General features: G+C 60.9%; 59 protein-coding genes and 1 tRNA gene (1 of these 60 only partly in view). 20 read left to right on the top strand and 40 right to left on the bottom strand.

Annotated features, from left to right (window positions below; all coding sequences use genetic code 11):
• The 19 genes from NA8A_RS19920 to NA8A_RS19835 form a co-directional block, all read right to left on the bottom strand.
• Positions 1–503: the 5' portion of a baseplate multidomain protein megatron gene (locus tag NA8A_RS19920; protein WP_009452190.1), read on the bottom strand. The gene continues 3,496 nt to the left of window position 1, outside the view; only the first 503 of its 3,999 coding nucleotides appear in the window; its start codon is at positions 501–503; its stop codon lies beyond the left edge, outside the window.
• An 87-nt stretch (positions 504–590) separates the two neighbouring features.
• The gene (locus tag NA8A_RS19915; protein ID WP_009452189.1) at positions 591–1,052 is read right to left on the bottom strand and encodes an NlpC/P60 family protein; all 462 of its coding nucleotides are present in this window, start codon (positions 1,050–1,052) and stop codon (positions 591–593) included.
• Entirely contained in the window at positions 1,049–1,942 is an 894-nt protein-coding gene (locus NA8A_RS19910; RefSeq protein ID WP_009452188.1) for a DUF2163 domain-containing protein, read from the bottom strand. The genes NA8A_RS19915 and NA8A_RS19910 overlap by 4 nt, the downstream gene beginning before the upstream one ends.
• The gene (locus NA8A_RS19905; RefSeq protein WP_009452187.1) at positions 1,939–2,580 is read right to left on the bottom strand and encodes a DUF2460 domain-containing protein; all 642 of its coding nucleotides are present in this window, start codon (positions 2,578–2,580) and stop codon (positions 1,939–1,941) included. Before NA8A_RS19905 ends, NA8A_RS19910 begins: the two co-directional genes overlap by 4 nt.
• A gap of 14 nt (positions 2,581–2,594) precedes the next feature.
• Positions 2,595–3,161 (bottom strand): phage tail tape measure protein, encoded by a 567-nt coding sequence (locus NA8A_RS19900; protein ID WP_009452186.1) that lies wholly within the window; start codon positions 3,159–3,161, stop codon positions 2,595–2,597.
• Positions 3,154–3,399, bottom strand: a complete 246-nt coding sequence (locus tag NA8A_RS19895; protein WP_009452185.1) for a rcc01693 family protein — start codon at positions 3,397–3,399, stop codon at positions 3,154–3,156. The genes NA8A_RS19900 and NA8A_RS19895 overlap by 8 nt, the downstream gene beginning before the upstream one ends.
• Positions 3,396–3,764 carry a gene transfer agent family protein gene (locus NA8A_RS19890; RefSeq protein WP_009452184.1) on the bottom strand — a complete coding sequence of 123 codons (369 nt, stop codon included), beginning with the start codon at positions 3,762–3,764 and terminating at the stop codon, positions 3,396–3,398. The genes NA8A_RS19895 and NA8A_RS19890 overlap by 4 nt, the downstream gene beginning before the upstream one ends.
• Positions 3,761–4,177, bottom strand: coding sequence for a phage major tail protein, TP901-1 family (locus NA8A_RS19885; protein WP_009452183.1), 417 nt, complete (start codon positions 4,175–4,177; stop codon positions 3,761–3,763). Before NA8A_RS19885 ends, NA8A_RS19890 begins: the two co-directional genes overlap by 4 nt.
• A 28-nt stretch (positions 4,178–4,205) precedes the next feature.
• Positions 4,206–4,610 (bottom strand): DUF3168 domain-containing protein, encoded by a 405-nt coding sequence (locus NA8A_RS19880; RefSeq protein WP_009452182.1) that lies wholly within the window; start codon positions 4,608–4,610, stop codon positions 4,206–4,208.
• The gene (locus NA8A_RS25175) at positions 4,594–4,737 is read right to left on the bottom strand and encodes a hypothetical protein (protein ID WP_157174154.1); all 144 of its coding nucleotides are present in this window, start codon (positions 4,735–4,737) and stop codon (positions 4,594–4,596) included. Before NA8A_RS25175 ends, NA8A_RS19880 begins: the two co-directional genes overlap by 17 nt.
• Before the next feature lie 8 nt (positions 4,738–4,745).
• The gene (locus tag NA8A_RS19875) at positions 4,746–5,081 is read right to left on the bottom strand and encodes a phage head closure protein (RefSeq protein ID WP_009452181.1); all 336 of its coding nucleotides are present in this window, start codon (positions 5,079–5,081) and stop codon (positions 4,746–4,748) included.
• Entirely contained in the window at positions 5,081–5,653 is a 573-nt protein-coding gene (locus NA8A_RS19870; protein ID WP_009452180.1) for a head-tail connector protein, read from the bottom strand. Before NA8A_RS19870 ends, NA8A_RS19875 begins: the two co-directional genes overlap by 1 nt.
• 122 nt (positions 5,654–5,775) lie before the next feature.
• A complete protein-coding gene (locus NA8A_RS19865; protein WP_040673207.1) occupies positions 5,776–7,032 on the bottom strand; it encodes a phage major capsid protein in 1,257 nt (418 codons plus the stop codon).
• A 93-nt stretch (positions 7,033–7,125) separates the two neighbouring features.
• Positions 7,126–7,794 (bottom strand): HK97 family phage prohead protease, encoded by a 669-nt coding sequence (locus NA8A_RS19860; RefSeq protein ID WP_143087969.1) that lies wholly within the window; start codon positions 7,792–7,794, stop codon positions 7,126–7,128.
• Between the two features lie 23 nt (positions 7,795–7,817).
• Complete coding sequence (locus NA8A_RS19855; protein WP_009452177.1) at positions 7,818–8,180, bottom strand: DUF6107 family protein; 363 nt, start codon at positions 8,178–8,180, stop codon at positions 7,818–7,820.
• 231 nt (positions 8,181–8,411) lie between these two features.
• Entirely contained in the window at positions 8,412–8,606 is a 195-nt protein-coding gene (locus tag NA8A_RS25300) for a hypothetical protein (RefSeq protein ID WP_009452176.1), read from the bottom strand.
• A gap of 5 nt (positions 8,607–8,611) precedes the next feature.
• Positions 8,612–9,790 carry a phage portal protein gene (locus tag NA8A_RS19845; RefSeq protein WP_009452175.1) on the bottom strand — a complete coding sequence of 393 codons (1,179 nt, stop codon included), beginning with the start codon at positions 9,788–9,790 and terminating at the stop codon, positions 8,612–8,614.
• A gap of 170 nt (positions 9,791–9,960) precedes the next feature.
• A complete protein-coding gene (locus tag NA8A_RS19840; RefSeq protein ID WP_081581977.1) occupies positions 9,961–11,277 on the bottom strand; it encodes a DNA-packaging protein in 1,317 nt (438 codons plus the stop codon).
• Complete coding sequence (locus tag NA8A_RS19835) at positions 11,189–11,695, bottom strand: hypothetical protein (RefSeq protein ID WP_009452173.1); 507 nt, start codon at positions 11,693–11,695, stop codon at positions 11,189–11,191. The genes NA8A_RS19840 and NA8A_RS19835 overlap by 89 nt, the downstream gene beginning before the upstream one ends.
• A gap of 316 nt (positions 11,696–12,011) precedes the next feature.
• Here NA8A_RS19835 and NA8A_RS19830 point away from each other — a divergent pair, with 316 nt between their 5' ends.
• From NA8A_RS19830 to NA8A_RS24460, 4 genes are all read left to right on the top strand, one after another.
• Positions 12,012–14,159 (top strand): transglycosylase domain-containing protein, encoded by a 2,148-nt coding sequence (locus tag NA8A_RS19830; RefSeq protein ID WP_040673205.1) that lies wholly within the window; start codon positions 12,012–12,014, stop codon positions 14,157–14,159.
• Positions 14,160–14,241: 82 nt separating this feature from the next.
• On the top strand, positions 14,242–14,826 hold the full coding sequence (locus NA8A_RS19825; RefSeq protein ID WP_009452171.1) for a DUF1214 domain-containing protein: 585 nt from the start codon (positions 14,242–14,244) through the stop codon (positions 14,824–14,826).
• Positions 14,819–15,361, top strand: coding sequence for a DUF1254 domain-containing protein (locus tag NA8A_RS19820; RefSeq protein WP_009452170.1), 543 nt, complete (start codon positions 14,819–14,821; stop codon positions 15,359–15,361). Before NA8A_RS19825 ends, NA8A_RS19820 begins: the two co-directional genes overlap by 8 nt.
• A 533-nt stretch (positions 15,362–15,894) precedes the next feature.
• Complete coding sequence (locus NA8A_RS24460) at positions 15,895–16,812, top strand: hypothetical protein (RefSeq protein WP_143087970.1); 918 nt, start codon at positions 15,895–15,897, stop codon at positions 16,810–16,812.
• Here the strand turns inward: NA8A_RS24460 and NA8A_RS19810 are convergent.
• The 3 genes from NA8A_RS19810 to NA8A_RS19800 form a co-directional block, all read right to left on the bottom strand.
• Entirely contained in the window at positions 16,788–17,135 is a 348-nt protein-coding gene (locus NA8A_RS19810; RefSeq protein ID WP_009452168.1) for a DUF1491 family protein, read from the bottom strand. The genes NA8A_RS24460 and NA8A_RS19810 overlap by 25 nt on opposite strands.
• A gap of 118 nt (positions 17,136–17,253) precedes the next feature.
• Positions 17,254–18,186 (bottom strand): peptidoglycan-binding domain-containing protein, encoded by a 933-nt coding sequence (locus tag NA8A_RS19805; protein ID WP_009452167.1) that lies wholly within the window; start codon positions 18,184–18,186, stop codon positions 17,254–17,256.
• Positions 18,161–19,939 carry a sensor histidine kinase gene (locus NA8A_RS19800; protein WP_240532827.1) on the bottom strand — a complete coding sequence of 593 codons (1,779 nt, stop codon included), beginning with the start codon at positions 19,937–19,939 and terminating at the stop codon, positions 18,161–18,163. The genes NA8A_RS19805 and NA8A_RS19800 overlap by 26 nt, the downstream gene beginning before the upstream one ends.
• A 446-nt stretch (positions 19,940–20,385) precedes the next feature.
• Here NA8A_RS19800 and NA8A_RS19795 point away from each other — a divergent pair, with 446 nt between their 5' ends.
• Together NA8A_RS19795 and NA8A_RS19790 are read left to right on the top strand one after the other, a co-directional pair.
• Entirely contained in the window at positions 20,386–20,727 is a 342-nt protein-coding gene (locus NA8A_RS19795; RefSeq protein WP_009452164.1) for a DUF5330 domain-containing protein, read from the top strand.
• A 172-nt stretch (positions 20,728–20,899) separates the two neighbouring features.
• Complete coding sequence (locus NA8A_RS19790) at positions 20,900–21,322, top strand: SufE family protein (RefSeq protein WP_040673199.1); 423 nt, start codon at positions 20,900–20,902, stop codon at positions 21,320–21,322.
• Positions 21,323–21,349: 27 nt separating this feature from the next.
• On the opposite strand, the gene NA8A_RS19785 is transcribed toward NA8A_RS19790, so the two are convergent.
• Both NA8A_RS19785 and NA8A_RS19780 read right to left on the bottom strand, forming a co-directional pair.
• Complete coding sequence (locus NA8A_RS19785) at positions 21,350–22,183, bottom strand: DUF6456 domain-containing protein (RefSeq protein ID WP_009452162.1); 834 nt, start codon at positions 22,181–22,183, stop codon at positions 21,350–21,352.
• Between the two features lies 1 nt (position 22,184).
• Positions 22,185–22,610, bottom strand: a complete 426-nt coding sequence (locus tag NA8A_RS19780) for a helix-turn-helix domain-containing protein (RefSeq protein ID WP_240532826.1) — start codon at positions 22,608–22,610, stop codon at positions 22,185–22,187.
• A 204-nt stretch (positions 22,611–22,814) separates the two neighbouring features.
• Between NA8A_RS19780 and NA8A_RS19775 the strand changes: the two genes are divergently transcribed.
• Entirely contained in the window at positions 22,815–23,123 is a 309-nt protein-coding gene (locus tag NA8A_RS19775; protein ID WP_051018039.1) for a hypothetical protein, read from the top strand.
• Between the two features lie 84 nt (positions 23,124–23,207).
• On the opposite strand, the gene NA8A_RS19770 is transcribed toward NA8A_RS19775, so the two are convergent.
• From NA8A_RS19770 to NA8A_RS19735, 8 genes are all read right to left on the bottom strand, one after another.
• On the bottom strand, positions 23,208–23,627 hold the full coding sequence (locus NA8A_RS19770; RefSeq protein ID WP_009452159.1) for a Ros/MucR family transcriptional regulator: 420 nt from the start codon (positions 23,625–23,627) through the stop codon (positions 23,208–23,210).
• Between the two features lie 624 nt (positions 23,628–24,251).
• Positions 24,252–24,629: a monovalent cation/H(+) antiporter subunit G gene (gene mnhG, locus NA8A_RS19765; protein ID WP_009452158.1), complete on the bottom strand. Its 378-nt coding sequence runs from the start codon at positions 24,627–24,629 to the stop codon at positions 24,252–24,254.
• A complete protein-coding gene (locus NA8A_RS19760; protein WP_009452157.1) occupies positions 24,626–24,961 on the bottom strand; it encodes a cation:proton antiporter in 336 nt (111 codons plus the stop codon). Before NA8A_RS19760 ends, mnhG begins: the two co-directional genes overlap by 4 nt.
• Positions 24,958–25,431: a Na+/H+ antiporter subunit E gene (locus NA8A_RS19755; RefSeq protein WP_009452156.1), complete on the bottom strand. Its 474-nt coding sequence runs from the start codon at positions 25,429–25,431 to the stop codon at positions 24,958–24,960. Before NA8A_RS19755 ends, NA8A_RS19760 begins: the two co-directional genes overlap by 4 nt.
• On the bottom strand, positions 25,428–26,990 hold the full coding sequence (locus NA8A_RS19750; RefSeq protein WP_009452155.1) for a Na+/H+ antiporter subunit D: 1,563 nt from the start codon (positions 26,988–26,990) through the stop codon (positions 25,428–25,430). Before NA8A_RS19750 ends, NA8A_RS19755 begins: the two co-directional genes overlap by 4 nt.
• 7 nt (positions 26,991–26,997) lie before the next feature.
• The gene (locus NA8A_RS19745; RefSeq protein ID WP_009452154.1) at positions 26,998–27,375 is read right to left on the bottom strand and encodes a Na+/H+ antiporter subunit C; all 378 of its coding nucleotides are present in this window, start codon (positions 27,373–27,375) and stop codon (positions 26,998–27,000) included.
• A complete protein-coding gene (locus NA8A_RS19740) occupies positions 27,375–27,794 on the bottom strand; it encodes a Na+/H+ antiporter subunit B (RefSeq protein WP_009452153.1) in 420 nt (139 codons plus the stop codon). The genes NA8A_RS19745 and NA8A_RS19740 overlap by 1 nt, the downstream gene beginning before the upstream one ends.
• Before the next feature lies 1 nt (position 27,795).
• Positions 27,796–30,141, bottom strand: coding sequence for a putative monovalent cation/H+ antiporter subunit A (locus NA8A_RS19735; RefSeq protein WP_009452152.1), 2,346 nt, complete (start codon positions 30,139–30,141; stop codon positions 27,796–27,798).
• A gap of 228 nt (positions 30,142–30,369) precedes the next feature.
• On the opposite strand from NA8A_RS19735, the gene msrB reads away from it, so the two are divergent.
• Positions 30,370–30,777, top strand: a complete 408-nt coding sequence (gene msrB / locus NA8A_RS19730) for a peptide-methionine (R)-S-oxide reductase MsrB (RefSeq protein WP_009452151.1) — start codon at positions 30,370–30,372, stop codon at positions 30,775–30,777.
• Positions 30,778–30,926: 149 nt separating this feature from the next.
• Positions 30,927–33,035, top strand: coding sequence for a S9 family peptidase (locus NA8A_RS19725; RefSeq protein ID WP_009452149.1), 2,109 nt, complete (start codon positions 30,927–30,929; stop codon positions 33,033–33,035).
• Positions 33,036–33,190: 155 nt separating this feature from the next.
• On the opposite strand, the gene NA8A_RS19720 is transcribed toward NA8A_RS19725, so the two are convergent.
• From NA8A_RS19720 to NA8A_RS19705, 4 genes are all read right to left on the bottom strand, one after another.
• Complete coding sequence (locus NA8A_RS19720) at positions 33,191–34,114, bottom strand: cytochrome c (RefSeq protein ID WP_009452148.1); 924 nt, start codon at positions 34,112–34,114, stop codon at positions 33,191–33,193.
• Between the two features lie 6 nt (positions 34,115–34,120).
• On the bottom strand, positions 34,121–34,567 hold the full coding sequence (locus NA8A_RS19715) for a c-type cytochrome (RefSeq protein ID WP_009452147.1): 447 nt from the start codon (positions 34,565–34,567) through the stop codon (positions 34,121–34,123).
• A gap of 183 nt (positions 34,568–34,750) precedes the next feature.
• Positions 34,751–35,350 (bottom strand): superoxide dismutase, encoded by a 600-nt coding sequence (locus NA8A_RS19710; RefSeq protein ID WP_009452146.1) that lies wholly within the window; start codon positions 35,348–35,350, stop codon positions 34,751–34,753.
• Positions 35,351–35,455: 105 nt separating this feature from the next.
• Positions 35,456–36,334, bottom strand: coding sequence for a branched-chain amino acid aminotransferase (locus tag NA8A_RS19705; RefSeq protein WP_009452145.1), 879 nt, complete (start codon positions 36,332–36,334; stop codon positions 35,456–35,458).
• 232 nt (positions 36,335–36,566) lie between these two features.
• Here NA8A_RS19705 and NA8A_RS19700 point away from each other — a divergent pair, with 232 nt between their 5' ends.
• Complete coding sequence (locus NA8A_RS19700; protein WP_009452144.1) at positions 36,567–37,223, top strand: haloacid dehalogenase type II; 657 nt, start codon at positions 36,567–36,569, stop codon at positions 37,221–37,223.
• Positions 37,224–37,652: 429 nt separating this feature from the next.
• Positions 37,653–38,399 carry a L,D-transpeptidase family protein gene (locus NA8A_RS19695; protein ID WP_040673189.1) on the top strand — a complete coding sequence of 249 codons (747 nt, stop codon included), beginning with the start codon at positions 37,653–37,655 and terminating at the stop codon, positions 38,397–38,399.
• Positions 38,400–38,456: 57 nt separating this feature from the next.
• Here the strand turns inward: NA8A_RS19695 and NA8A_RS19690 are convergent, their stop codons facing one another.
• A complete protein-coding gene (locus NA8A_RS19690; RefSeq protein ID WP_009452142.1) occupies positions 38,457–40,034 on the bottom strand; it encodes a helicase HerA-like C-terminal domain-containing protein in 1,578 nt (525 codons plus the stop codon).
• Positions 40,035–40,275: 241 nt separating this feature from the next.
• Between NA8A_RS19690 and NA8A_RS19685 the strand changes: the two genes are divergently transcribed.
• The 5 genes from NA8A_RS19685 to NA8A_RS19665 all read left to right on the top strand — a co-directional run bounded on the left by NA8A_RS19685 (position 40,276) and on the right by NA8A_RS19665 (position 46,375).
• The gene (locus tag NA8A_RS19685; protein ID WP_009452141.1) at positions 40,276–41,718 is read left to right on the top strand and encodes a methylmalonyl-CoA mutase subunit beta; all 1,443 of its coding nucleotides are present in this window, start codon (positions 40,276–40,278) and stop codon (positions 41,716–41,718) included.
• On the top strand, positions 41,715–43,841 hold the full coding sequence (scpA, locus tag NA8A_RS19680; RefSeq protein ID WP_009452140.1) for a methylmalonyl-CoA mutase: 2,127 nt from the start codon (positions 41,715–41,717) through the stop codon (positions 43,839–43,841). Before NA8A_RS19685 ends, scpA begins: the two co-directional genes overlap by 4 nt.
• A 157-nt stretch (positions 43,842–43,998) precedes the next feature.
• Positions 43,999–45,354, top strand: a complete 1,356-nt coding sequence (locus NA8A_RS19675; protein WP_009452139.1) for a TIGR03808 family TAT-translocated repetitive protein — start codon at positions 43,999–44,001, stop codon at positions 45,352–45,354.
• Positions 45,355–45,465: 111 nt separating this feature from the next.
• Positions 45,466–45,542, top strand: a tRNA-Pro gene (locus NA8A_RS19670).
• Positions 45,543–45,679: 137 nt separating this feature from the next.
• Complete coding sequence (locus tag NA8A_RS19665; RefSeq protein ID WP_040673178.1) at positions 45,680–46,375, top strand: DUF1003 domain-containing protein; 696 nt, start codon at positions 45,680–45,682, stop codon at positions 46,373–46,375.
• A 46-nt stretch (positions 46,376–46,421) separates the two neighbouring features.
• Here NA8A_RS19665 and NA8A_RS19660 read toward each other — a convergent pair whose 3' ends face one another.
• Positions 46,422–47,015, bottom strand: a complete 594-nt coding sequence (locus tag NA8A_RS19660) for a LysE family translocator (protein ID WP_009452137.1) — start codon at positions 47,013–47,015, stop codon at positions 46,422–46,424.
• A gap of 699 nt (positions 47,016–47,714) precedes the next feature.
• On the opposite strand from NA8A_RS19660, the gene NA8A_RS19655 reads away from it, so the two are divergent.
• From NA8A_RS19655 to NA8A_RS19640, 4 genes are all read left to right on the top strand, one after another.
• Positions 47,715–48,491, top strand: coding sequence for an ImuA family protein (locus tag NA8A_RS19655; RefSeq protein WP_040673175.1), 777 nt, complete (start codon positions 47,715–47,717; stop codon positions 48,489–48,491).
• Positions 48,394–49,968, top strand: coding sequence for a Y-family DNA polymerase (locus NA8A_RS19650; protein WP_040673173.1), 1,575 nt, complete (start codon positions 48,394–48,396; stop codon positions 49,966–49,968). Before NA8A_RS19655 ends, NA8A_RS19650 begins: the two co-directional genes overlap by 98 nt.
• Complete coding sequence (locus NA8A_RS19645) at positions 49,965–53,213, top strand: error-prone DNA polymerase (RefSeq protein ID WP_009452133.1); 3,249 nt, start codon at positions 49,965–49,967, stop codon at positions 53,211–53,213. Before NA8A_RS19650 ends, NA8A_RS19645 begins: the two co-directional genes overlap by 4 nt.
• A 135-nt stretch (positions 53,214–53,348) precedes the next feature.
• Complete coding sequence (locus NA8A_RS19640; protein ID WP_009452132.1) at positions 53,349–54,272, top strand: carbohydrate kinase family protein; 924 nt, start codon at positions 53,349–53,351, stop codon at positions 54,270–54,272.
• Positions 54,273–54,312: 40 nt separating this feature from the next.
• Here NA8A_RS19640 and cysQ read toward each other — a convergent pair whose 3' ends face one another.
• Entirely contained in the window at positions 54,313–55,119 is an 807-nt protein-coding gene (cysQ, locus tag NA8A_RS19635; protein WP_009452131.1) for a 3'(2'),5'-bisphosphate nucleotidase CysQ, read from the bottom strand.
• 114 nt (positions 55,120–55,233) lie between these two features.
• Positions 55,234–55,506, bottom strand: a 273-nt coding sequence (locus tag NA8A_RS19630) for an adenylyl-sulfate kinase (protein ID WP_009452130.1), incomplete at its 5' end; no start/stop codon positions are given.

The raw sequence follows: 55,506 nt of genomic DNA, 5'->3' as shown, positions 1-55,506 counted from the left end.
TAGGCGGGCGTGTTGCCCACGCCTTGCTTCGCCTCGATCAGTGGATCAGTAAGCTGCTCTTCGCTCCCGTTATGGACACGGATTTCCACCTTGGTGCGGTCGATCTCACGCCCGTCCGCCCATATCCGCCGAACGCCGGCGATCTCGCCTTCGCACAGTGCAAATGCGGCATTGGCGAAATAGCTGTAGGTCGTGTATTTCGGCCCCCCTTTCAGTCCCTGCCGCTCCGTCCTGCTCGTTTCCTCGAAACGCGTCGCCCAGATCAGCGTTCCGCCCGTGCGCACGGTCCCATAAAGGCGGGGGAGAGGTGCGCCATCCTCGGCCGAAAACGGCCGGGCGGCGGCTAGGCGCGGCCCCTCGTAATGCTGGGAACCGCTCAACAGCGCACGGTCGATCATATAACCGGCCATCGCACCGGCGGCGGTCCCCAGCGTTGCGCCCACGGGACCAAGGAAGCCGCCGAACAACGCACCGGCGGCGACCTGCAATACAATTGTCGCCATGATTGCACTCCGCAACAGCGCCCTTGCTTCGGCGAAGTGCCGAGCAGGAGCGCTCCAAAACTATGAATTCAGAGACCTTTTGCGCTTTCAGGCAGCAGGCAATGGCGGAAAGGCGAAGACACCCGCGATGCGTCGCCTCCATTGCGGGACGAGCGCCGAAACGGTGACTTCCATTCCCTGATAGGCATGAACGAAAGCACATCCAGCAGTCATGATGCCCACATGCTTTGCTGGAAGATGCGGCCGCCAGCGCAACAGGATGAGATGTCCCTGCGCCAGCCCTGCGATATCCACCTCTCGGCAATGCCGGCGTGCGGCCTGAAGCAGGCGATCCTCGCCTGTCGTCTCCGTCCAGTCCGCGCTATAAGGACCCGGATCCTCCGGTTCTGCGCCATACAGGTCGCGCCATACCCCGCGCATCAATCCAAGGCAGTCGCACCCCACGCCCTTGCGGCTCGCCTGATGGCGGTAGGGCGTTCCGACCCACTCCAGCGCCTCGGATACGACCCTTTGCGCCAAGGCCCATTCGGTATCCGCAATGTCATTCATGGCACCAGCACCCCACCGTCGAAATGCCCGCCTTCATTGACATAGCCATAGGCCGCATCGTCGCCCGGCAAATGCGGAAAGCCGCGAAAATTCACGCCATTGGAGAATTTTTCTCGACAGCTGGAAAAGCTCTTGTCGCAGCCCGCAACGATGCGGAAAGTGTCCCCGACCCGAACCGGTAGCGTTCCTTCTCTCCAGAGCGAGAGCCGCGCCGTGCCTCCGCTTTGGGCAAGATGTCCCGTCACCCTTTCGCTTCTGCCGCTCGCATCCCCAGAACTCCAGGTCAGTAAGCCGTTCGCGAACCAGCCGTCGGCAAAATCTCCAAGCCCTTCGACGCTCACAAGATCGCCCTCATCCTGTCCTGTCAGCGTTCCCATCCCGACATAGGCGGCCCCTTCCAGAACCATTCCGCACCGGCTGTCGCCAAGTTCCGCGTCGCAATGGCGGCGCACCGTCTTTCCGTTGGGCTGATCGAGGGCCTGCGTCAGGCTTTCCAGTTCGGCGACGAAACTGCCGTCGCGGCGCGTCACCTTGCCGATCACGGCCACCCTCAGGCAGCTAAACTGCGCTGGGTCGTTCCAGTTGACGAGAAAGGTCTCGATCCGCGCTGCGTCATAAAGACCCGAGCCGATATCCTCCTCGCGGATATCGGCGGCCGAAAGCGCACCCTCGACGTCGACGGTATCGACCGACAGCCCGAACGTGCTCTTCGCCTCGCTCGCCGAAAAGCCCGTGCTGGGCTCGAACCGTGTGGCGTCGCAGACGATAACGCGGTCATGATCGGTAAAGCCCATCACCTTGCCGTCCGCACGTGTCAGCCGCCAGCACTGGCAGAGGGTAGTCACCTCGCCCGCGAGATGCGCGGCAAAGCCGTCGCTGATGTCCGTCATAGGAGAATCTCCACAAGTGGAATTGCCGGTATCTGTCCGGCCTTGAACGCTGCAAGGCTCACCGACAGGCGTTCCGTATCAAACCGCACCGGCACATCGAATTCGAAGCCGGCGGTAATCGATGCCCCCGCTGGCGGAGCGGCCCCAGGCGGAAACGCGATTTCCCCCGTCTCCCCATCGAGCGTGAACCCCGCCCCTTCTGCGATCTCCACCCCATCCACACCCACCCGGACCGACCCCGCCACCGGTTTCGCGATCTGCCTAAACATCGGGTCCGGTTCCTCGCCATACCGCTTCATCAACGCGAAACGGACCGTCTCCCCGTCTCCCGTCGCGACCGGCTGGTCGAGAATGGAAGGCATCGCCGACGGCTTGCAGGACTTCATGTCGAAGGGATCGCGGAAACGGAACCCGTGCAACGAACCCCGCCGTGCCTCGAAGAAGGTCAAGACCTCATACAGATCATCGAGGGAGCGCAGCCCCGTTCCCGCGTCATAATAGCGGCGCGCATCGGCCTGGCGTGCGTTGCGCTTCTCGCGGCCCGACACCAGTTGCACGATCTCGTTGCGCCGCTCAGGCCCGCCCGTCGCGCCGAAGGATACCGCGACAGGAAAACGCACGTCGTGAAAGCTCTCCATGACCAGTCAGCCCTTCACATGCGCCGCGCGCCACGCGTCACCGCGCGGGCGAGCATGCCGGTGATCTGCGCCTCGGACTTGCGGAAGGAAGCTGCGTCCGGCGTCGACACATTGAACACCACGGTCGCGGCGGGGGCCCCGCCATTCATGGCAACCCCCAGCCGCCCGTCCGCGCCGCGTTGCAATGGCAGGATCGCCTCCGCACCCGCCTCTCCCATCAGGCCCATATTGCCGCCCATCGGAAAATAGGTTGGAGCCGAAACGACGCCTCCATTGGCAAACGGCATCACCGAGCCCGGCACACCGCCCTTGGCAAAGGGCAGCGCCCCGCCGAAGAGTCCCGAAAAGAGTGACGACCCCAAAGCGCTCAACGGTTGCAAGGCCTGCGACAGCGCCATACCGGCCAGATTGAGGCCGATATTGCGCAACACGTCCTCGAACGATTTGCCGCTCACCACCGCGCTCTTCAGCGCACCGGTCATCTGCCGGCCAAAGTCATCGGCCAGCCCCTTCAGGTCGTTCAGGGCCGTCTCGAAGGGCTTCGTGTCGGCTCTGATTTCGAATGTCACATCCTCAGCCACGCTCTTCTCCTTCTTTTGCCTGTTCCTGCGGCGGGTCGGGGAAATGCCGCATCATCTCGTCGAGCTCTCTGCGACCGGGCGCTGTCCCTCCCCCTTCCCGGGCAGCGCCCAGCAGAACCGCAAGTTCGCGTGGCGTCAGTGCCCAGAAGGCGGCCGGTGGAAGCCGCAGCAGGCCAAGGCCGAATGCCATCACCTCCCGCCAGGGGAACGGACGGCGCTCGCCTGCTGCGGCATTCAAGGGTTTGGCGTGGAAGGCTCCCGCGCCGCGTCCCTATTCTCTTCTCCGAAAGTCGCGGCAAGAAGGGCGGCAACGATCTGTGCGTAACCGGCAGCCCCACCATCGCAGCGCATCAGGCCAAGCTCCTCATCGCTTACGCCATGCCCGCCGCCCCGCAATCCCGCCGCGATGATCCTCATCATGTCGCGCGCCGAAAGCCGGCCCACCGAAAACCGCTCGACGAGCTGAGCGAGATCGTCCGCCGCAAAGGCGTCCTCCAGTTCGGCCAGAGCGCCAAGCGTCAGGCACAGCCTGTATTCCATTCCGTCAAGCCTGGCCGACACCTCGCCGCGTCGACGGTTCACCCCATTCACCGTTCCACTCATGCCGCACCCGTGAAGCTGATTGCGCCGGCCGATTCCAGCGCCATTTCGAAGGTGACTTCGCCGTCATGGCTGCCGCCATATTCGAGCGCGGTAATCTGGAAGGGGCCCTCCACCGTGCCGAAGCCGGGCAAGACCACCTGCCAGAAAACGATGTCGCCGGCGAAGAACCGGGCGCGGATCGCCGCGTCCGACGCGCTGTCCTTGAAGATGCCCGAACCGCTCAGGCCGGCGCGTTGCACGCCGCTTCCCGCCAGAAGTTCGCGCCAGCGACCGGCCGAATCCGCGTCCGTCACATCTACCGTTTCACTGTTGAAAGCGAGGCGCTTGGCGCGCAGTCCCGCCACTGTCGTGAAATCCCCCGCCCCGCTCATGTCGAGCTTGAGCAGAAGGTCCTTACCCTTCTTCGCCACCATCGAAATTCTCCAGTTTTCTGAACTGTCGTCATGCGGGTTCGATCACGGCACGAAAACGCATGAGCCCGTGATGCGCGCCGAGATCGTCGTCGAAGCGAATTTCCGCGCTTTCCTGGCGAAGGTTCACCAGATTGAACCCATTCATCGCAGGCTCCATCTCCACCAACGCCTTGCGCACCGCTTCGATCAGCACCAGCGCCTCTGCCTTGCCCTTGGCGCCAGACCAGATATTGAGCGTGAAGAAATGTTCGCTGCCCTGTTCGGTATCCGTGCTCCAGTCATGGATGCTCGACGGACCGAAGGTCACATAGGGATAGGCGGTACGCATGGGCGTCAGATCGTGAAACTTCGCTCCTCCAAGCGCTTGAACGAGCGGCGCGTGGTCGGAAAGTGCTGAAAGAATGGCTTTTTGCAGTTCAAGTGCTGCCTGCATCACCCTTCTCCACATTCGTGCGCAAACGCCTCGCGCGCTCCTTCTGTTTCTCAATCGCCGCCTGCTCGACCGTCCGGTGCGCAAGCCGACGCAGGGTGCGCACCATGTCGTCAAGGGTGGTTTTCATGGATATCTTCACCGTCCTTCCTCCCTTACCCGGCAAACCAGATACCGGCCCGTCTCGTCTGGATCGTAGGCATTCAGGATCGCGAAGTTCCTGCCGGAGCGGGCAAGCTGCATGCCGCTGCGCACATCGTTGCGAAAACGCATCGTGATGCGGTGCGTCACGGTCTCATGGTCCTGTCCGGCTCCGAAAAATGCACCGGGGCTCACCGGTTCGATCATGGCGAGCAGGCTTGCGACCTCACGCCAGCTTTCGGTGAATCCGCCGGCGCCATCCGATACCGCAAGCGGTTCCTCGAGCCGCATTTCCGTTCGAAATGCGCCCGGATCGATGAACTGGATGCGCATCAGAGCCTCGGCATGCGGAAAGCGTCGATGAGCCGCTGAAAGCCCTGCGGCAGCGAAACCGGCTGGTCTGCGACGCCATATTGGGCGCGAAACTCGTACCAATGTCCCGTGAGCATCAGAATTGCCCGGCGCAGAAGGTCCGGCACATCGGTGCCCGCTTCGCCATATCCGGCCGAAAAATCGATCTCGATGCCATTCAGTGCCTGCCCCGGCTCCAACGGTCTGCGCGAAAAGTGCAGTCTTGCCGGCAACGAGACAGAATCGAGCAAATAGGTGGCCGGATCGATCACGGATCCCGCGCCATCGGCATCGAACAGCGTCACGGCGAGAACCGCCTTTACGGGCGTGCGCCGCAGAAAAACCGTATCCTGCGGCGGCCAATCATCGAGCACCAGTCGCCAGGCCTGGTCGATCAGGGCCTGCCCCGTTGCCCTCTCCACCTCCTGGCGGGCGGCGCGGATCAGCCCTTCGATCAGTCCGTCCTCCTGCGTGTGATCGATCCTCAGATGCGCTTTCACCTCGGAAAGCGTCACCGGCTCGACCGCTGGATCGAGCATTCGGAAAAGCGTCATAAAGCAACCCCTTGGCGGAAAATGAAACGGCCCCGGAAATCCGGGGCCGTGATTAAGCTCGCAATGCCGCTATCGGCGTCGGGCAATGCCGCTATCGGCATCGGGCAGTGCCGCTATCGGCGTCAGGCGGTGCCGAATTTGAGAAGCTTCGCCGCCTCGAAATCCTGGATGCCGCCGCCCACGCGCTTGGTCGTGTAGAACAGCACATAGGGCTTCGCCGAATAGGGGTCGCGCAGGACCCGAACGCCCATGCGATCCACGATCAGGTAGAAGCGGCGGAAATCGCCGAAGGCGATGGGCGTCGTGTCCGCACCGATGTCGGGCATGTCCTCCGCCTCCACAAGCGGGAACCCCATCAGCATGGCGCGGCTGCCGGGGCTTGCCGGCGGCTGCCACATATAATTGCCGTCGGCATCCTTCAGCTTGCGCAGCGTCGCCTGTGTCTTGCGGTTCATGACCCAGCTCGCATTCTGACGGTAGCCGGCCTTCAGCGCATAGACGAGATCAACCAGCACGTCGGAAGAATCCGTTGCAGGGAGTTCTCCGCTTACTCCCGTCAGAGTGTAGCCGACCTTCCCCCAGCTCCAGCCCGTATCGTCCACCTGGGTGTAATTGAGAAAGCCCTTCGGCTTGTTCACGCCATTGCCGTTGACGAAGGCAGCGCCTTCCTGTTCGGCGAAGGCTGTCTCCACCTCGCTGGCGATCCACTGGTCCAGATCGATGACGCTGTCATCCAGAAGAGCCGCGGTCGCCGCAGGCATGGCATAAAGTTCCGCCGTCGGAAATTGCAGTTCATCGAGCGTGCTTGCAGCCGTTTCCGGCCGTGCCGCCGTTTCGGCCACCCAGCCCACGGAAGGACCGCTGACCGCGAAGGGCTTTTTAAGAACCGCACTGGAGACCTGCCGCACCGAAGCAATGGAGCGGATCGGCGACAGATCCGCAAGCCGGGCACCAATCGCCGCTTCCGTTTCGTCGGGCACAAGATAGCCGCCATCCGGGCCTGAGCCGTAGGACAAGGATTTTTCCTCCAGCGCCCGTAGGCTGCGCTCGTCGCCGGAGCGCATATAGGCATCGAAGGCCTGTTTGCGTTCCAGGTCCGCAAAGCTCGTACCGCCTTCGCGCCCAAGCGTCGGACGCACCTTCTTCAACGCCAGCCCGTCGATTGCCTGCTTCTGCGTGTCGAGGGCGCGCGAGATGCGCTCCACCTTCTCAACCGTCACCGGATCGGCGCCACGCCTCTCCAATTGGCTGAGCTTTTCATCATTGGCCTCCTTGAAAGCCTCGAACGAGGTCATGAACTCCTCGAATGCCGCCGTCAGATCGCCTTGGTCCGGTGCCGCCTTCACCTCCGGCGCGTGCATTTCATTGTGTGCCGTCATTGGCTTCAATCCCTTGAGCATTTTGTTTCCGCGCAACTGCTGAAAACATGAAGATGGAGCACCATTTGCGCATCCGATCGGACGCATGGTGCTCTAATCGCTGAACATGCAGGCTGCCCGGCGGATCAAAGCCGCCAGCTGCCCGTTTGCGTTTTCACCCGGCGCGGCATCCCGCTCGCGCGACAAAGCTGCAAAGCCCTTGGCGATCACCACCCGGGCCTCGCGTCGCGTCAGCCCCGCATCCCGCGTCAGCCAACGCTCGAATTCGCGCGCCGTGGGCAGCGGCACGCCGTTTCGAACAGTCTTCACCGTGTCCACACGCGCCTCCGGCAACATGGGAAAGGTGACGACCGAAATCTCCCACAAATCGGCCTCCAGGATGCGCCGCACCCCGGTTTTGGCCTCTGTTCGCGCCCTTACGGTGCGAAAGCCTATGGAAAGCCCGTCGAGAGCGTGGTCGCGCATCAGCTCCCGCACCTCGCGTGCCTTGGCGACACCAAGCGCCAACCGGCCGCGCACGAAGAGACCACGCGCATCCTCCCGCACCTCCTCCCAGACGCCGATAGGCTCGGCCGGGTCGTGCTGGAACAGCATGCGGATGCCCCCGGCACCGCGCCGCTCGATGGAACGGGCAAATGCGCCCCGCTCCACCGCATCACGCCCCAGGTCCACCCGACCGAAAAGGCTCGCATAGCCGGAAAAAGTGCCGTCGGTTTCCACCGCCTCGATGTCGAGCCCGGCAAATTTGCGCTCTTCGGGCATCACCGCCTCGCATGCTTGCATCGCTAAATGCCTTTCTGTTGGTGAGGTTCGCGGATCTGCGCGCGGCCAGCGCCGCGTTCGGCTGCGCGCGTGTGGAAATAGCGCAGCAAGAGACCGATGGCGCTCCAGGCGCACAGGCTCGCCGCCGCCGCCCCCATCAGCATGATCTCGGCGGGTCCGAGCTTTGCCGTCAGGCCCAGCTGTTCGGAGAGCTTCAGTCCGGTCGCACCGCCGAAAATCATCCCGCAAACGACACCGACCGCGAAACGAATGGCGGCATCGCGCCGGTGCTTAGGCAGGATATAGGCGAGCGAGATAGCGGAGCCGGCCACAGCGCCAGCCCCCTTGGCGAGCCATATCCAGCCCGCCTGGGTCAGATCGGTCATTGGAGAATCCTCGTATGTGGAATTTTGCCTTAGGGCATTTTGCAGTCAGACGGGATCATCTGACGTCCGTATAAATGCGGAAAACAAGGAGCTGGAACGGGACAGCGTTTCCATGAAACGATGAACAGCTCTAACGGACTTCTCAGTCAGGCAAACTGGCCGGACTAAACAGATGCCTTACATTTCCGCACGTCCATTCGGATGCGCATAGGACGCTGTAAGCCGTTGAGTTTACGAATTGTTCTTTCCGAAAACCGAGATGTCAAACAGCTTGTAGAGCCTGCCATCAGCATCGTTCAATCCTTGGATATTCCATCTCGGGTTGTGTTTCAGCGCTCGTTCGAGGCGTCCGGCGGCGGTCAGCAAACGGAACCAGGCCGCCTCGCCGCGAGGGCGCACGGCAAGACGCGGGGCTTCAGACATCATGGCCCCTACCGCTCGCCTCCAGGAGCGTATCCGACAGCCTCGCGCTTCTCGTCGTCGGTCAGGAAGTCGGCTGCCGCGAGCCTCTTCCACAGCGCCTCGCGCTCCGCCGACAGCCCCTCCATGGCGTCCGCGTCGTACCAAAGCCGCAACTCGCCTCCGAAGACCGGCTTGAGCCAGGCCGAAAGCTCCTTCGCCACCCGCCCCACCATCGGCAGCACGGTCAGGCGATAGAAGGCCCGGTTCGCCTCCTGATAGTTCGCATAGGTGTTGTCGCCGGGAATGCCGAGCAGCATGGGCGGCACGCCGAGCGCCAGCGCGATGTCGCGCGCCGCCCCGTTCTTCGCCGCCATGAAGTCCATGTCGCGCGGCGACAGGCTCATCGCCTTCCAGTCGAGCCCGCCTTCCAGAAGCAAGGGGCGGCCGGCCCGTGCCGCGCCCGCATAGCCCTGCTCCAGTTCCGCCTTCAGCCGGTCGAACTGGTCTTCCGAGAGATTGCCGCCCTCCTTCGGCGCATAGACCAGCGCGCCGGAGGGCCGCGCAGAATTGTCAAGCAGCGCCTTGTTCCAGCGCGCCGCCTGGTTGTGCGTGTCGAGCGCCATCAGCGCGGCACCCAGCGGCGCGAATCCGTAATGATCGTCGAGCGGGTGGAACAGGCCGAGCTGGAGGGCAGCCCCCGTTTCCAGCGCCACGCGCTCACGCGCCTTGCCCTCGCGGTAGTCGAGCGCCACCGGCCAGCCGCCGCCATCGGCCACCACCGTCACCCGGTCGGGACGCAGAAGATGCAGTTCACGCGTTCCCGTGCCTGTTTCCAGCATCTGAATATAGGCGTTTCCAGCCAGGAGCAGATGACCGTACAGCGCCTCCATGAAGCTGCTTCCGGCCTGTCTCTGGTTGGGCCGGGCCATCAGGTCGAGAACTGGATGTCTGTCATGTTCGCGCGCACCTTCGTAGAGCAGCCACGGCACTGCGCCCGCAGCCTCCGCCACCAGCCGCACGGCGCGGTGGGCGACCGGGTTCCTCATGAACCCCTCGCGCCCCAGCGCCGCGTAGTCACGCTGCGACCAGCGCGCTTCCGCCTCGCGATGCAGCGCGACGAAGCCGCCCGCACCCGTCGCCTTCGTCTCCTCCGGCGCGCGCACGCCCGCGCCCTGCGGACGTTTCGTCCAAGGCCAGTTCCAAGCCATGTCTTTTTCCCGTTGAAACAAGCTGTAATCGGCGTCCCGCGACGCCGCAACGTTGTGAACCCGGCAGCTAAAGCGTGTCGCGATCTTTCAGATTCGCTCCGTACGCTTCAGGTCTTCGTTTTTCCGCATTTATGCGGACGTCAGGTGTAACCACCTGACTGAAAAATGTTCTAACCGAGATTCCTGATGCGCGGTTCGCGCACGCGTCCGAGCATCAGCTCGGTCAAAGCCCAGACGAGCGCATCCACCCGGTCCGGCGAATGCCCTCCCGACAGGCCGTCGAGGCCAAAATCGCACATTTCGTCCTCCAGCTCGGGGAAGCGCCCCGCATGGCGCACCCGCCCCTGCTCGTAGAGGGCCGCGACCGGCTCGGCGCGCAGCCACTTGCCGCGCGTAGCGCGCACCGGCTTCACCGGCACAGTCGCGTCGACCGTGGCGATCACCGCCGCCACCATGTCGCCACCCTGGTTCACTTCCGCCACCAGGCAATCCGCCCCGAACCGGTGATAGAGTGCCACGGCGGCCGTAGCCCATTCACGCGGCGTAACCGCCTTCACCGTCCCGTCATGCAAAACGACACCGCTTCCACCGGCCTCTGTCCCCGCCACCACGATGCCACAGGCATCAGAGGTTCGGCGCGCCGCCGCTGGCGGATCCACGGCCACCACGATGCGGGCAAGCCCCTCCGGCGCAGTTTCTTGCACCTCGCCATCGAACATAGCTCGCGTCCACAGCGCGTCAGGCCGATCCTCAATCAGCTCGCCATCCAGTTCCTGACGGCCGAGCCGCGTTCCGCCATAGCGCCGTTCCATGGCGCGCAGAAAACCTGCCGCCAGGTTCTTCTGGTTCTCAGCGGTGCGCATGCGCGTCACCGTCACCTGCGGATCGTTCATCAGCCGCCGCACCAGCGGCGTCGGGCGGGGTGTCGTCGTCAGAAGCTGCAAAGGCAGTGCTCCGAGCCGCAGACCGAATTGCAGCATGTCGAAGGCAAGGTCGGCGTTGCGCCATTTTGCCAGTTCATCGCACCAGGCCGCATCGAATTGCGGCCCGCGCAAACCATCCGGATCCTCCGCCGAAAAAAGCTGCGCCACCGCCCCATTGTCCCAGATGATCCGCCGCCGGCTGGGCTCGAACCGCGGCCGGTGCCGACGAACGATGGAAAGAATGCCTGAAGGCCCCTCCACCATCACCTCGCGCGCGTCGATCAGCGTTTCCCCCACCAGCGCGATCCGGCCATAGCGATTGCCCCGGGCGAAGGGGGGAAAGCCCCGCACCAGCGCATTCACCCATTCCGCTCCAAGCCGCGTCTTCCCAGCACCCCGCCCCCCGGTCACCAGCCAGGTGTCGAATATCGGCAGCAAGGGATATTGCGAGAGCCGCGCCCTGCCGAGCCATTCCTCATCGATCGACGGCGCCAGGCGATGCGGCAGGTTCGCTCCTGCCCATCCCCTCAACGAGGTCTTTTGCAAGTTCGCGGGCAAGTTCATGGGCAAGCCCGAGGATGCGCGCGTCGATCCGTTCCAGTGCGGCGGCCATTTCTTCATCGCTCTTCGTCTGTTCCTCGCCCGCGCGTTCGGGGCCCCTCGCCGTCTCGCCGATCTTTTCCACCATGCGCAGCATGGCCGAAAGCGCGTCGATGCGCGCCTTGTCATAGACCCCGCTGCGCTCGCCCTCGCTGCCGGCCTTCTCCAGTTCGCCGATCAGCCGGTCGGAGAGCTGCATTAGGCGCCGATCCATGTCGGCGCCACCCATCTGCCTGGGCGGTGCCCAGCCCTGCTTGTCGCTCAGCTTGCGCAGGCTCGCCTCAGAGCGCCGCGCCGCACGAGCCAGCAGCGCGAGCGTCGCCGGCGCACCCTCGAAAAGCGCACGCAAAGCCACGAGGCTCGAAGAAACAGCTTCGACCATCAAAGTCCCGAATTGTGAATGAAAATCGCCACCCGGGCCGCCGGCCGCATCTGTGTGACGATGCCTGAACACTATCAAACCGCCGTTACGGTGTCAAGAATATTTTCCTAAAATAATTCTCCACCTCCCCCGAAGAGGGGAGGCAGAATAAATATTCTTGCCTAAACCCCGAAAATCCTGAAGATTCTCCCGCACATTCCGTTAAGCCGTTGCATGTATTCTGCTATCCCCTTTGAAAGAAGGGCCACCTTTCAGAACGCATTTCCGGGGCGGAGTGCTGGGTGGGCCAGCTTGTGGGGGCTGGACGGGTGTTTTGGTGAAGAAGTCACGTCAAAAGAAAGAAATCAGGGCGCCCCGCGCAACGCGTTTTCTCGCGTTCGACGCCTGGATCGACTCTACCCTTTATGAGGCCGGTTTCAAGATTTCCGACTGGTGGGAACGCATCACCATCTTTTCCCGCCGCTTTCGTGTTTACGGCTTCAAACGCGCCATCGTCGAAGTGTTGAGCGAAGGCTTCACCATGGGGGCTGCCGGTTCGGTCGTCATGCTCGCTCTCGCCATGCCTGCCTTCATCGAAACCCAGGGCAACTGGAGTGCCCAGGACGATTACGCCGTGACCTTTCTCGACCGCTTCGGCAACGAGATCGGCCAGCGCGGCATCATTCAGCGCGACGCCGTGCCGGTGGACGAGATTCCCGACCACGTCATCAAGGCAATTCTCGCCACGGAAGACCGCCGCTTCTTCGAGCATTACGGCATCGATTTTCTCGGCCTCGCCCGCGCGCTGACTGAAAATGTCCGCGCCAACTCGGTTGTACAGGGCGGTTCTACCCTCACCCAGCAGCTGGCCAAGAACCTGTTTCTCAGCAATGAGCGAACGCTTGAGCGCAAGGTGAAGGAGGCTTTCCTCTCTGTCTGGCTGGAGATGAACCTCTCCAAAAAGCAGATCCTGCAATACTATCTCGATCGTTCCTATCTGGGCGGCGGCACCTTCGGCATCGCGGCGGCGGCGGATTTCTATTTCGATAAGAGCGTCGAGGATCTGTCACTTCCGGAAGCTGCGATGATCGCCGGTCTTTTCAAGGCGCCGGCCCGTTACGCCCCCCACGTCAACCTGCCGGCAGCGCGCGCCCGCGCAAACGAGGTTCTCACCAATATGGTGCAGGCAGGCTTCATGACCGAGGGGCAGGTTCTGTCGGCACGTCTTCACCCAGCTACCGCCGTCGACCGGGCAGGCACCGATACACCCGACTATTTCCTCGACTGGGCCTTCGAGGAGGTGAAGCGGATCGCGCCGCGGGGGTCCACCCATTCCCTCGTGGCGCGAACCACGCTGGACCCAAACCTGCAGAAGGCGGCGGAAGAATCTCTTGAATTCCACCTGCGCCAATATGGTAAGGATTACGACGTCTCCGAAGGCGCCATCGTGCTCATGGATACCGATGGCGCGGTCCGGGCGATTGTCGGCGGTCGGGATTACGGCGCCAGCCAGTTCAATCGCGCCACCAAGGCAGAACGGCAGACGGGTTCGTCCTTCAAACCTTATGTCTATGCGGTTGCAATGGAAAACGGCTTCAAGCCAGACTCCGTCATTTCCGATGGCCCCATTTCCTGGGGCAACTGGTCGCCACGCAATTACGGTCGCGGCTATGCCGGTCGCGTCACCCTCACCACGGCTCTCATCCGCTCCTACAATACGGTCCCGGTGCGGCTGGCGCGCGATCATCTGGGTATTGATCCCATCGTTGCCTTGGTGAAATCCTTCGGCATCGAATCCAAGCTTAACGGTCACAAGACGATGGTGCTCGGCACCTCCGGCATGACCACGCTCGACCAGGCCACCGGCTTCTCTGTATTTGCCAATGGCGGACTTGCGGGCACGCGCTTCGGCATCGCCCAGCTCAGCACCCATTCGGGCGATCTCATCTATGACAAGGCGCGCGATGCCCCGCCGCCCCATCGCGTCCTGTCCGAACAGGCAGCCGCGTCGATGAACCAGATGCTCATTCAGGTGCCCGAACATGGAACCGGCCGCCGGGCCGCCCTTCCCATGGTGCGCTCCGCCGGCAAGACCGGTACCACCCAGTCCTATCGTGACGCCTGGTATGTGGGTTACACCGGGAATTACGTAGCCGCCGTATGGCTCGGCAATGACGATTTTCATCCCTCGCGTCGTATGACCGGCGGGTCGCTTCCTGCCATGGTCTGGCAAAGGCTCATGACTTATGCCCACCAGAATGTGGAGCTGAAACCAATGCCTGGCATCGAAGGGCCGATGCGTATCGAGAATGGCAAGTCGGGCAGCGACGAAGTGGCCCAGGATGGTGCGGGGAGCGGAACTGACGCACTGCCGCTTGCTCTTTCGGCTCGCATGGCCACCTTCCTGCGAGGTTTGTCCACTGACTTCGAAGAAGCGCCAGCAATCAAGGCTCCGACCAAGATTGAAACGCTGTCGGCGCTGTGACCTGCAGACACCGCCTCAAACCTCTTGAACCGGCGGGGGCTGCCGGAGTATCCCAATCGGCGTCTTCCAAGCCAGAGCCTTCATGCTGAGAACCGTCTTCCTCGTTACAGTCGTCCTCGTCATTGCCCTTGGCGCAGGGGCGGGCAGCGTTTGGCTGATGCTCGAGCAGACCCGTTCGGTCGGATCGGTGGATGTCGGAGCATGGACCGCCTTTCCGAAAGCCGGAACCCCCGAAGCGGATCCCTATTCGCGCGCGCGCGCCGCCCGGCTCGGCGAACTGTCGCTCGGCCAGGCCGAAGGAATTGTCTTTATTGCGGATCAGGACGACGCAGGAGCGCCGTTGCAGCGCCAATGCAGTTATCGCATCGTGGGGAACGTTCCACCCGTGCGCTTCTTCACGCTCTACGCCGCCGACCAGACGCGGCGCATTCTGCCCGCCCCCGGCCGCTTCCGTGCCGCCCTTCATTCACGAGAGCTCTTGTGGAGCAATGACGAGGTGGTGGAAATCGGCGTCGGCCCCCATGCCGAGCCCGGCAATTGGCTTCCCGTATCAGGTTCAGGACAGATGCTTCTCATCCTGGCCCTTTTCGACACACCGGTTTCCACCGGTCGAAGTGTCGAGGATATTCCCCTGCCCTCCATCGAGAAGACTGGCTGCGATGTTTAGGGCGCTCCATATTCTCCTGCTTGGCCTGTTCGGCGCAGTGATCGTGCATATCGCGATCCTGTTTCTGCTGCCGATCTATTCGGAGCGCGATGTGTGGTCGGCCCTCGCAAACAAGGCCGATCTTTATGCCACCGTGCAACTCGACCAGCAGAGGCCAGACCCCGCCCTGCCCCGGATCGACAACCCGTTTTTCAAGGCAGCTCTTTGTCGTTTCGACCTTCAGGACGGAATGGCGCGGATCACATCAGCAGGCCGCATCCCGTTCTGGTCCATATCGATTTACAACCGCGACGGGCTTAATCTCTTCAGTCTGAACGACCACAGTGCGGCAGGAGCGGAGCTCGATGTCGTGGTGCTGGACCCCGCTCAGATGCTCGAACTGCGCAAGGGACTTCCCGACGAGTTGGAACACTCGGTCCTCATCCAGGCCGAAGTTACGGAAGGGGTTGTTCTTGTGCGCGGCTTCATGCCGGATGAAAGCTGGCGATCAGCCGTCGCTTCCTTTCTCGGCAGCATGAACTGCAGCACCTACTGACCCCGACAATAGCCCCCGATGGAAACACCCTACACACAAGGGCGCACCTGGAGCATTTATCCCAAAAACAAGACATAGAACGTCCTTCAGGACGCGCGGTGCTCTAGCGTTTCGTCGAGCGCTGATGCGTTCCATCCGGCCGGCTTCCGCCCCCGTCATGGGAGGGCGGATCACGTCGTTCATAACGAACGCCGGGGAAGATGATAACAGCGGCGGTGCTACGCCGGGTATAGGCCGTTGATGGCGATGCTGACCGCCGTTTCGGCACGAAATTCAGAATGGTCGCCATGACATTGCGTTCCCTTGCTGGGCTGGAGTAGTACGCAACGCCTCCTGAAACCATTAAGCACAGCTCATGGTTAACACTTCCTTATCGCCAAAACCGGCAGCCCGGAAGACTTTGCCCGCCAAAGGGTAAACAACGCGGTTAACAGCTTGCTAAGGGAATAGGTATAGATTTCCCGAATGCCATGCGTCAGCGTTTTTGCGCATGCGGCAGCGTGTCGTTCTGTTTCTCACGGGTGTTGATCAGCGTGTCGTCCGCAATCTTCAGACAGCTTGCGTCAGGCGGGGAAGCGCAAAGACCGGACAGGCTTTTTCGAGCCGCAGTTTCCGCTTTCGCCTCTCTCACGCGTCCTACCCGGCGGGAAATCACCCAGCTCGACGACCTTGCCCTTCCGCTTTTCGAACATGTGCGCGTCGAGACCCGCCGTTATGCCGCTGCGGTTCTGTGCGAGTGCGCATCGCCTCCCCCAGGCCTTCTGCGGAAACTCAGCAACGAACCCGTTGCCATTTCCGCCCCGCTTCTCGTGCGCTCACAAGCCTTTGCCGACACGGATCTGATCGGCTTGATCGCGCGGCACGGTCTTTCCCATGCGCGCGTCATCGCCCGTCGCGCCGATCTCAATCCTGCGATCACCGCATTGATCCGGGCGCTCAGCGCCCAGACCGACGGCGCCAGCCCTGTCACCTTCGCGCGCTCGGCCGCAGAAGGCATCGGTGCGCTCGAGGAAGGTGTGCGCAACCGGCTGCGCCATATGGTGCGCGCGGCCAATGCTTCTGGCACCGTCCGGGACCGGAATACCGCCCTGGTGGATGCTGCGCGTTCCAACTCTATCGAAGCCTTCGCGACGATCCTTGCAGGTCGGCTCGCAATCCCCCTGGCGCTCGCGATGGACATTGCCGGCGATCAGGCTTCATCCGAACGGCTCATGATTGCTCTGCGGGCGCTTGGTCTGGAGGATGCCGAAGCGTATCTGATGACTGCGACGCTGCATCGGGACCGTGTGCTCGACCGCATCACCATCCAGCGCTTTGTCGAACGCTATCGCGCCATCCGCCACGAAACGGTTCAGGCACAGCTGGGTTTCTGGCGACGCCTGCGAGAGGACCCCAACCAGCCCGGCTCACGGGAGCTGGGCCTGGTTCAGCCTGCGGCGACCTCAAAATAGTCCGCAGCGTTTCCGGCATCGGCCAATTCGATCTCCACCACCCAAAGATCGGGATCGAAACGGCGTTCGCGTTCAAGCCGGATGTCAATCTTGTCCTGTTCATCCTCGACCAGAACCACAAAACGACGCTCGCTCGGGCGTGTTTCGTCATAGCTTGCCTGTGCCGCCGGCCCGAACAGGCGCACACGCCCGAAACGGTCGCGTACGAAAATGAAAATTGTGCCCGCCTCGCGTGCCCCCCTGCTCTCGACAGCGGCAAAGCCGCCTTCGGCAAACACACGCTTGACCAGCGCCGATACCCAGAATTCGCTCGTTAGACGCATATTGTCAGCCTGACCGGATGCAGTCGGAGGGTCTCAGGGAACAACCGTATAAAACAGCAACTCTTGGGGTCGATCAGACCTAAAGACCAGTTATATGCGTCGGGGCTGTGCCGGGAAATCAGTTGGTCAACCCCACTTCGCGCATCTTGGCAAGAAATGCGCTGTCCGGGGCGCCAGTTACCGGCAAGCCGAAAAGGCTCTGGAATTCGCGAATGGCCGTTTCAGTATCCTGCCCAAGAATTCCATCGACCGTGATCGCATCATTGCCAAACGCCTTCAGGCCAGCCTGGATACGCATAACGGTCGGATCCGCCTCCGGCACGGAATTGTCGGCCGCTATAGCAACAGGCATGGCAACCGGTTGCAGGGAAGCCGTTTGAACAGGGACCTGCTCAGCCTCTTCCTGCCGGGCTCCATGACCGGCTGGCCGTGGCGTTGGCAGGGGAACGACGAGCTTTTGGGGAACGGAAGGCATCGCCTGCTCTGCAGCAACCGGTGCAGAAGCCGCAGCATCCGCAAGCCCGAGCTGACGCAGCAGAGCCGCATCCACCATCTCTCCCTCGGGAAGCCCGACAATGCGTCGGTAATTGCCGATTGCCTTGCGGGTCTGCGGCCCCTGGAGACCGTCGATCACGCCCTGGTAGAGCCCCAGATCTTCCAACACCTTCTGCACCTGGCGCATCGTCATGTCGCCGCCTAATTCGGATTCCGGCCGCTCAACCGGTATGGCACCGGTCATGTCGTTGCTGGGTTTCAGCGTGCGAGGCGCGGGGTCAGGCAACCGTCGCACGGCCGCGGGGAGCGGCTTGGGAGTTGCGGTCTCCCGCTCTATGAAGACGGGATCGCGCGTGGAAATAAGTGCGCCCGAATGAAAGTAGGGCTGATACCAGAGCGCGTTGGCCGACACAAAAGCAAACGAGACCAGAAACGCGGTCGTACCACCGACTGCGATCGGGTTGCGAACGATTGCCGAGCCGACGCCTGCAAGGCCCATGCGCAGCAGCGTTCCGAAAGTGAATTCCGGTTCAGGCTGTCTTGCGGAAGTTCTCATTGCGCCACTCATTTTCGCCCTCCGGACCATCCGTCCGGTTCGTTTCGTCCTTCTTGCCGCTGCCTGTCACCGGCAACGAAACACTCACGCGCGTGCCCTCGCCCGGCGCGCTGTCAATGGTCAGGCCACCGCCCTGCAGAGCAACCAGCCCCTTGACGAGAGCAAGGCCGAGGCCAGTTCCTTCCAGATGCCGGTTGGCTTCGGAGCGGACCTGCACGAACGGCTCACCGACACGCTCAAGGTCCTGCTCGCACATGCCAATACCCGTATCCGACACGCTGAAGTCGATCCGGTCGTCCACGCGCTTTGCATGGATCGTCACCTCGCCTTGATCCGGGGTGAACTTGACCGCGTTGGAGACGAGGTTGATCAGCACCTGCTGGACGGCCCGCTTGTCGCAGAAGACCACACCGACATCGTCGGCAATATCGACCTTGACCGAGATGAAGCGTTCACGTGCCTGCTGAGCAGTCAGGGCAAGGCTCGCCTCGACGGCTTCGGCGAAACGGAAGGCCTCCGGATAAAGGACATATGTTCCTGACTCCACCTTGGAAACGTCCAGCATGGCGTTGACCACGGACAGAAGGTGTCCGCCCGCCTCATGGATCAGCTTGACATATTCGCGCTGGCGTTCGTCGTTGAACGTTCCGAAAATCTCCGTAAGCAGCGTGTCTGAAAACCCGAGGATGGCGTTCAGCGGCGTGCGCAGTTCGTGGCTCACGGCGGCCATTACACGCTTGCTCTCAACTTCGGCTTCCCGCATCGTCTGGCGGGTATTCGCAATACGTTCCTCGAGTTCGGCTTTTTCCCGCTCGTCGCGTATGATCGCAATGACAGTTCCAGTATCGGCGCCCGAAACGAGCTCGACACCGAACTGGCGATAACCGGCAAGGCCCGTCGCCCCGTCCTCGACCGGCATGCGCAGCCTCAGGCTCACCTTGCGCAGTCCCGCGCCTTTGCCCATGTCGGACAAGGCACACAGATAAGCGACACGGTCTCCCACATGGATGCGATCAAAGAAGCCCGTCCCCAGGAGGATATCCGGCCGCACTTTCAAGAGCTCGCTTGCCTGATGCGAAGCCTGCGTGACATCGCCGGACTTCATAAGGTGCAGAACCAGCGCATCCATGCGCTCTTCCAGAAAGCCCTCGCCCGGCTCAACAGCCTCATCCGCAACAGCCCGGCTCGCAAATGGCAGGCGTGCAGCCAGTGTCGCGGCATAAAGAAGCGGAGCGATCCAGTGAACGGCCACAGGCAATGATCCCGTGCCTGGCATTGCCAGAGCTGCACCAATCGCAACCGTGCAAGCGGCAAAAGCAATGCCGCTCATCACAGCTGTCCGGGTGCGCGCAACGAAAAAGGCTTCGAGAACCAATGCCGCCGACAGAACAGTCAATGGAGAGGAAGGCCCACCGGCAACAGCAATCAGCGATGCAATCGCCGCACCGCCAGCGGTCAGACCTGCGATTTCGACCAGCTTGCGCTTGCCGGTTCCAAGAACGATTGCCGCAAGCATCCAGAAGAAGCCGAAGGCAGCACTTGCTGCGGCCAGCGTCCAGGCCACGCCAAACACCGGGAAAAGCAGCATCGAACCGGTGGCGGCAATCAGAAAGGGTGCCGCCGACAGGACCCCAACCAGACGAATCTGGCGCGCACGTTCCTGTGCTCCCGTCACAGAGGGATGCATCAGACGTTCGCAGGCCGCAACGGCGGCGGAAGTCCATTCCAGATCTAGAGATGCTCGTACGCTCAACTTGACGCGCTCTCGGTTGGTTCAATCGACGCTTCTTGTTCTAAGCCGACACTCGCACCCAGCGTTTAAGGAAAGGATAAACGCGATCATTCAGAACGCCGAAAGAGCGGTGAAAAAGCCCCCAAAAGGCTGATGCCAACCCTTAGAATGCGGTCATGGTTAACAGTGTCTCACCCTGAAAAGGGCTGCCCTGCGAGTTCCAAAAAACCAACCCCAAACAAGGGGCCTTTAAAAAAAGCCAGCCAAATCAGGAGAATGCTTGGTTAGCTGATTGTGAACATGAAATCCGCATATCGATTTCACTTTGCCGCAAAGGCAATCCTTTCCGAATTCTTGCTAAAATCGCTTCGAATTTGAACAAAAAGCGCAACAGCTTTTTGCAGCCTTGATGTCATTGTGTCTTCAGGGACGCCCGCAAAGGGCATGCATTTCGGGACGGGACTCAAATGGGTTTTCTCATTCGCTGCATTTTCTGGCTTTCACTGGTTCTGCTGATCGTGCCTATCGGCGGGGGGAACGGCGACCAGGAAACCCAGGTAAGCCCCGTCCAGGCATTCTTCGCCGCGCGGGAAGCTGTCAGCGACGTCGCCGGTATCTGCGAGCGCAAGCCGGACGTCTGCGCGACCGGCAAGGCCGCCCTTCAGACGATAAGCGCCCGGGCCCGCGAAAGCGCCCGCATCGCCTATGAAATGATCGAGGATGAAAAGCCGGAATCCCAGGATGCCCCTATCGTCACGGGCAGCATCCCCCTCCCCGCTGAAAACCCGAAACTCCGAACCGATCAATAAGCTTCAAGGTTTTGCATCCGTCCCGGTCGGTCCCTGCTCATCTCTGAAACTGTGCAGCCGGCCAGGTATGTGGAGGCGGGATGTCGGCGCAAAAACCGGAACGAACCTTTGAAATGCGCATATGATGCTTCGAGCGATTTTGCCCGGCCGCTAAATGCATTATATCCTCCCCATGAGCACCACACTCGACACGATCTTCGACGACTTCGCTTTTCTCGACGACTGGGAAGAGCGCTATCGCTACATCATCGACCTGGGCAATGGTCTTTCCGGCTACCCCGAGGACAAGCGGGACGAGGCGCACCGGGTTCGCGGCTGTGTCAGTCAGGTCTGGCTTTCGACCAAACGCGAGGAAGGCGAAGACCCTGTCCTCACCTTCAAGGGCGATTCGGACGCACATATCGTGCGCGGGCTCGTCGCCATCATGCTCCTGCTTTATTCAGGCAAGCGCGCCAGCGAGATTCTGAACATCGATGCCGAAGCCGTTCTGCGCCGTCTTGGCCTCGATGAGCACCTGACCCCGCAACGCGCCAACGGTCTGCGTTCCATGGTGCAGCGCATCCGCGAAGAGGCAAAGGCGGTCACCGCCGCCTGATCCTTCTCTTGCATCGATGGACGGAGTTCACGGCATGCGCGGGCGATAACCTTCATCGCCCCAATGCAGGATTGCGGCAGGCCGGCCAGCTGGCCGCTCCCCAGGCGGATTATAGTGGCGCGCCAAGACGCCCAACGCCGTTTTCAGGACGATCTTTGCCGAACGCGCGGGCCAGCCGCGTTCTCGCTCCACCTGCTCCATACCCTTCAAGAAGCAACAGATATCGACCAGAATCCCGGCGAGTTCCGGCCCTACGGCATCCAGAGCACGGTCGACACGCTGGCGCGCTGCAAGTGCTGCTTCCGTCAACTCCACAGCGCCACCCTTCCCCGCACTTCTCTTGCCCGCGGTCACGCTCGTGATCCAGTTCGCACCGAGCCGTGGCATGATCTGCCCTCGCGTGTAGTCCGAGCGCAGGCGCTCCCCGGCCCCGACTTCGGCCGGACCTAAAAACATCTCGCCCTTGCGCGTGCGGTGGCGGGCAAGACCCGCCAAGGGAGATTCAGCCAGATTGACCGTAATCTTCTGCGCTTCGTCGCCTTGCGCCACCACCTGACGCTCAAGGTCCCAATGTTGCGCGCGAAACGGATCCGACGGCGCCGCCGCACGCCGCCCAAACGCCAACCCCGCAGCTGTCACCTCGACGCAATCGCCCTGTCCGGGGGGCACCAATCCCTCCTTTTTCAATCCCTCCAGAACCGAGACCGAGAGCGAAACCGTACCGCGTTCATCGCTCTCAAGCAGAACCCTGCCGCTCTGCGTGCTGTCGCGTAGACGGACGGGGCCGCCCCGCAAGAAGCGGATTGCGCGCAAGCGCTCGCGATCGACGCGTTCGCGCTCCTGTTTTCCGCCATCTGCCATCTCAGCGCGCCTCCGACTGCCGGAGCGCCGCCGCCGTGACCCGTTCCACCATGTTGACGATACGGTCGAAGTCGTCGTCGTCACGCATGTCTTCCACCAGGTGACAGGCATGCTGAACCGTGGTTCGGTCACGCCCGAAGCCACGCCCAACCTCCGTCATGTTGAGACCCAGTATCACATGCGCGACGTACATTCCGATCTGACGGACACGGGCGACGCCCATCGACGAACGCCCGGCCTCTCGCAGTTCGCGCCCGCTGACATTGAAAAGAGCCGCAACGATATCGAGCACGCATTCGCAAAGTTCCGCGGATCGTTCGTCGGCCAATGGGCTCAGGCGGCGACTGGCATTCGCAGCGGCTCCGCCAGCCAGCCCATCCCCCTCGCTCGACATGTCCTGCATCTCATTCGTCGCTGTTGGTGGCACGGATTTGCTCCTCCTTGAAAGAGGAATATATTCTTATATCGCAACAGCTTCATGTGAACAAATTAAGAACAAATCTTTCCCGGAAAAACCGTTACAGGCTTGTTTCGAAAGGAGAAAAAGCAGCGCTTTAAATGCTTTGCCACGGCGTTTATCCCCGCCTGCCCCCGCGCCTTCATAGTCGTGCCCACTCACATGGAGGATGGCATGATACAAGCACTCAGCGAGATCGAGGCTTTTCGCAAGGCATGCGAGGAGCGGCAATCCAATGCGCGCCAGCAGGCCGCTTTATTTCTTATCAGCGGGATCGATCTGCCCAAAGCCCTGCTAACGCGGGGAGAGGAACGTGCCAGAATTCAACGCCGTCTCCGCCGGCTGGTGGAGCGCGAACGCCTCAAAGGTTCACGTGGGCACTGGAGCTATGACCTCAACAGGCACATCGCTCTCAGCCAAGCGCTTGCACGGCTGTCGCCAGGATCACCGGGCATGTCACAGCCAAACACGCGGACTGCATAATCCTGCAGCCTGAAACAAAAAAGGCGACGCCCTGAAGCGTCGCCAATCTTGCCAAAGCTTACGCAATACACACTTGGGAGAAGCTTACTTTGCCTTGCGCTTGCGGCCGAGGCCCATCTTCTTCGCCAGCTGCGAACGTGCAACGGCATAGCTCGGCGCAACCATCGGATAGCTTGGATCAAGACCCCACTTCTCGCGGTACTGATCCGGCGTCATTCCATAATGCGTCATCAGATGACGCTTGAGCGACTTGAACTTCTTTCCGTCTTCCAAGCAGATGAGGTAGTCATCGTGCACTGACCGCTTCGGATTCACGGCAGGCTTCTGCTTTTCAACCGGCTCCGGTTCCGGCGCACCGTTCACGCGCCCCAATGCTGCGTGAACATCTGCAATCAGATTGGAGAGTTCCGCCGCGGGAACCGGGTTGTTGCTCACATAAGCTGCGACAACCTCAGCCGTCAGCTCAATAAGCATGTTGTCGTTCTGTGTCGGCTCTTCATTCATTTCTGCTACCTTGCCCCAATATAAATCAATTTCTCGTGATCGAACCATCATTGCGACGGCTGCCACTCAGGAACCATTGCTTATTACTGTTGTGGATATCGATTCCTGAAGAGGAAGCATCATATCGGATTTTTCCGCATCCGGGTCAACACACTTTCATCGTGTTAAAAACAAAGTGAATTGCAGTCTGTTAAGTTCATTTGAAATCAGAAATTGATGATTCATTCCAAAAATTGAAACCGCAAACATATTTCTGCTCTGAAATGACTTTCCCTTTTCTAGACTCCTAGAATCACCAAAGCAATTTGTATGAGTTGTTGAGTTTTCACCGCCACCTATGAGCGCAAAAGAAACAAACATCGCGCGTCTGATTTTGCAAAAAAAGAGCGGAACAGCTGTTCCAACCATCTGAAATAAAATGAAAAATCGCAATATTCATCAAAATTTGCGACTGAAGGCACTTGCACCGCGCACTTTTGTAGCTCTGCATCCGGAAAAGGAGAGAAAATGCGCGCTGCATTTGAGCCCCCAAGGCAGCGCACCATCAGACGAAAACATCCGACGCAGTTTCAAATACGGATAGACACCAAACGCGAAGAACTGCCGCGCTCCCAATATCCAATTCTAGAGCTCTTCATCCTTTTCAGGATCAGCCGGCGCCGGTTTGTGCACCACGCCCGCCATTTCGTCATGAAGCGAGTTGTCCCAAAGACGATATCCAGCCGCATAAGCAGCCTTCGCCAGAAGATGAGCGGAAATCGGCGCCGTCAGAAGGAAGAACACGACGGCTGCGATTGCACGGGTGACGATAGCCTGGTCGTTCGCGAAGACTGCCAGCGCGATCAGCATCACCCCCGATCCAAGTGTGCCGGCCTTGGAAGCGGCGTGCATGCGCGTATAGAGATCGGGCAGACGCAGCAGTCCGATTGCGGCCGCAAGCGTGAAGCTCGCACCGATGATCATCAGCCCCCCGGTGATGAGGTTCTGGGCGGTCTCCATCATTGTTCCTTCTTCCCGTATATGCCGCGCGTATCGCGCTGCACGAACTCCTGCTCATAGCGCCGGCTCAACACAAAACGAGCAAAGGCGACGGTCGCAAGGAAGCCGACAAGACCAAGCGCGATGGCAATGTCGAGATAAAGCGTGAACCCCGTTCGAATGCCGATCACCGCTATGAAGCCGATGGCCGTCGCGACGAGCATGTCCAGCGCAAGAACGCGATCCGGAAGGCTCGGCCCGATGAGAACGCGCAACACCGTCAGAAGGAATGACAGGCTCAAAAGCGCGAGCGCTATGAACTCGGCGAAGACCAGGAATTCCTCACTGCCACTCATCGGAATGCCTCCATGATCTTGCGTTCGAACCCTTCGGCTATGTCGCGGCGCAAATCGTCAGGCGAAGAGCAATCGAGCGCATGGACATAGAGGAAACGGCGATCTTCCGAAACGTCGACGGACAGGGTGCCCGGGGTCAGCGTTATGAGATTGGCCAGAAGCGTGATCTCGAAGTCGCGATCCACCTTAAGCGGATAGGCAAAAATGCCGGGCTTCAGGTCCATCCTGGGAGACAACACCAACACCATCACCCGCCATGCCGACATCACCAGCTCATAGAGAAACAGCAACATCAGCGAGATGACCTTGGCGCTGCGGACGAAATAGCCGAGCGAGCCCACCTGTTCGCGGATAAGATACAGGGTCCCCGCACCAAGAATGAAACCGAACACGAAATTGGCAAGCGAAAAGGATCCGCTCACGGCGGTCCAAGTGAGCGCCAGGAGAATATTGATCAGCGGTAGCTTCATGGCTGCCCTCCGGCAGGAAAGACTGCGCCAATATAGGCGGAAGAATTGATCAGGCCGTCGGCTGCCGTTTCGGCGATCCGGATAAAGGGCTCAGGATAGAGCCCCAAAAGAAGCACCGGCACGGCTAGCATGATCAGCGAAGCGTAGCCAACACCGGGCATGGGAACAGAAGCGGCTGCAGCGCCCTCCTCTGCCGGCTCTTTCTGACGCCAGATGGTGAGGATATAGACCTTGCCGAGCGCTATCGTGGTGAGCAGCCCCGTCAACAGGATCGCGAAGGAAAGCCAGGGCAGCCCGGCATCAATCGAGGCGCGGACCAGAAGCACTTTCGGCCACAACCCGGATGCGGGCGGCAGGCCGGCGACCGCCAGAACGATCAACAGCGCCAAAGCGGCAATCAGCGGAGACTTGCGGTAGAGACCGGACAGGTCGTGCAGCGAGTATGTTCCGCCCAGTTCGTTCATCACGCCCGCCAGAAGGTAGAGCGCGGTCATGGCAAGAACCGAATGGAAGGCATAAAGGATCGTCCCTGTCAGTCCCTCCTGTGTGCCGAGCGCCAGCCCCGCCAGCATCACGCCCACACCGGAAATGACCACAAAGCCCAGAACACGCCTCAAGTCGGACTGGGCCAGTGCGCCGACAATCCCCAGAACCATGGTCGCAGCCGCCACCCAGGCAATGACGCCGGAAAGTTCCGCGCGCTCGACCGGAAAGAGCATCACGAGAACGCGCAACAGCGAATAGACGCCAACCTTGGTGAGGATGCCGCCGAAGAGGGCGGCGGTAACGATGCGCGGCGTATGGTAGGATGCCGGAAGCCAGAAATTCACCGGGAATGCGGCCGCCTTCATGCCGAAAGCCAGAAGATAAAGCACCGCAAGGGTCATCATCGGCCCGGTATCGCGCATCGCATCGGCCTTGCGAGCGATATCCGCCATGTTGAGCGTGCCAAAAATTCCGTAAAGATAGGCCGTCGCGATCAGGAAAAGCGTCGTGCCGACAAGATTCAAGATTGCATATTTCGTCGCGCCATCCAGCTGGCGGTGGGTCGATCCCAGGATAAGCAGGCCGAAGGACGAGATGACGAAAACCTCGAACCAGACATAGAGGTTGAAGATGTCGCCCGTCAGGAACGAACCGCCAACGCCCGCCATCATGAGGAACATGAAAGGATAGAAGCCGTAGCGTCGTCCGGTCGCCTCGATGTCCTTCTGAGCGTAGATCGCGCAGACCGTCGCCACCAACGTCGCAACGAGAGCCAGCGAAGCACCCAGGGCATCTGCGGCAAAAGTTATGCCGAAAGGCGGCAGCCAGCGCCCCATCGTCATGACCTGCGGGCCGTCGGCGAGCACGCGCGAGAGCAGGCCCACATTGGTTGCGAGCGTCACCAGAAGCCCACCGATGGCGAGGCTCGCATGAAGACGCGTTTCATGGCGCACCATCAGCAGGATGGCGCCAACCACGATGGGAATTGCCACCGGCGCGATGACGAGCCAGTCGCCCGCCGGAACGGGCGCCGTCACCATGGCATGAGAGAGGTCTACGGTTTCTGCGGCCATCGGCGTCTCAATATCCAAGCGGAGGCAGCGGCTCGCCCTCGGGCTCGGCCACGCGCATGCCTTCGGTGTCGTCGGTTCCAAGCTCCTGATAGGCGCGGAAGGCCAGGACGAGAAGGAAGGCAAAGAAGGAGAAGGAAATCACGATTGCCGTCAGGATCAGTGCCTGCGGCAATGGATTGGCGGTGATGGTGTCAGGTGTCTGCAGCGCTTCGGGGATGATCGGAGGAACCTCACGTACAATCCTGCCGACCGTAAAGATCGTCAGATTGACGGCGTTGCCGAAGATCGCCACTCCAAGCAGGATGCGGATGATATGCTTCGAGAGCATCAGATAGATCGCGACCGCAAAGAAAATCGCCACGAAGAAAGAAAGAACAGCTTCCATTATCCGTGTTCCCTTTCCTCTAATGCCAGCGCGATCGAGGTGATCGAACCGACGACCACCAGATAGACGCCGATGTCGAAGAACATCACCGTGGAGATATCGACGGGCAGGCCGAGAACGCTGATCTTGGTCCACAGCCCGGTCATGAACGGCACCTGGAAGAAGATCGACAGCCATCCGGCGAGTGCAGCCAGAAGAAGCCCGAAACCGGAAATCGCCATGGGATGGAAATAAAGGGCCCGCCGCACCGGCGATACACCGCAGGCAATACCGTAGATGGCGAAAGCGGAGGCAGCGATCAGCCCGCCGATGAACCCGCCGCCTGGATCATTATGGCCACGCAACAGGACGAAGATGGAAAACAGCACCATCAGGCTCGTCAGATAGGGGGCGATGGTGCGGAAAATGAGCGTGCGCATATCAGCCCTCCTTCGTTGCGGTGTCGGCGGGTTTTGCAGCGCGAATGCGCACCAGGGCCAGAATGGCAAGGCCCGTGATCATCACCACCGCGATCTCACCCAGCGTATCCGTTCCGCGGAAATCGACGATGATGACGTTCACGATGTTGCGTCCATGCGCGATGACACGCGAATTCTGCGCGAAAAACTCGCTCAGTTCACCGTTGAAAGGCACCTGCGTCACCTTCAAGAGCATCAGGCCGAGCGCCGTGCCGCAGAGGCCCGAAACGACGACATCGCCAATCTTTTCACGGGTCGGCCGATGGTCCGTCGGCGACAGGCGCAGCCTGGTCATGACAAGCGCCAGGATGACAACCGACAGAGTTTCAACCATGAACTGCGTGAAGGAGAGATCCGGCGCCCCCATCAGCATGAAGAGCAGCGCCACGGCGAAGCCCTGGATGCCGAGCGAGACGATGGCCGTCAGGCGATCACGCGCATAAATCACCGCTCCAAGCCCGATCACGCCGATCAGGAGCACCACCCATTCATAGAATGGCATGGCCGGGATAGACGGCATGGAGGGCAGTTCTCCGAACAGAACCATCGGGATCAGCAAAGCCGCAGCCACCGCCACGAAGGTCACTGTCATGTAATGGTCGAGCTTGCCGTCCTGGACCACGCCGGTGATGCGGTAGGAGGTGCGCGTCAGCCCCCGCATGACCTGATCGAACCCTTTGTCAGGGCCCCAACCGATGGCGTTCAGAACGGCAGCCATCGCGGCCCGTCCACGCCCAATGGTCATGAAGAACGCAACGCCGAGAGCCACCGTGATGACGGAAAGCACCAGCGGCAGACCGACATGCGGCACCGTCGAGATGGTGACCGAAACCGTCTCGCCCGCAACCGCGCTCGACATGGGGCTGCTCACGAAATAATGGCTGAGGCCCGAAACCAGCGCCGATACGAGACCGAGCGTGCCCAGCACCACCGGACCAAGCCACAGAAGTACCGGCCCCTCATGGGCGTGTTTCGGCGTTTTCACCTTCGGGCCCAGGAACGGCTTCAGGGCCACCGCGAAGCCGATGGCAAACATCAGGCCGTTTCCAATGATGGCGACCAGCGTGAAAATCGCAGTCCAGCCGTCGGCAAAGCCGAGAGCGGCATAAATCTCTTCCTTGGCCAGGAAACCGAAGAAGAGTGGCAGGCCGCCCATGGAGCAGGCAGCAAGCACCGCGGCACCGAAGGTGACCGGCATCTCAGCGCGTAAACCGCCGAGCTTCGTCACATCGCGCGTGCCAGATTCATGATCGACAAGACCCGCCACCATGAAGAGCGCGCCCTTGAACATGGAGTGAGCGACCAGATAGAGCACCGCTGCCTCGACCGCCTTTTCGGACCCGAACCCGGTCAGCATGACCAGCAGGCCGAGCGAAGCCACAGTCGTATAGGCCAGCATCAATTTCAGGTCTGTCTGCCGCAAGGCGAGCAAAGTCCCGACGATCAGCGTCGTGCCACCAAAGACGGGGAGAATGGTTTCCCAAGCGGCCGTATCGCCCAGAACCGGATTGAGGCGCATCAGAAGATAGACGCCGGCCTTTACCATGGTCGCCGAGTGCAGATAGGCCGAAACCGGCGTCGGCGCTTCCATGGCGTTGGGAAGCCAAAAATGGAACGGGAACTGTGCCGACTTGGTGAAAGCACCACCCAAAATCAGCAGAAGCGCGGCCATGTAAAGCGGAGCCTCACGCAGTGCACTGCCGGCGGCAAGCAGACCGGACATAGAGGTTTCGCCCGTCGCTGCGGAAATGACCAGCAGGCCGGCGAGAAGCGAAAGGCCGCCCAAGCCCGTCACCACCAGCGCCTGCAAGGCAGCGCGGCGGGAGGCTTCGCGACTGTGATCGAAGCCAATCAGGAGAAAGGACGTGATCGACGTCAGTTCCCAGAACACGAACAGGGTCAGGAAGGAGTCGGCAACGACCAGCCCGAGCATCGACCCCATGAACATCAATATGAAGGAAAAGAACCGCCCCTGATGCTCATGCCCCTTCAGATATCCACCCGCATAGAGAACGATGAGCGTTCCGATACCGGAGATAAGCAACGCGAAGGTGAGGGAGAGCCCGTCGATATACCAGGAAAAATCGACACCCAGGCTCGGTATCCAGGCATAGCCGCCCGAGATCGTCTCGCCACCGGCAACGGATCCAAGAAAACCCGTGAAATGCAGAAAGATGAGCGCCGGCGCAATGGCCAGAACCCATGCGGCATTATGACGAAAAAGCCCTGTCAGAAAGGGGGCTATGGCGGCGGCCGCGAAGGGCAGCATCAGTGCAAGAAATGTCATCCACTGGCCGTCTGCCGTCATGGAACCTCCCTCAAAAGCCGATTTTTCCCGGCAAATCCCTTAAAATCGTCTGGCTGACATAAACACTCACCTTGGGCGCGACAAGGTGCGCAGGCAACAGTTCAGCGCGGTGAATTGACGCCATTCACAAGAGATTGACCATTGTAACCCGCTGACATTGCCGCGCGCAAAACCTACATTTGCGTTCACAGAACGAGGTTTTCGACAAACCCGAAACGGAGCGTTCCCATGGCCGACACCGACAACACCAAGCTTCATAAATCCAAGGAAGAATGGCGCAGCGAGCTGACACCGGAGCAATATCGCGTCACCCGGGAGCACGGCACAGAGCGCGCCTTCACGGGGCCTTATTGGGACAACAAGGAAGACGGGCTTTATCGCTGCGTTTGCTGCGGCCGGCCGCTGTTCTCCTCTGAGACGAAATACGATTCCGGTACTGGCTGGCCCAGCTTCTACGCCCCCGTCGACAAGGATGCGGTCAGTGAACACAAGGACAGGTCCTGGTTCATGACCCGCACGGAAATCCGATGCACGGATTGCGATGCTCATCTCGGCCATGTCTTCGAGGATGGCCCCGCTCCCACGGGCCTGCGCTACTGCATGAACGGCACAGCGCTAAGCTTCGACAAGGAATGACCGCCTCTAAACAGGTCTCATCCTCACAACATCATTGCCTTGCAAACCTCGAAAGGGGCATAAGCAAAGCTCCGTCCAATCGGGGCGAGAGCAGAGCCCCCTTCTTTCCTGCCCGCCTTTCGTGAAACGCCCAATTCCTGGAAATCCCAATGCACTCGACAGCTTTTTCCCATGTAGCAATGGCTCCGGCCACGCTCAAGAAAACCGTGAAACACGAGATTCATGGCGTTGAGCGCACCGACGATTACGATTGGATGCGGGCGGAGAATTGGCAGGAAGTGCTGCGCGATCCCTCTCTCCTGCAAGATGATATCCGCGCCCATCTGGAAGCCGAGAATGCTTATGAAGATGCGCTCCTGAAAGACACCGAAGCGCTTCAGGAAAAGCTGGTTGCGGAAATGCGGGGCCGCATCAAGGAAGACGACACTTCCGTGCCTTCCCCGCACGGTTCATTTGCCTATGGCGGCGGCTTCCGGACCGGTGGCGAATATCCGCGCATCTTCCGCATTCCGCGCAATGGCGGCGAAGAAGAAGTCTTGCTTGATGGCGACGTGGAAGCGAAGGACAGGAGCTATTTCCGTCTCGGTGGGGCCGACCACTCTCCCGATCACAAGCGCCTTCTGTGGGGGCATGACGACAAGGGCTCCGAGCTTTTCACCCTTTCCATTCGCGATCTTGAAACGGGCATGGATCTTGAGGAAACCGTTCTCGAGACGGGCGGTTCAGGCGAATGGGATGCCGACAGCCATGGCTTCTTCTACACGCGGCTCGACGCCAACCATCGCCCCTCGAAGATATTTCATCACGCGCTCGGTACGGATGGCGAAACGGACCGGCTGATCTATGAAGAGATGGATCCGGGCTTTTTCGTCGGTGTTTCCGGCAGCCGCCTGAACGACTGGATCTACATATCCGCACACGATCATGAGACTTCAGAGTGCCATCTTGTTCCCGCTGCTGACCCGGGTACTGCCCCCATATTGGTGGCCGCGCGCGAAACCGGTTTGCAGTATGACCTGGAAGAAGGTGGAGATGTCTTCTTCATCCTCACCAATGCGGACGGTGCGAAGGACTTCAAGATCGTCACGGCGCCCGTTTCCGCGCCCGGTCGCGAACATTGGAAGGAACTCGTCCCCCACGAGCCGGGCAGGCTGATCCTGTCGATCATGGCGTTTGCAGATTTCCTCGTCAGGCTGGAGCGCAAGGACGGGCTTCCCCGCATCGTGGTGCGCGAACGCGCTTCAGGCGAGGAACATATGATCGCCTTCGATGAGGAGGCCTATTCACTCGGTCTGCACGGCTCCTACGAGTATGAAACCGATACGCTGCGCTTTTCCTATTCCTCGATGACGACGCCCGACGAGGTGTTCGACTATGACATGCGCACGCGCGAAAGACGGCTCCTCAAGACCCAGGAAGTCCCCTCCGGCCACAATCCCGATGACTATGTCACGCGGCGGCTGATGGCGCCCGCGCCCGATGGCGAGCTTGTGCCGATCTCGCTTGTCCACCGCAAAGGCATCGCCCTCGACGGTTCCGCACCCTGCCTTCTGTATGGCTATGGCGCGTATGGGATGGCGATGCCGGCTTCCTTCAGCACCAATTGCCTTTCGCTGGTGGATCGAGGGTTCGTCTATGCCATCGCCCACATTCGGGGAGGTAAGGAAAAAGGCTATGCCTGGTACGAGGAAGGCAAGCGCGAGAAGAAGGTGAACACCTTTACCGATTTCATCGCATGCGCGCGCCATCTCGTTGCCGAGCGCTTCACCAGTCACGACCGCATCGTCGCTGAAGGCGGTTCGGCCGGGGGAATGCTGATGGGGGCCGTCGCCAACATGGCACCGGAGGATTTCGCAGGCATTGTGGCGGCTGTGCCATTCGTCGATGTACTCAACACCATGCTCGACGATACGCTGCCGCTGACCCCGCCGGAGTGGCCCGAATGGGGCAACCCCATCGCCTCCAAGGCGGATTACGACACCATTGCGGGCTACTCGCCCTATGACAATGTCGGCGCAAAACCTTATCCGCCAATTCTCGCCATGGCTGGCCTGACGGACCCCCGCGTCACCTATTGGGAACCCGCAAAATGGGTGGCAAGGCTTCGGGAGTTCAGCACGAGCGGCAACCCGGTGCTTCTGAAGACCAATATGGGCGCAGGTCATGGCGGAGCGTCAGGGCGCTTTTCCCGGCTGGAAGAAAAAGCCCTCACCTATGCCTTCGTCCTGAAGGCCTCGGGAAAAGCGGTTGAAGGCTGAAGCAAGAAACCCGGAAAAAACCTCGCGAGCCGATAAAGCGTGCGGGGTTCTCAAGTCATTGGAGATGAACCGCCGCGGTGCGGAACCGTCTGCGGCCACACGCCCAATCGTCCGGTTTCCGTGCCTTCCCGTGCATGCGGATGCCGCGGATGGCACTACCGGTTTGACGGATAGCCGTTCGGCCTTGCGGGCACTGCCTTCAAATATGCGGCGATCGCGTCGCGGTCTTCCTTTGGCAGCATCGACATGTTTTTCTGGACCGAGGCCATGGAACCTCCGACAGAATCGAAATCCGGTGTGAAACCGCTCTCCAGATAGTAGGCGATGTCGCTTGCCGACCAGGAGCCTATACCGCCTTCGCCCGGCGTGATGTTGGGAACGATCCCATTGCCTTCGGCGGCAGCGGCCCCCGCCAGCCAATCGCCATAGCGTGGCCCGCCGGCAAAATCGCGCGGCGTGTGGCACTCCCCGCAATGGCCAGCGCCTTCCACCAGATATTGCCCCCGCTTCACCTCTTCGGAAGCCTCGGGTGCGAGCGCAACCACCGGTTCTTCCCGCATGTAAAGGAGCTTCCAGAGGCCAATGCCGCGACGAACCGTGAAGGGAAAAGACAGCCGGTTTTCCGGTGCCTTGCCCTCAACTTCGGGCAGCGTTTTCAGGAACGCGAAAAGATCCGTTACATCCTGGGGCGCCATCCGGGCATAGGACGCGTAGGGGAAAGCCGGATAGTAGTGCTCTCCCTCGGGGGAAACACCATGCAGCATGGCGTTGGCGAAAGCGCGTTCGCTCCAATTCCCAATTCCGTCGGTGGGATGCGGCGAAATGTTGGGAGCGACAAAGGTCCCAAACTCCGTCGCAAGCTCAACACCACCGGCAAGCTGCAGGCGTGCCTCGCCCTCGGCTCCGTGGGCCGCATGACAGGACGCACAGCCGCCGGCCCAGAAAACGCGCTCGCCACGCGTCGCATCGCCGGATGGCAACGTAGCTGCTCCGATCGTCTGCGGCGCTGTCAGAAACCAGAAAACGGCGCCGCCGCCCGCGACAAGCACGGCAGCGGCGGCAGTCAATCTCTTGATCATGACGAACTAGTTCTGAACGCGGAATGCCTCGTGGCAGCTCCGGCAATTGCTCATCACCGGGCCCACGGCAGCCTTGAAAGCATCGAGATCGGCCGGACCGTCCTTGCCACTTGCCTCAAGTGCCGCCGAAGTATCGGTCGTGAACTTTGCAAGTGCGGCCTTGAAGCCGTCGGCATCTTCCCAAATCTTCGGAGAAGCTGTCGTCTGCCCCTCGCCTGAACCTTCGGGGAAATAATCGCCGAAAGTCGCCGCGCTTGCGCCCAGTGTCAGGATCGCAGCTTTGGCAATGGTGGGATTATATTCGATGTCACCCTTCATGAGGGCAGCAGAAAGACCGGCCGCCGCCGCGGTCGAATCCATGATGCGCTTGCGCGTTGCAATCGGGTCGTCTGCGGCGAGAACGGCAGTGACCGAGATACAGAGCGTGGACATGGCAAGCACGAGTTTCTTCATAAGAATCCCTCCATTGGATTTGATTGCAACCTTATCTGGAACAATGTGTCTGTCCGTTGAAAATTCCCAACGCTTCATTCACGGTTTCGTGAGACCGCGTTGAGCGACAAAAAAGGCCCGGACAAATCGTCCGGGCCTTTCATCAAAAGCGCTCCAGGCGCTTATGCGGAAATCTCGCGCCGATCAGGCAGCCTTCTCATACATTTCCAGGACATAATCCCAGTTGATGAGGCTATCGACGAATGCTTCCAGATATTTCGGGCGCGCATTGCGATAATCGATGTAATAGGAGTGTTCCCATACATCGACACCGAGGATCGGCGTGGCGCCATGAACCAGCGGGTTCTCGCCGTTCGGCGTCTTCATGATTTCGAGCTTGCCGTTCTTCACAGCGAGCCAGGCCCAGCCGGAGCCGAACTGCGTAGCACCGGCGTTGATGAAATCAGCGCGGAACTTGTCGTAACCGCCAAGGTCGCTGTCAACAGCCTTTGCAAGCGCTCCAGGCAGGCTCTTGCCGCCGCCACCCTTCTTCATCCACTTCCAGAAATGAACGTGGTTGTAGTGCTGGGCAGCGTTGTTGAAGAGGCCGGCATTCTTGCCGAAGGACTGCTTCACCACCTCTTCCAGCGACAGGCCGTCCATGCCGGCTTCAGCGGCGAGCTTGTTTCCATTGTCGACATAGGCCTTGTGGTGCTTGTCGTGGTGATACTCCAGCGTCTCCTTCGACATGAAGGGCTGCAGAGCCTCGTAATCGTAAGGCAGATCCGGCAGTTCAAAAGCCATGGTCGTAAACTCCCTCGTACAGGTGGTTGAAATCTACAGAGCGCAGATGGGGACATACCCTCTCAGGCACAATACCCGCGCCCGCCCGTTTGTTCCCGTCGCGGGTCAGACCGGCAGGCCCGAATGGGCCCACTCCCAATAAAGCGCGCGCGCCTTCTTGGCCACAGGCCCGGCCTGAAAATCGCGATTTTCGACACGCTTCACCGGCACGACCTTGGAGTGATTGCCGCTGGAAAACACTTCATCGGCTTCGAGAAAGTCTTTAACCGAAAGCGTCTTCTCGACGACTTCCAAGCCATCGGCGCGCAGTAATTCGATCACGCGGGAACGCGTTATGCCGGAAAGGAATGTGCCGTTCGGGGCTGGCGTGAAGACGACACCGTCCTTCACCATGAAAATATTGGAGCTGCCCGTCTCGGCGACATTGCCGAGCATGTCGAGCACGAGCGCATTGTCATAGCCCCGGCTGCGGGCCTCCATGATGGCACGGCCGTTGTTGGGATAAAGGCAACCGGCCTTGGCATTGGTCGGCGCCGTTTCATAGGTCGGCCGGCGGAAAGGCGACACCGTCACGGAAAAACCGGTCGGCTCGATCATGGGCGATTCATACAGGCAGAGGCAGAACCGGGTCGATTCAGGGTCGGCGGGAACTCCCATATAGCCGCCGCGCTCTCCCCAATACATGGGGCGGACATAGACGGCCGTCTTGCCGTTGAATTTCTTGAAACCGTCCTTGGCGAGCGCGGTGATTTCGTCTGCGGCAACGGTCGGCTTCAATCCCAGATTGGCAGCGGATCTATTCACACGGGCCGCATGCAGATCGAGGTCAGGCGCGATACCCTCGAACCAGCGCGCGCCATCAAAAACAGTGGAGCCAAGCCACATCGCATGGCTGCGCGGACCGATCAGGGGCACATTGCCCTCATGCCAGTCGCCATCGACAAATGTCCAGGTCGCCGAATCGACCTCGCGCACTACCGTCATCGCTTCCTATCCTTCCTTCAAATTCGCGATCTAACCCGCGACCAGGCTCCCTGGACCGTAAAACAGTCCCCGACCCGAATTGTTCATCATGAAACAACATCGAAATGGCTTTGGCCGGCAAGGTCAATCGTTCCGGTTCATCAATCAATAAGGCCACAGTCATTTCTTGACCGCCATTTCTTGACCGCCAGCCCCGGCTGCGTTCAATTGCGCTCGACGGAAGGAGCCCGCGATGCGCCACACGGCCTATGTCTTCGATGCCTACGGTACACTGTTCGACGTGCATGCGGCGGTGCGACGCCATGCCGGCGAGATCGGGCCCGAAGGCCAGCGCTTCTCGGAACTGTGGCGCGCAAAGCAGCTTGAATATTCATGGGTGGCCACGTTGATGGGCCATTATGCGGATTTCTGGGTCATGACGGAACGGGCGCTGGACTTCTGCTTCGCCAAGATACCGTCCGTCGACCGGCGCCTGCGCCAACCGCTGCTCGACGCCTACTGGCAACTCGACTGCTATGAGGAAGTGCCTGGCGTGCTCAAGGCATTGAAGGCCGGGGGGGCGCGTCTGGCGATCCTGTCGAACGGCTCGCCGGCCATGCTCGAATCGGCCATCCGATCCTCGGCCCTCGATACGATCCTGGACGATGTCTTCTCCGTGGAAACAGTGCGCCGTTTCAAGACCGACCAGAGCGTCTACGAGATGGTCACAAATGCGTGGCGCGTCTATCCGGACGCTGTATCCTTCCAATCGTCGAATCGCTGGGATATCGCTGGCGCGCGCCGTTTCGGGTTTCATACCGTGTGGCTCAACAGAACCGCACAGCCCGATGAATACGAAGATTTCCCGCCCGACCTGATCCTTCCCTCGCTGGAAGGTCTGCTGGCTTAGTTTTGCGTCGCATCCTTGCCGCTTATGCGGAATGACGTTCACGAAACGTCTTGCCGCCAGGTGGAAACATCGGACGCCTGCATCGGTGCGAAAACGGCGTTGTGAGGCGTGTTGACATGCCGTGTTCTGGAATGATGCACTTATAACACAGTGCCCGAGGAACTTTCGAAAGGCCGCATTTTTCACCTTCCGCACGGCAATGGCAGGTTTATCAAGCGCAGTGGTGTTTCTAGAGCATTTTCAAATCATGTGGAATCACATGAAGTCCGTATGAATGCGGAAAACATAAGCTGGATCGGTTCAACGTTTCATGGAAACGCTGAACCGATCCAGTCAGGCAGTAACGAGTTTTCTCACTCTGGTGGAGCCCCGTTGGAAACCGCGAGTGGCTTTACCCGTCTGACCAATTTCGAGCACGATGAAGAGGCCATGTTGAATACCCCCAAACTCAATCGTCCGCTCTCGCGGCGTCATTTTCTGTCCGCAAGCGCTGCCGGCATTGCGGCGCTTTCCCTTTCGGCCTGCAACACCACCAGCGAAGATGCGCCGCGCGTCGTGGAAACACGCGAGCCGGAGATCGACATCAGTTCGGCGGCAACCATGTATGCGCGGGTCACCGATGCCGGTTACGACATTCCGGGCGTGCCCTTCAACAAGCTCAATCCACGCTATTATCGCCAGGAAGTCGCCGACCCGACGGGCGAGCGGCCCGGCACCATCGTGGTCGACACGTCCAACCACTTCCTCTATCTCGTGCGTAACAATGGTCGCGCGCTGCGCTATGGCGTCGGCCTTGGTCGTGCCGGTTTCGAATGGGCGGGCCGCGCCCAGATCGAGCACAAGCAGGAATGGCCGCGCTGGTTCCCACCGAACGAAATGATCGACCGCCGTCCGGAGCTCGGCAAATACCGTGCCGAATATGACAAGGCGAACGACAAGTGGCTGGGCGGCATGCAGCCGGGACCGTCCAATCCGCTCGGTGCCCGTGCACTCTATATCTATCAGGACGGCAAGGACACGCTCTACCGCATCCATGGCTCGCCTGAGTGGTGGTCTATCGGCAAATCCGTTTCCTCGGGCTGCGTGCGCATGATCAACCAGGACGTGATCGATCTCTTCAAGCGCGTCCAGCCGGGTGCGCCGATCGTCGTCACCTCGGGTCTGCGCACTGTTTGACCTGCCTGCGATTGGGCGAGCAAACAATTGATTTTGCGAAGAAATGAAAAGGGGCTCTCAGAGCCCCTTTTTTATGCTTCCCAATATGCCGCGCACCAGTGCCCGGCCAAGCGAGGAGCCGACGGAACGGACCACTGACTTGACCGCGGCTTCCGTCACCGACTGCCTGTTCGAAGTGCGGCGCGTTGTGGTCTTGGTGGTTCGGCGTGTGGTCGTCGTACGGGACGGACTCGCTCCGTCATCGAAATCGGGAAGCGTCCAACGGGAACGCCCTTCCACGGCACCTTGCTCGGTTTCGCGTTGCGCGGCCTCTTCTTCGGCCTTCACCTTGTCGGTGGCTCGTTTCTGCAGAATCTCGAAGGCAGACTCGCGGTCGATCGTTTCGTCATACTGACCCGAAACCGGACTTTCATTCATGATCTTGGCGCGCTCCGCATCGCTTAACGGACCGAGGCGCGATGCCGGAGGACGAATGAGGGTTCGTTGCACGATCGAAGGAATGCCCTTGGCTTCCAGCGTCGAGACCAGCGCCTCGCCGACGCCAAGCTGGGTGATCGCTTCGAAGCAATCGAACTCCGGATTGGGGCGGAAGGTCTCGGCCGCAGTCTTCACGGCCTTCTGCTCACGCGGCGTATAGGCGCGCAGGGCGTGCTGCACGCGGTTGCCGAGCTGGCTCAGCACCGTCTCGGGCACGTCGAGCGGGTTCTGCGTGACGAAATAAACGCCAACTCCCTTCGAGCGTATGAGCCTGACGACCTGCTCGACACGATCAACCAGGATCTTCGGCGCGTCGTCGAAAAGCAGATGCGCCTCGTCGAAGAAGAAGACGAGCTTCGGGCGGTCCGGATCGCCGACCTCCGGCAATTCCTCGAAAAGTTCGGAGAGCAGCCAGAGCAGGAAGGTCGCATAGAGGCGTGGGTTCATCATGAGCTTGTCGGCGGCAAGCACATTGATCGCGCCGCGACCGTCGCGCGTGGTGCGCATGATGTCGGCAATGCGCAGCGCCGGCTCGCCGAAGAAATTCTGTCCACCCTGCTGCTCGAGCACCAGAAGGTTGCGCTGGATCGCGCCGACCGATTGCTTGGACACATTGCCATAACGCGAACCGATCTCGGAGGACCGTTCGGCGATGTTGACCAGCAGCGCCTGCAGATCCTTCATGTCGAGGAGCAGAAGCCCTTCTTCGTCGGCAATGCGGAAAGCGATGTTGAGCACGCCTTCCTGGGCCTCGGAGAGGTTCATGAGGCGCGACAGAAGCAGCGGTCCCATTTCCGATACGGTGGCTCGGATCGGATGCCCTTTTTCCCCGAAAAGGTCCCAGAAGATGACCGGGAATTCCTGGAATTCATAGGGATCGAGCTTCACGGCCTCGGCACGCTTCAGCAGAAAATCCTTTGCCTCGCCCATCATCGCGATGCCCGAGAGATCACCCTTCACATCGGCGCAGAACACCGGAACACCCGCATTGGAAAAGCTCTCGGCAAGAATCTGCAAGGTGACGGTCTTGCCCGTTCCGGTTGCGCCGGTCACCAGCCCGTGGCGGTTCGCATATTTCAGAAGCAGGCGTTCGGGCTGCTGATACGTATCGTCGGGCTTGCGGCTGGCACCGAGGAAAATGCTGTCATCCGCCGTCATTCAAAGGCCTCGCTTTGTCGTCTTTCCTGCGCCGATGCGCCGTTCCGTCCGGTATAAACAGACGGGGCTTTCGGCACAACGGCGTTGTTGAGAGCGGTTTTCTTGCAACGCCCGGCGGTATTCCTCCAAGGGCGCATTGCAGGGGCGGAATGGGCGTCATAAACTCCCCTTACCGTTCAATGCCCGCCGGGTGTCTTGCGTCTTTGCTGCGCTGCACCGGCCTTCGGCAAGATGGGAGGCGATGTTGGATCGGTCGATCCTTAAGAAAGTTGAATTCCGCAGCATCGACGAGGATGGCTGGCGGGCTCTTGTGCGCGAATCGCTGAAAGGCGAATCGGGTGCCGAAGGGCTTGTCTGGCAGACCGACGACGACATCTCCATGCAAGCGCTCTATCAACGCGCCAAGGACGCAACACCGCTGACGCGTGCGCGGGCAACGCCCGACTGGAGCATCGTGCAGCGCATCGACGATACCGACCCGGAACGAGCGAACCGGCAGGCTAAGGAAGATGTAGCCCAGGGAGCAACCGGGCTGGCACTGGTCTTTGCCGATGCGCCGAATGCCTTCGGCTTCGGCCTGCCGCCAACGCCGGAAGCCATCGCCAAGGCGCTTGAGGGAATTGCGTTTCACAACATGCATCTGCGCATGGACGCCAATCCCAACAGCCGCGCCATCGTCGACTGGCTGACGCAGCTCTTCACCGAACGGCGCATCAATCCCGCTCGCATGACGCTGTCCTTCGGCATTTCGCCGGCGGCCACTTTTGCCGGATCGGGGCAACTGCGTATGTCCATCGAGGCGCTGGAAGCCTCCATGCCGCAATCCTTCGCGGGTTTCTTTGCGATGGATTTGCCCGGCATCCTGCTCGAGGGCGACGGGCGCGTCTTCCACAATGCCGGCGCGTCGGAGGCGCAGGAACTCGGCATCATACTGGCCTCCGCCGTCTCGCATCTGCGCATGTTTGAGCAGGCGCGGCAGCCGCTCGTCTATGCAGCTCCGCATATCGGCTTCTCGCTCAGCGTGGATCAGGACCAGTTCCTGTCCATTGCCAAAATCCGGGCGCTGCGCCGGTTGTGGACCCGCGTTCAGGAAACCTGTTCCATCGAGCCCTCGCCGGCCACGATCCATGCGGAAACGTCCTACCGGATGATGACGGCGAAGGATCCCGAGACAAACATCTTGCGCACGACGATTGCCGCCTTCTCTGCCATCGTCGGGGGCGCCGATACGATTTCGGTGCTGCCACATTCCATCGCCCATGGCCTGCCCGATCCGGCGGCCCGCAGGCTGGCACGCAACACTCAGCTTATCCTCGCCGGCGAGAGCCATCTCGGCCTCGTGTCCGATCCCGCCGCCGGGTCCGGTGGTATCGAGGCGCTGACGGCAGAACTGTGCGAGCGTGCATGGGAAGAATTCCGCCGCATTGAAACCGAGGGCGGCGTGTTACGCAGCCTCATGGCAGGCCGCATTCAGGACCGTATCCTCCCCGTGCGCGAACGCCGGCGCGAAAGCGTTCAGGATGGATCGAAGCCGATTGTCGGATCCACGCTCTACCCGGCTCCCGAAGAGCGTCCAGTGAAAACCCTTCCCGCCGATCCCAAGCCCGTCACCCATGAGGCGGTGGTGCGCTGCAAGCCGCTTCTGGTGCAGAGGATCGACGAATTGACCGGAGGCAGTGCATGATTCCGGACTTTTCCAGCATCGACTGGTCGGTCCCAACCTCCTCTCCATCGAAAGATGAGCGCTCCCCGGCAATGACGCCGGAGGGGATCGAGATTCGTTCATCCTATGGAGAGCGCGACCTTCGGGGATTGCGTTTCCTCGACACCTATCCGGGGGCTGCGCCCTTCATCCGGGGTCCCTACCCCACCATGTATGCGCGCCAGCCATGGACCATCCGGCAATATGCTGGCTTCTCCACGGCAGAGGAATCGAATGCCTTCTACCGGCGCAATCTCGCAGCCGGCCAGAAGGGCCTTTCCGTGGCATTCGACCTGGCGACACATCGCGGTTATGACAGCGATCACCCCCGCGTGGCGGGCGATGTGGGTATGGCCGGGGTGGCGATCGATTCCATCCTAGACATGCGCCAGCTTTTCGACGGCATCCCGCTCGACAAGATGAGCGTGTCGATGACGATGAACGGCGCCGTCCTGCCTATCATGGCGCTCTATATCGTCGCGGCGGAAGAACAGGGCGTACAGCAGAAGGACCTCTCAGGCACCATTCAGAATGACATTCTGAAGGAGTTCATGGTCCGCAATACCTATATCTATCCGCCCAAGCCCTCGATGCGGATCATTTCGGACATCTTCTCCTATACGGCGGAGCGCATGCCGAAATTCAACTCCATCTCGATTTCCGGCTACCACATGCAGGAGGCCGGTGCGACAGCGGATCTTGAGCTCGCCTACACGATCGCCGACGGCATAGAATATGCGCGCGCGGGCATTGCAGCCGGTCTCGACATAGATCGCTTTGCCCCTCGCCTCTCCTTCTTCTGGGCCATCGGCATGAACTTCTTCATGGAAGTGGCCAAGATGCGCGCCGCGCGCCTTCTGTGGGCGACGCTGCTGCAGAAGAATTTCGCACCGAAGAATGAGCGCTCGCTCTCCCTGCGCACCCATTGCCAGACCTCCGGCTGGTCGCTGACCGCGCAGGATCCGCACAACAACATCATGCGCACGATGGTCGAGGCGATGGCCGCAACCCAGGGGCACACCCAGTCCCTGCATACCAACGCGTTCGATGAGGCGCTGGCGCTGCCGACGGACCATTCCGCCCGCATCGCCCGCAACACGCAGCTTGTGCTCCAGAAAGAGTCCGGCACCACACGGCTGATCGATCCCTGGGGCGGTTCCTTCTTCGTGGAACGCCTGACGCACGACCTCGCGAACCGGGCGCTTGCCCATATCGAGGAGGTCGAGAGCCTTGGCGGCATGGCAGCCGCCATCGAGAAGGGCATCCCCAAGATGCGCGTGGAAGAAGCCGCCGCGCGCACGCAGGCGCGCATCGATTCCGGCGAACAGATGGTTGTGGGCGTCAACAGCTTCCAGCCAGAGGCCGACACGGCTGTCGACGTTCTCAAGGTCGACAATGCAGAGGTGCGCGCACGCCAGCTCGCCAAGCTTCAGGAACTGAAGGGAACGCGCGATGTCGCGGCAACCGAAGCCGCACTCGCCGATCTCACCCGTGCTGCCGGCGGAGACGGCAACCTCCTCGAATTCGCCGTGCGGGCTGCCCGTGCGAAAGCCACTGTCGGCGAAATTTCCATGGCGCTCGAAAAGGTCTTTGGGCGTCATGTGGCCGATATCCACACGATCTCCGGCGTCTACCGCAAGGAAGTCGGCAATCTTCCCTCCGTCGACCGGACGCAGGAGAAGGTGGAAGCATTCCGCAAGAAGACCGGAGCGCCGCCGCGCATCCTTATCGCCAAGATAGGGCAGGATGGACATGATCGCGGTCAGAAGGTGATTGCCACCGCATTCGGCGATCTGGGGTTCGACGTCACCGTGGGCGCCATGTTCCAGACACCGGAGGAAGTTGCGGAGCTTGCCATCGACAATGACGTGCACATCGTCGGCGCCTCGTCGCTCGCCGCTGGGCACCTGACGCTTATTCCCGAACTGAAGGAAGCGCTGGAGCGGCGCGGCCACGGTAATATTCTTCTGGTGGCGGGCGGGGTCATTCCGCCGGACGATTTCGACGCGGTGCGCAAGGCAGGCGCTGCGGAAATCTTCCCGCCCGGCACCGTCATTCCGGAGGCCGCCGAGAAGCTGCTCGACCGGCTTCTGGAAAGCGCCTGACACGTTTCATGCCCTCATATCCCGCATGTAGCGCCCTTGGTGGAAGCATGCGGGGCATGGTGCTGAATGCGACAATTCCCAGCCAGCCAGCGCAGCAGGCAACCGGCGCGGCATGGAACCTGCTTCCCTGCCTTGGAAAACGGGAAACTGTGCCAATATGAACCGCCGCCAACTCCTTAAAGCGACCACGGGCTTTGCCGTTCTCGGCCTCTCAATGCCAATGACCTTTGCGGCTCCGGCCCGCTCTGCCTTGTCCGATGCACTCAATGCAACTGAATTCGGGCTGGACCCAACCAGTTCTCAAAACCAGAACAAGGCGTTTTCGGCTGTTCTGGCGCATGCTGCAGAAAAAGACAGTCCTGTCTTTCTCCCTCCGGGGCGCTATCTGCTTTCCGACACCGCCCTGCCGAAACGCGTGCGTCTGATCGGCGTTGCAGGCGCCAGCAAGCTCGTTCATGGGGGTGGTGTCTTCCTGCAAGGCCGCGGCCTTGAACGCCTCTCTCTTTCAGGCATCACGCTGGACGGAGCTCATGCGCCTCTTGGCAATGCGAAAGCACTTCTCGACATCAGCGGTGTGCGACAGCTTCTGCTTCACGACTGCGATATCGCAGGTTCAGGAGCAAGTGCCGCCGCGCTCGAACAGGCTACAGGCAGGATCGAGCATTGCCGCATAACGGACGCGGCGGATTACGGGCTCTATTGCCTCGACGCGAAGGGGCTTTCCATCGAGGGGAATAACGTCACCGATTGCGGCAATGGCGGCATTCTCGTTCACCGCAGCGCGCCCGGTGAGGATGGTACAAGCATCACAGGCAACCGCGTCGCTCGCATCCGGGCCGACCGTGGTGGAACCGGTCAATATGGGAACGGCATCAACGCCTATCGCGCCGACAATGTCCGGGTGAACGGCAACGAGATTGCCGATTGCGCCTTTTCAGCCATCCGGGGCAACAGCGCCGGTAATTTTCTGATCAGCGACAACACCTGCCTGCGCTCAGGCGAAACGGCGCTCTATGCGGAATTCGCGTTTCAGGGCGCGGTCATCGCCAACAATATCGTCGATGGCGCGGCGCACGGTATCTCCATCGCCAATTTCGACCGTGGCGGGCGGCTTTCCACGTGCAGCGGCAACATCGTGCGCAATCTTTCAGACAAGGCCCCCTACCCCTCCCCGCTTGCCGGTTTCGGCGTTGGAATCAGTGTTGAAGCCGACGCCGCCATCACCGGCAATGTGATCGAAAATGCGCCCCTGGCGGGCATCAGGATCGGCTGGGGACCATTCATGCGCAATGTTTCAGCCAGCGGAAACGTAATCCGCACGACGCCCGTCGGCATTGCCCTTTCAGTGGTCGAGGGAACCGGCGCGGCGGTCATCACCGGCAATGTTTTCGAGGAAACACCTCGAGGGGCAATCGTCGGATTTCGCTGGAAAGATGCCGTCTCAGGCGATCTCTCCCTTAACGGCGGCGAAGGCTTTGCGCATGTGACGATCGCGAACAATCGCACCTTCTGACTTCCTTGCTCTCATGCGCTCTCAGGAGAAATACGGGCATGAAAATTCCGTTTGCGTCGGTTTGATCTTGCAGAGTTGAAACGTGGCGGCTATAAGCCCGCCGTCTGGTCACGGAGTGTAGCGCAGCCTGGTAGCGCACCTCGTTCGGGACGAGGGGGTCGCAGGTTCGAATCCTGCCACTCCGACCAGTTTTTCCTGCATTCTATACCCAGTTTGAAAGTGCCGACGTTCGGCGCTTGGGCCCTTGCCTGTTCGAGGTTCATGGCGCAATCGACCGAACCGCGCTAGAGTAGAGCCTTGTAGCTTTTCTTCCTGCCGGACGCACATGCCTGCCCGAAACCAGCATAAATGCCATGTCTGTGGGAAGGAATTTCCCGCCAGACAGCTTTTGCCTTACGCCTCGGTGCGTCCCGGCATCAGCGCCCTCATCCAGAGCGAGCATCCCGGCTGGGAAGAAGGCAAATTCATCTGCAAGCCCGACATGGGCAGGTTCCGCCGCGCCTATGTGGAACATCTTCTGGTGGACGAACGAGGTGAACTCGGCCGGCTCGAGCAGGAAGTGCTCGACAGCATGGAAAAGGGCGAGCTCATAACGCGCCCGGAAAGCGAGGCCATCGCCGAACACTCCAGCTTTGGAGAAAGATTGGCGGATCGCGTCGCCACCTTCGGCGGCTCCTGGACCTTCATCGTCATCTTCGGCCTCGTCATCATCGTTTGGATGAGCCTGAATGTGTCCGCACTGCTCTTCAAGCCATTCGATCCTTACCCCTTCATCCTGCTCAATCTCGCCCTCTCCTGCCTCGCCGCCATACAGGCTCCCATCATCATGATGAGCCAGAACCGGCAGGACACGAAAGACCGCATCCGCAGCGAGAATGATTACAAGATCAACCTCAAGGCCGAACTGGAAATCCGCCAGCTGCATGAGAAGATCGATCATCAATTGGCGCGCCAGTGGGAGCGGCTGGCCGAAATTCAGGAAATCCAGATCGAGCTTCTGGAAGAGCGACGCAGCAGATGACCCATGGCAACGCGGATGAATGATCGACCGCGCCCAGCTTCCCCCTTCAGAGCAACATCCAGATTGCGACGGCGGCCAGTGTGAAAGCGAAGATAGCGTTCAGGCGGCGCGCTTGTCCGGGATCGCGGAAGCGCAGGGCAATCCTGTCTCCGGCCAGTGTCCAGACAATGAAGGCGACAAAATTGTTGAGCGTGAAGACTGTCGCAATCAGAAGCACCGCCACCAGATGGTCCGTCTCGCGTCCAGCCAGGAATTGCGAAAACATCAGCGCGATGATCACATAGGCCTTCGGGTTGAGCAGAAGCAGGATGACCCCATCCATGAAACCGGCCGGGCGCGCATCTTCTCCACCTCCCGCAGCACCTGCCCGGTACAGCCGGTAGGCAAGATAGAGAACATAAGCTGAGCCGGCCCATTTTATGACCGTGAAAAAGCCCGGCTGCGCCTCCAGAATCGCGGCGAAACCCAATCCGATCGCCGCCGTGACCGACCACGTCGCCAGATGGTAGCCGGCATTTGCCGGAAAGGTCGCTTTCAGGCCAAAACGCGCGCCATTTGCAGCAAAAAACATATTGCCGGGTCCCGGGCTGTAGGCCAGTGGGAACAGGAACACGATAAGGGCGATCGCAAGCTCGAGCATGGCGGACTTCCTCGTTGACACCCGATCTTCACCAATCGATCCGCACGCGCGACCCGTTTCTTGCCAAGACGACTGCTACTCCAATGAGCATTTTCCAGATTGCCTAAAATTTACGCGACCTGCTCGTACCTTATCCATGTCGGGCGAGGCATAGCCAACTCGGTTTCAATGAAGATTTCCGACAAAGTCTTGTAAATAAATGGAAAAATAAATCTCTCCGAAACTGGCACGTTTGATGCTTCGTATGGGCGAGTCCGGAGGGGACTCTCCAGAAAAGCGTCAAAAGAACGCTGGAGCAGGGCCGTCAGACAGATCGTGCAAGCCGTTATCCGGCGCAGATCGTCTGGCGGCCCTTTCGTTTTCAATGCACTTCCAAAGATCCACAATCCGCGTATTTGCGGCGCGCTGACAATGCCACTGCCTCCGCTCCAGCTTACAGGACAGGAAGATGAAATATCGTCCCGAGGCTCGCCCCGGTTTTCCAAAGCCATAGCCTTCACCATTCATCGCGGCGATTGATTTGTTCTCTTTTTGTTCTTATGATGCGGTATGCTGGATGTATCGCTCACCATGGCCGACAGGCCGCTGGCCCTGAAATGCCGCCCCATGCCGGCGCGCCTTTGCGCGTGGCCGCAAAAAACACATCCGCCTGCCTGGGTGCAGGTTCTGCCCGGCCGGAATTGATGGAACCGCGCCGCCATGAAACAAGCTTTAGATATAGAGACACTGCGCCGGCGCATCGCCACCCAGGAGAGACTGACGCCCTTGCGCCGGCCCATCGTTCCGATGGGTGCGGCAACACTCGACGCGGCCCTCCCTGCCCATGGATTGCAAACAGGCGCAGTGCATGAAGTACAGCCTGACACTGCCGGCGATTTCGCGGCGGCAGTGGGTTTCGGTGCCTGTCTGCTTGCGCGTCTCACACAGCAGCGGCCGGGAATCGCCCTATGGGTAACGCCTGGCCATGGAGAAGCCGAACATGGCGCGCTTTATCCGCTGGGCCTTGCCGCCCTCGGCTTCGACCCTGCCCGGCTTGTCCTGCTGCGCGCTTCCAAACCCGTCGATGTTCTCTGGGCACTTGAAGAAGGGCTCGGCCACGCACGACTTGCGGCCGTTTTCGGCATATTCCCGGAAACAGCGCGAGGGTATGACTTTGCCGCCAGCCGGCGTCTTTCCATGCGCGCTGCACGGCTTGGCGTAACAGCCTTCATCCTGCGTGGCAGGAGGGATGAAGGCGAAAGCACAGCCGCCGAAACCCGCTGGTCGGTTGCCGCCCTACCCGGCGATCCCGTCGCCGATGCCGCCACGCCGCGCTGGCGGCTCGATCTTCTCAAAGCCCGGAAAGGTTTGCCCGGACGCTGGGATGTGGAATGGGACCATGAAACGCTTTCTTTCCGTCTTCCTGCCCCGGTGGCCGATCGAGCGCCGGTATGGAAAGCCATCACGCCTTCCTCCCGATGGGCACAGGCTTCGTGACGCAGCCTCCATGCCCTTTGCGCTGGTTACGGCAAGCGACAGCGGCCAGCGCCTTACGGCCCTCAGCCCGGCGGCAGAGCGTCTCGGCCTCACCCGGGGCATGGCATTGGCTGATGCACGCGCCATCCATCCTGCCCTTCAAATCGCCCATGCCGACCCGCGAGGCGATGAGCGCGCGCTCGCCCGCCTGGCGCTCTGGTGTCAATGCCTCTCTCCTTACACGCGTCCTGACGCGCCGGACGGCGTCAGCCTCGACATTACGGGCTGCGCCCATCTTTTCGGCGGAGAAGAGGGGCTTGCCGAATTGCTTGCACGAAGATTGACGCATTTTGGCCTTGGGGCCCGGCTTGTCATCGCTCCTACAATCGGCGCGGCGTGGGGGCTGGCGCGCCATGGACCCGCACCGCATCTGATCGTTGCGCGCATGGACCTTGCCGCCATGCTGGCACCGCTGCCCATCGCCGCATTACGCCTTGAAGAGACGACACTTTCGGCCATGGAAAAGCTTGGCCTCAGGCGGATCGGCGATCTCATCGGCAAGCCGCGCGCACCGCTTGCCGCGCGTTTCGGCGCTCTGGCGCTGCGTCGGCTCGATGAGGCTCTGGGTCATGAGGAAGAGAGTTTCCGCCCGTTAAATCCGCCCACGCTTCACCGCGTCCAATGCCGTTTTGCCGAGCCCATCATCACGCTGGAAGCCATCGAGATCGCCATCAGGCGCCTTGCGGAAGATATCGCCGCACAACTTGAAACCGCAGCCAAGGGCGCGCGGCGGCTGGAACTGCGTTTGTTTCGCGTCGATGGCTGGTTCGAGAGCCTTGCCCTTGCCACCAGCACGCCAACCCGCGATGCCCGGCATATCGCCCGCCTCCTCGGCGAGCGGCTGGACCGGATCGAGGATCGCGCAGGCTTCGGCTTCGAGGCAGCGGACCTCACGGCTCCGTCCGTGGAAAATCTGGCAGCCCGGCAAGGCGATCTCGACATGAGCGAGCAGACCGATAACGACATCGCGCCACTGCTCGACCGTCTCGTCAACCGGTTCGGCGCCTCAAATGTCACACGCCCCCTGCCCCAGCAAAGCTACCTGCCGGAAAGGGCAAGTCGCAATGCCTGCGTCCTGAAGCCGGCCCGCAGCCATGACTGGCGAGCGCATGCGCGCATGGTGCAGGACGGCGCGGCCTTCGCCCGCCCGCTTTTTCTCTTCGCCGTGCCCGAACCGGTCAACACCCTTGCGGGGGTGCCAGACGGCCCGCCCACCCGCTTCGAGTGGCGACGCGTCTCGCATCGGGTCATAAACGCGGAAGGTCCGGAGCGGATCGCGCCTGAATGGTGGCGCGCACCCCTCGGCGCCAGCCGCAAGACGCGCGATTATTATCGTATAGAGGATGAGGCCGGCCGGCGTTTCTGGCTGTTCCGCGACGGGCTTTATGAGCGCGGCGGGGACATGCCGCGCTGGTTCATTCACGGTGTCTTCGCATGAGCGGGGTTCCGAACATCCCACACTTCGCCGAACTCGGCGTGACCAGCAATTTCAGCTTCCTGCGCGGCGGCTCGCACCCGCGCGAGCTCGTTTCCACGGCTGCCCAGCTCGGCCTTACGGCAATTGGCATCGCCGACCGCAATTCCCTGGCGGGTGCAGTGCGTGCACATGTGGAAGCAAGGGAACAGAATATTCGCCTGGTCGTCGGTGTGCGGCTTGCGCTTACCTGCGGGTTCGAAGCGCTCTGCTTTCCGACCGGCAGGGCCGCCTATGGACGCCTCACGCAACTCCTCACTGCCGGTAACCGCAAAGCAGGCAAGGGCGAATGCCATCTCGGCTTCGACGATCTTTCCCTGCTCGGAAAAGGGCAGCGCCTTATAGCCATGCCGCCTTATGATTTCGATATGGATTTCGAAACGGGGTTGCGCCGATTGTCCCGCCTTTTTCCGGGCGCGACATATCTCGCCCTCACCCCTTACCGCAGGGCCAACGACAAGGCGCGACAACAACGCCTCGAGGCGCTCTCCACGGCATGCGGCACGCCCCTCGTGGCAACGAACGACGTGCTCTATCACACGCCGGCGCGCAGGCCCTTGCAGGATCTCCTCACCTGTATTCGCGAGCATTGCACCATCGATGAAGCAGGCTTTCGCCTGGAGCGCAATGCGGAGCGGCACCTGAAGTCCCCCGCCGAAATGACGCGCCTTCTTATCGGACACGAAGATGCCATCGCCCGTTCCGTCGACATCATGCGCGATTGCGATTTCTCGCTCGGCAAACTCTCTTACGACTATCCTGAAGAATCCTGCGGCGAGAGCGCTACGCCGCAGGAAGAGCTTGAGCGTCTGACATGGCTCGGCGCACAAGCCCGCTTCAACGGCGCCATTCCCGACAAGATCAGGGGCATGATCGCCCACGAGCTGGAACTCATCGGAAAGCTCGATTATGCGGCCTATTTCCTCACGGTGAACGATATTGTCCAGTTCGCCCGCACGCGCGAACCACCCATTCTGTGCCAGGGGCGCGGTTCGGCGGCCAATTCCGTCGTTTGCTTCTGCCTGGGGGTCACATCCGTCAACCCCAACGAGATCGACCTGCTCTTCGAACGTTTCATCTCGGCTGAACGCGGGGAACCGCCGGATATCGATGTCGATTTCGAGCATCAGCGACGCGAAGAGGTGATGCAGCACATCTACAGCAAATATGGACGCCACCGCGCAAGCCTTACCGCGACCGTCATCTCCTACCGTACACGCAGCGCCGTGCGCGAGGCCGGCAAGGCCATGGGGCTTTCGCCGGATGTGGTCTCGGCCATGACCGGTCTCGTCTGGGGGCATTCGGAAAAGACCCCGGCCGGCGCCCAGCTTCGCGAGGCGGGCCTCGACCCGAGCGATCCGCGCCTGCGCCAGACCCTCCTGCTCATCGGGCAGCTGATCGGTTTTCCCCGCCATCTTTCGCAGCATGTGGGCGGTTTCGTGCTCACCAATTCGCCGCTCAGCGAGATCGTTCCCATCGCCAATGCGGCCATGAAGGACCGCACCATGGTGGAATGGGACAAGGACGATCTCGATGCGCTCGGCATTCTCAAGGTCGATGTCCTATCGCTCGGCATGCTCACCTGCCTGCGCAAGAGCTTCGACCTCCTGCGCGTCCATTACGGGCGCAGCGAAACACTGGCCTCGCTGCCGCGCGACGACGGGCCGACCTATGCAATGATCCAGCGAGCCGATACGATCGGCGTCTTCCAGATCGAGAGCCGGGCGCAGATGTCCATGCTGCCGCGCCTGCGGCCAGAAAATTTCTACGACCTCGTCATCGAGATCGCCATCGTGCGCCCAGGCCCCATCCAGGGTGACATGGTCCATCCCTATCTGCGCCGGCGCAACAGACAGGAACCCGTCGACTATCCGTCTGAGGCCCTGCGCGCCGTCCTTCAGAAAACCTATGGCGTTCCCCTGTTCCAGGAACAGGCCATGAAGATCGCCATCGTTGCGGCGGGCTTCTCGCCGGCCAAGGCCGACCGGCTGCGCCGCGCCATGGCCAGTTTCCGCCGCACGGGCACCATCGACACGTTTCGCGAGGATTTCCTCAACGGCATGCTTGCCAATGGCTACCCCCCGGAATTCGCCGAGCGCTGCTTCAACCAGATGAAGGGGTTCAGTGAATATGGTTTTCCCGAAAGCCATTCGGCGAGCTTCGCCCTGCTTGCCTATGCCTCCTCCTTTCTCAAATGCCACTATCCCGATGTCTTTGCCTGCGCCCTCCTCAACTCGCAGCCCATGGGCTTTTATTCCGCCTCCTCCATCGTGCGCGACCTGAAGGATCACGGCGGCGAAGTGCTGCCGGTCGACATCAATCACAGCCAATGGGAACACACGATTGAAGAGGCTTCGAAACCCGGCCCCGTCGGTCATGCGCTGCGTCTCGGTCTGCAGCAGGTGGATGGTCTTCGTGACGAGGCGGCAAAGAAGATCGTCGCGGCCCGCGGCTCCGGGTTTTCCAGCGTGCGCGAGGTCTATTTCCGGTCGCGCATCGACATGTTCACACTGCGCCAGCTGGCCGAGGCCGATGCTTTCCGCTCGATGGGGCTCGACCGGCGCGCCGCCTTATGGGAAGTCCGCGGCCTCAGCGGCCATCAGGGCGTGCGCACCGCCGCGGAGGAGCTACCGCTTTTCGCACAAGCGGCATCCACCGTCTCTGCGCCGCTTCAGGCAGAAGAGAAGGTCGATCTGCCTCCCCTCCTGCCCGGCGAACATGTGGTGGAAGATTACGGAACGCTTGGCCTTTCCCTGAAGGCGCATCCTGCCTCGTTTCTGCGCGGGCGCCTGAAACGCCAGCGCATTGTCGAGACCCGACAGCTCGCGCACCTGCCCGCAGGCCGCTTCGTGCGGGTGGCTGGGCTCGTTCTGGTACGGCAAAGACCGGGCACGGCCAGCGGCGTAATTTTCATGACGCTCGAGGATGAAACTGGCATCGCCAATGCCATCGTCTGGCCGCGCGTTTTCGAAAAATTCCGGCGCGTCGTCTTTGGTGCACGCATGGTGGCCGTCGAGGGCATCCTGCAAAAGGAGCGCGAGGTGATCCACGTGGTTGCCCGGCGTCTCATCGATCTCACCCCGCAACTCATGGAAGCCATGCAGGATCCGGCAAGCCGCGAAGGACAACCTGCTCGACCGGCCGAACCCAATCTCTGGCGTCACCCGCGCAATGTCCGGGTCCTGCCAAAGGGGCGCAATTTTCACTGATGAACCCACTGGCAAGCCCACTGGGGAACAATCCCGGCCCCCATCCGGCTCCTCGGCGAAATGCCGGGGCCGCTATCCGGTTGCCAAGCCCCCTTTGCCCGGCTACTCCCTTGGCAACACAAAGGGAGGCGTTTCATGATCCTGTGCTGTGGCGAAGCCCTGATCGACATGCTGCCGCGCAGCACGATAGGAGGCGAACCGGCGTTTTCACCCTATGCCGGCGGTTCCGTGTTCAACAGCGCGATCGCTGCCGCCAGACTGGGCGTTGCGTGCGGCTTCTTCACCGGGCTCTCCGACGATCTCTTCGGAGACATGCTGCGCGCGAAACTGGAAGAAAGCCACGTGGATTTACGCCATGCCCTCTTTTCCAGCCGCCCGACGACACTCGCCTTCGTCACCCTGACCGATGGACAGGCCGATTACCGCTTCTATGACGAAAACACGGCCGGACGCATGATCGCGCCGTCGGATATTCCCCTGCTCGGCGAAGATGTGGAAGCACTTCTGTTCGGCGGCATCAGCCTCGTGTCGGAGCCCTGCGGCTCAGCCTATGAGGCGCTGATGCAGCGTGAAAGCGCCGTGCGGGTCACCATGCTCGATCCCAATATCCGCCCCGCCTTCATCGGCGATCCGCAGGCGCATCGTGCCCGCATCGCCCGCATGATCGCGCTCGCCGACATCGTGAAAATCTCCGCCGACGATCTCGCCTGGTTCGAGGAGCCGGGCGAGATGGATGAAATTGCCATACGCTGGCTGGACCGGGGTCCACGGCTCGTCATCATCACCGATGGCGGCAAAGGCGCGACTGCCTATTCCAAAGATCACAGAATCTTCGTTCCCGCGCACCCCGTACAGGTCGTGGATACGGTCGGCGCGGGCGACACGTTCAACGGCGCTCTTCTCGCGGCTTTGAGCCACAAGAGGCATCTAAGCAAAAACACGATTGCGCGGCAGGACGCGGCAGCCCTCAAAGAGGCGATAGGCTTTGCCGCCAGAGCTGCCGCCGTCACTGTCTCGCGGGCGGGCGCAAACCCACCCTGGAAACACGAGCTTGGATAGAGCGTTGCAGGCCTGAGCCGAAGCTCCGCGGAACCATGTTTCAGGCAGACGCGCCTTCCGCAATGAAATGCGGACTTGCAAAAGCGTCCAGCCCCTGACCGCCGCCTTTCGGCCCGTAGGTGAGCGGTTCGCCCTCAACGGTCAGCGCGCGGCCGCCCGCTGCCCGCAGAACCGCATCGCCGGCAGCGGTGTCCCACTGCATGGTACGGCCGAAACGGGGATAAAGATCGGCATCCCCGCGCGCGATAATGCAGAACTTCAGCGACGAGCCGATGGAAACAGTCTCAGCGCCTTCGTGGCGATTGATGAAGGCGCGCGTTTCGTCGGTGAGATGCGAACGGCTCGCAACGATTGCCGGAGGGGTGCGCATCGATCTTACGCGAATTTCACGGCGCTCCGCCATCTTTCCATCCACCAGCGCAACCTCATAGGCAACACCCGGTCGCCCGGAATACAGGAGATTGCGCGCAGGCGCGAAAACCACGCCGAGGGCGGGCGCGCCATCGCGTATAAGTCCGATATTGACGGTGAAGTCCGGTCGGCGGGCTATGAATTCACGTGTGCCGTCCAGCGGGTCCACCAGCAGGAAGCCGCCTGCATCGCACGCAGGAATAACCCCGCTGGAGGCTGCTTCCTCCGACACGCAGGGCGTTCCGAGGCCAGCCCTGGCAAACCCATCCAGAATGATGCTCTCAGCGGCGCGGTCGGCGGCGGTAACGGGCGTGTCGTCGGATTTCTGCTCGACCTCGCAACCCGCCTCGTAGTAGCGCATGATCTCCAGACCGGCCGCCACCGCCAGTTCCTCGAAAAACGCCAGAAGCGCCGCGTCGTCCTTCATCATGCCCATTGGCTGCCAATCACCCTCTCTACAAATCGCTCATCCCGCGCGCGATGAAACAATCGGTCTCCGATCCCTTTGCCGCGTTCGTGCAACGCCGTTGCTGCCTTCCAGGCGAACCCGTCAGCAGTAGCCGCGCTCCCTGAGCCATGCCTCGATTTCCTCGGCAAGCTCTTCCGGTGCGCGCCCGGCTGTCGGCAGGTGAATATCAGCCTTGTCTGGCGTCTCATAGGGTGAATCGACACCTGTGAAGTTCTTGATTTCGCCTTTGAGGGCTTTTGCATAGAGGCCCTTGGGGTCGCGTCGGGCGCATTCCTCGAAGGGCGTGTCGATGAAGATCTCGACGAACTCGCCCTCACGCATCAGTTCGCGCGCCATGCGCCTCTCGGCGCGGAA

Origin of the sequence: Nitratireductor indicus C115 (assembly GCF_000300515.1) — a bacterium.
Classification (GTDB): Bacteria; Pseudomonadota; Alphaproteobacteria; order Rhizobiales; family Rhizobiaceae; genus Nitratireductor; species Nitratireductor indicus.
Note: the sequence above shows the minus strand (reverse complement) of the source record. Positions and strands in the feature narration are given on the sequence as shown.

Coding starts and splice junctions, on each gene's coding strand:
- NA8A_RS19735 (WP_009452152.1), bottom strand. CDS start 30,141: ATGACGGCAGACGGCCAGTGGATGACATTTCTTGCACTGATGCTGCCC.
- NA8A_RS19880 (WP_009452182.1), bottom strand. CDS start 4,610: ATGCAGGCAGCACTTGAACTGCAAAAAGCCATTCTTTCAGCACTTTCC.
- NA8A_RS19905 (WP_009452187.1), bottom strand. CDS start 2,580: ATGGAGAGCTTTCACGACGTGCGTTTTCCTGTCGCGGTATCCTTCGGC.
- NA8A_RS19760 (WP_009452157.1), bottom strand. CDS start 24,961: ATGAGTGGCAGTGAGGAATTCCTGGTCTTCGCCGAGTTCATAGCGCTC.
- NA8A_RS19740 (WP_009452153.1), bottom strand. CDS start 27,794: ATGCGCACGCTCATTTTCCGCACCATCGCCCCCTATCTGACGAGCCTG.
- cysQ (WP_009452131.1), bottom strand. CDS start 55,119: ATGGGCATGATGAAGGACGACGCGGCGCTTCTGGCGTTTTTCGAGGAA.
- NA8A_RS19700 (WP_009452144.1), top strand. CDS start 36,567: ATGCGCCACACGGCCTATGTCTTCGATGCCTACGGTACACTGTTCGAC.
- NA8A_RS19870 (WP_009452180.1), bottom strand. CDS start 5,653: ATGACGCTTTTCCGAATGCTCGATCCAGCGGTCGAGCCGGTGACGCTT.
- scpA (WP_009452140.1), top strand. CDS start 41,715: ATGATTCCGGACTTTTCCAGCATCGACTGGTCGGTCCCAACCTCCTCT.
- NA8A_RS19890 (WP_009452184.1), bottom strand. CDS start 3,764: ATGAGTGGAACGGTGAATGGGGTGAACCGTCGACGCGGCGAGGTGTCG.
- msrB (WP_009452151.1), top strand. CDS start 30,370: ATGGCCGACACCGACAACACCAAGCTTCATAAATCCAAGGAAGAATGG.
- NA8A_RS25300 (WP_009452176.1), bottom strand. CDS start 8,606: ATGATGTCTGAAGCCCCGCGTCTTGCCGTGCGCCCTCGCGGCGAGGCG.
- NA8A_RS19840 (WP_081581977.1), bottom strand. CDS start 11,277: ATGAACTTGCCCGCGAACTTGCAAAAGACCTCGTTGAGGGGATGGGCA.
- NA8A_RS19860 (WP_143087969.1), bottom strand. CDS start 7,794: ATGCCCGAAGAGCGCAAATTTGCCGGGCTCGACATCGAGGCGGTGGAA.
- NA8A_RS19790 (WP_040673199.1), top strand. CDS start 20,900: ATGAGCACCACACTCGACACGATCTTCGACGACTTCGCTTTTCTCGAC.
- NA8A_RS19685 (WP_009452141.1), top strand. CDS start 40,276: ATGTTGGATCGGTCGATCCTTAAGAAAGTTGAATTCCGCAGCATCGAC.
- NA8A_RS19645 (WP_009452133.1), top strand. CDS start 49,965: ATGAGCGGGGTTCCGAACATCCCACACTTCGCCGAACTCGGCGTGACC.
- NA8A_RS19660 (WP_009452137.1), bottom strand. CDS start 47,015: ATGCTCGAGCTTGCGATCGCCCTTATCGTGTTCCTGTTCCCACTGGCC.
- NA8A_RS19885 (WP_009452183.1), bottom strand. CDS start 4,177: ATGGTGGCGAAGAAGGGTAAGGACCTTCTGCTCAAGCTCGACATGAGC.
- NA8A_RS19715 (WP_009452147.1), bottom strand. CDS start 34,567: ATGAAGAAACTCGTGCTTGCCATGTCCACGCTCTGTATCTCGGTCACT.
- NA8A_RS25175 (WP_157174154.1), bottom strand. CDS start 4,737: ATGAAAACCACCCTTGACGACATGGTGCGCACCCTGCGTCGGCTTGCG.
- NA8A_RS19770 (WP_009452159.1), bottom strand. CDS start 23,627: ATGAATGAAGAGCCGACACAGAACGACAACATGCTTATTGAGCTGACG.
- NA8A_RS19875 (WP_009452181.1), bottom strand. CDS start 5,081: ATGCGCATCCAGTTCATCGATCCGGGCGCATTTCGAACGGAAATGCGG.
- NA8A_RS19650 (WP_040673173.1), top strand. CDS start 48,394: ATGAAACGCTTTCTTTCCGTCTTCCTGCCCCGGTGGCCGATCGAGCGC.
- NA8A_RS19810 (WP_009452168.1), bottom strand. CDS start 17,135: ATGCGTCTAACGAGCGAATTCTGGGTATCGGCGCTGGTCAAGCGTGTG.
- NA8A_RS19910 (WP_009452188.1), bottom strand. CDS start 1,942: ATGACGGACATCAGCGACGGCTTTGCCGCGCATCTCGCGGGCGAGGTG.
- NA8A_RS19915 (WP_009452189.1), bottom strand. CDS start 1,052: ATGAATGACATTGCGGATACCGAATGGGCCTTGGCGCAAAGGGTCGTA.
- NA8A_RS19675 (WP_009452139.1), top strand. CDS start 43,999: ATGAACCGCCGCCAACTCCTTAAAGCGACCACGGGCTTTGCCGTTCTC.
- NA8A_RS19695 (WP_040673189.1), top strand. CDS start 37,653: ATGTTGAATACCCCCAAACTCAATCGTCCGCTCTCGCGGCGTCATTTT.
- NA8A_RS19725 (WP_009452149.1), top strand. CDS start 30,927: ATGCACTCGACAGCTTTTTCCCATGTAGCAATGGCTCCGGCCACGCTC.
- NA8A_RS19655 (WP_040673175.1), top strand. CDS start 47,715: ATGAAACAAGCTTTAGATATAGAGACACTGCGCCGGCGCATCGCCACC.
- NA8A_RS19835 (WP_009452173.1), bottom strand. CDS start 11,695: ATGGTCGAAGCTGTTTCTTCGAGCCTCGTGGCTTTGCGTGCGCTTTTC.
- NA8A_RS19750 (WP_009452155.1), bottom strand. CDS start 26,990: ATGGCCGCAGAAACCGTAGACCTCTCTCATGCCATGGTGACGGCGCCC.
- NA8A_RS19865 (WP_040673207.1), bottom strand. CDS start 7,032: ATGACGGCACACAATGAAATGCACGCGCCGGAGGTGAAGGCGGCACCG.
- NA8A_RS19805 (WP_009452167.1), bottom strand. CDS start 18,186: ATGAGAACTTCCGCAAGACAGCCTGAACCGGAATTCACTTTCGGAACG.
- NA8A_RS19845 (WP_009452175.1), bottom strand. CDS start 9,790: ATGGCTTGGAACTGGCCTTGGACGAAACGTCCGCAGGGCGCGGGCGTG.
- NA8A_RS19705 (WP_009452145.1), bottom strand. CDS start 36,334: ATGACGGTAGTGCGCGAGGTCGATTCGGCGACCTGGACATTTGTCGAT.
- NA8A_RS19755 (WP_009452156.1), bottom strand. CDS start 25,431: ATGAAGCTACCGCTGATCAATATTCTCCTGGCGCTCACTTGGACCGCC.
- NA8A_RS19665 (WP_040673178.1), top strand. CDS start 45,680: ATGCCTGCCCGAAACCAGCATAAATGCCATGTCTGTGGGAAGGAATTT.
- NA8A_RS19710 (WP_009452146.1), bottom strand. CDS start 35,350: ATGGCTTTTGAACTGCCGGATCTGCCTTACGATTACGAGGCTCTGCAG.
- mnhG (WP_009452158.1), bottom strand. CDS start 24,629: ATGATGGAGACCGCCCAGAACCTCATCACCGGGGGGCTGATGATCATC.
- NA8A_RS19640 (WP_009452132.1), top strand. CDS start 53,349: ATGATCCTGTGCTGTGGCGAAGCCCTGATCGACATGCTGCCGCGCAGC.
- NA8A_RS19720 (WP_009452148.1), bottom strand. CDS start 34,114: ATGATCAAGAGATTGACTGCCGCCGCTGCCGTGCTTGTCGCGGGCGGC.
- NA8A_RS19825 (WP_009452171.1), top strand. CDS start 14,242: ATGCTGAGAACCGTCTTCCTCGTTACAGTCGTCCTCGTCATTGCCCTT.
- NA8A_RS19795 (WP_009452164.1), top strand. CDS start 20,386: ATGGGTTTTCTCATTCGCTGCATTTTCTGGCTTTCACTGGTTCTGCTG.
- NA8A_RS19820 (WP_009452170.1), top strand. CDS start 14,819: ATGTTTAGGGCGCTCCATATTCTCCTGCTTGGCCTGTTCGGCGCAGTG.
- NA8A_RS19775 (WP_051018039.1), top strand. CDS start 22,815: ATGATACAAGCACTCAGCGAGATCGAGGCTTTTCGCAAGGCATGCGAG.
- NA8A_RS19785 (WP_009452162.1), bottom strand. CDS start 22,183: ATGGCAGATGGCGGAAAACAGGAGCGCGAACGCGTCGATCGCGAGCGC.
- NA8A_RS19745 (WP_009452154.1), bottom strand. CDS start 27,375: ATGGAAGCTGTTCTTTCTTTCTTCGTGGCGATTTTCTTTGCGGTCGCG.
- NA8A_RS19690 (WP_009452142.1), bottom strand. CDS start 40,034: ATGACGGCGGATGACAGCATTTTCCTCGGTGCCAGCCGCAAGCCCGAC.
- NA8A_RS19855 (WP_009452177.1), bottom strand. CDS start 8,180: ATGACCGATCTGACCCAGGCGGGCTGGATATGGCTCGCCAAGGGGGCT.